The sequence below is a fragment of the Burkholderia sp. KBS0801 genome, assembly GCF_005937855.2.
In the GTDB taxonomy this organism is placed as follows: Bacteria; Pseudomonadota; Gammaproteobacteria; order Burkholderiales; family Burkholderiaceae; genus Burkholderia; species Burkholderia ambifaria.
Map to the genome: position 1 here is coordinate 971699 of NZ_CP042179.1, position 56698 is coordinate 1028396.

The 56698-nt window shown below is 65.7% G+C and carries 53 protein-coding genes and 1 pseudogene (2 of these 54 cut by a window edge); 15 read left to right on the forward strand and 39 right to left on the reverse strand.

Annotated elements, in window-relative coordinates:
* The 3 genes in view from FFI87_RS33935 to FFI87_RS33945 are tightly spaced (at most 22 nt apart) and all read right to left on the reverse strand, a layout consistent with a single transcriptional unit that may run on beyond the window.
* Positions 1-915, reverse strand: the 5' portion of a protein-coding gene (locus FFI87_RS33935) for a PDR/VanB family oxidoreductase (RefSeq protein ID WP_138850696.1). 57 nt of this gene lie to the left of the window's left edge; the window shows 915 of its 972 coding nt (coding positions 1-915); its start codon is at positions 913-915; its stop codon lies off the left edge, out of view.
* A gap of 22 nt (positions 916-937) precedes the next feature.
* Positions 938-2335 (reverse strand): SLC13 family permease, encoded by a 1398-nt coding sequence (locus FFI87_RS33940; protein ID WP_138850697.1) that lies wholly within the window; start codon positions 2333-2335, stop codon positions 938-940.
* A complete protein-coding gene (locus FFI87_RS33945) occupies positions 2332-3558 on the reverse strand; it encodes an aromatic ring-hydroxylating dioxygenase subunit alpha (RefSeq protein ID WP_011660790.1) in 1227 nt (408 codons plus the stop codon). Before FFI87_RS33945 ends, FFI87_RS33940 begins: the two co-directional genes overlap by 4 nt.
* A gap of 273 nt (positions 3559-3831) precedes the next feature.
* On the opposite strand from FFI87_RS33945, the gene FFI87_RS33950 reads away from it, so the two are divergent.
* Positions 3832-4392: a hypothetical protein gene (locus tag FFI87_RS33950; protein WP_006754644.1), complete on the forward strand. Its 561-nt coding sequence runs from the start codon at positions 3832-3834 to the stop codon at positions 4390-4392.
* Between the two features lie 58 nt (positions 4393-4450).
* Here the strand turns inward: FFI87_RS33950 and FFI87_RS33955 are convergent, their stop codons facing one another.
* The 6 genes from FFI87_RS33955 to FFI87_RS33980 all read right to left on the reverse strand — a co-directional run bounded on the left by FFI87_RS33955 (position 4451) and on the right by FFI87_RS33980 (position 10543).
* The gene (locus tag FFI87_RS33955; protein WP_138850698.1) at positions 4451-5767 is read right to left on the reverse strand and encodes a Zn-dependent hydrolase; all 1317 of its coding nucleotides are present in this window, start codon (positions 5765-5767) and stop codon (positions 4451-4453) included.
* A complete protein-coding gene (locus tag FFI87_RS33960) occupies positions 5767-6744 on the reverse strand; it encodes a dihydroorotate dehydrogenase (RefSeq protein ID WP_138850699.1) in 978 nt (325 codons plus the stop codon). Before FFI87_RS33960 ends, FFI87_RS33955 begins: the two co-directional genes overlap by 1 nt.
* Positions 6737-7603 (reverse strand): dihydroorotate dehydrogenase electron transfer subunit, encoded by an 867-nt coding sequence (locus FFI87_RS33965; protein WP_138850700.1) that lies wholly within the window; start codon positions 7601-7603, stop codon positions 6737-6739. Before FFI87_RS33965 ends, FFI87_RS33960 begins: the two co-directional genes overlap by 8 nt.
* Positions 7604-7642: 39 nt before the next feature.
* The gene (locus FFI87_RS33970) at positions 7643-8890 is read right to left on the reverse strand and encodes an MFS transporter (protein WP_138850701.1); all 1248 of its coding nucleotides are present in this window, start codon (positions 8888-8890) and stop codon (positions 7643-7645) included.
* Between the two features lie 151 nt (positions 8891-9041).
* Positions 9042-9365, reverse strand: a complete 324-nt coding sequence (locus FFI87_RS33975; protein ID WP_138850702.1) for a hypothetical protein — start codon at positions 9363-9365, stop codon at positions 9042-9044.
* Between the two features lie 104 nt (positions 9366-9469).
* Complete coding sequence (locus tag FFI87_RS33980) at positions 9470-10543, reverse strand: porin (RefSeq protein WP_012372059.1); 1074 nt, start codon at positions 10541-10543, stop codon at positions 9470-9472.
* Positions 10544-10876: 333 nt separating this feature from the next.
* Between FFI87_RS33980 and FFI87_RS33985 the strand changes: the two genes are divergently transcribed.
* Positions 10877-11791: a helix-turn-helix domain-containing protein gene (locus FFI87_RS33985; RefSeq protein WP_085043334.1), complete on the forward strand. Its 915-nt coding sequence runs from the start codon at positions 10877-10879 to the stop codon at positions 11789-11791.
* Between the two features lie 117 nt (positions 11792-11908).
* Here the strand turns inward: FFI87_RS33985 and FFI87_RS33990 are convergent, their stop codons facing one another.
* The 11 genes from FFI87_RS33990 to FFI87_RS34040 form a co-directional block, all read right to left on the reverse strand.
* Entirely contained in the window at positions 11909-12679 is a 771-nt protein-coding gene (locus tag FFI87_RS33990; RefSeq protein WP_012372061.1) for a thioesterase II family protein, read from the reverse strand.
* Positions 12676-16224 carry an indolepyruvate ferredoxin oxidoreductase family protein gene (locus tag FFI87_RS33995; protein WP_138850703.1) on the reverse strand — a complete coding sequence of 1183 codons (3549 nt, stop codon included), beginning with the start codon at positions 16222-16224 and terminating at the stop codon, positions 12676-12678. Before FFI87_RS33995 ends, FFI87_RS33990 begins: the two co-directional genes overlap by 4 nt.
* Positions 16221-17063: an alpha/beta fold hydrolase gene (locus tag FFI87_RS34000; RefSeq protein WP_012372063.1), complete on the reverse strand. Its 843-nt coding sequence runs from the start codon at positions 17061-17063 to the stop codon at positions 16221-16223. The genes FFI87_RS33995 and FFI87_RS34000 overlap by 4 nt, the downstream gene beginning before the upstream one ends.
* Entirely contained in the window at positions 17038-18588 is a 1551-nt protein-coding gene (locus tag FFI87_RS34005; protein WP_138850704.1) for an MFS transporter, read from the reverse strand. Before FFI87_RS34005 ends, FFI87_RS34000 begins: the two co-directional genes overlap by 26 nt.
* Positions 18589-18621: 33 nt before the next feature.
* Entirely contained in the window at positions 18622-19434 is an 813-nt protein-coding gene (locus tag FFI87_RS34010; RefSeq protein WP_012372065.1) for a hypothetical protein, read from the reverse strand.
* An 84-nt stretch (positions 19435-19518) separates the two neighbouring features.
* A complete protein-coding gene (locus FFI87_RS34015; protein WP_012372066.1) occupies positions 19519-19893 on the reverse strand; it encodes a nuclear transport factor 2 family protein in 375 nt (124 codons plus the stop codon).
* An 84-nt stretch (positions 19894-19977) separates the two neighbouring features.
* Entirely contained in the window at positions 19978-20949 is a 972-nt protein-coding gene (locus tag FFI87_RS34020; RefSeq protein WP_012372067.1) for a 3-oxoacyl-ACP synthase III family protein, read from the reverse strand.
* A 17-nt stretch (positions 20950-20966) separates the two neighbouring features.
* Positions 20967-22025, reverse strand: a complete 1059-nt coding sequence (locus tag FFI87_RS34025) for a 3-oxoacyl-ACP synthase III family protein (protein WP_138850705.1) — start codon at positions 22023-22025, stop codon at positions 20967-20969.
* Positions 22026-22256 carry a hypothetical protein gene (locus FFI87_RS34030; protein ID WP_012372069.1) on the reverse strand — a complete coding sequence of 77 codons (231 nt, stop codon included), beginning with the start codon at positions 22254-22256 and terminating at the stop codon, positions 22026-22028.
* On the reverse strand, positions 22243-22938 hold the full coding sequence (locus FFI87_RS34035; RefSeq protein WP_012372070.1) for an HAD family hydrolase: 696 nt from the start codon (positions 22936-22938) through the stop codon (positions 22243-22245). Before FFI87_RS34035 ends, FFI87_RS34030 begins: the two co-directional genes overlap by 14 nt.
* Positions 22939-22982: 44 nt before the next feature.
* Positions 22983-23684, reverse strand: a complete 702-nt coding sequence (locus tag FFI87_RS34040) for an AfsA-related hotdog domain-containing protein (protein ID WP_012372071.1) — start codon at positions 23682-23684, stop codon at positions 22983-22985.
* 208 nt (positions 23685-23892) lie between these two features.
* Between FFI87_RS34040 and FFI87_RS34045 the strand changes: the two genes are divergently transcribed.
* Positions 23893-25488 (forward strand): FAD-dependent monooxygenase, encoded by a 1596-nt coding sequence (locus tag FFI87_RS34045; protein ID WP_175741737.1) that lies wholly within the window; start codon positions 23893-23895, stop codon positions 25486-25488.
* Positions 25489-25532: 44 nt separating this feature from the next.
* Here FFI87_RS34045 and FFI87_RS34050 read toward each other — a convergent pair whose 3' ends face one another.
* A complete protein-coding gene (locus FFI87_RS34050) occupies positions 25533-26231 on the reverse strand; it encodes an autoinducer binding domain-containing protein (RefSeq protein WP_229203058.1) in 699 nt (232 codons plus the stop codon).
* A gap of 687 nt (positions 26232-26918) precedes the next feature.
* A pseudogene (locus FFI87_RS34055) lies at positions 26919-27152 on the reverse strand (LysR family transcriptional regulator); the annotation flags it as partial.
* A gap of 152 nt (positions 27153-27304) precedes the next feature.
* Here FFI87_RS34055 and FFI87_RS34060 point away from each other — a divergent pair.
* The 4 genes from FFI87_RS34060 (at position 27305) to FFI87_RS34075 (ending at position 29599) form a co-directional block, all read left to right on the forward strand.
* Entirely contained in the window at positions 27305-27964 is a 660-nt protein-coding gene (locus FFI87_RS34060) for a carbonic anhydrase (RefSeq protein ID WP_012372075.1), read from the forward strand.
* 61 nt (positions 27965-28025) lie between these two features.
* The gene (gene cynS, locus FFI87_RS34065; RefSeq protein ID WP_011660834.1) at positions 28026-28496 is read left to right on the forward strand and encodes a cyanase; all 471 of its coding nucleotides are present in this window, start codon (positions 28026-28028) and stop codon (positions 28494-28496) included.
* Positions 28497-28641: 145 nt separating this feature from the next.
* A complete protein-coding gene (locus FFI87_RS34070) occupies positions 28642-29121 on the forward strand; it encodes a DUF1348 family protein (protein WP_138850892.1) in 480 nt (159 codons plus the stop codon).
* 220 nt (positions 29122-29341) lie between these two features.
* Positions 29342-29599, forward strand: a complete 258-nt coding sequence (locus FFI87_RS34075) for a DUF4148 domain-containing protein (RefSeq protein WP_011660836.1) — start codon at positions 29342-29344, stop codon at positions 29597-29599.
* 232 nt (positions 29600-29831) lie between these two features.
* Here FFI87_RS34075 and cynR read toward each other — a convergent pair whose 3' ends face one another.
* From cynR to FFI87_RS34095, 4 genes are all read right to left on the reverse strand, one after another.
* Entirely contained in the window at positions 29832-30719 is an 888-nt protein-coding gene (cynR, locus tag FFI87_RS34080; RefSeq protein WP_138850708.1) for a transcriptional regulator CynR, read from the reverse strand.
* A 427-nt stretch (positions 30720-31146) separates the two neighbouring features.
* Positions 31147-31848 carry a hypothetical protein gene (locus FFI87_RS34085; RefSeq protein ID WP_138850709.1) on the reverse strand — a complete coding sequence of 234 codons (702 nt, stop codon included), beginning with the start codon at positions 31846-31848 and terminating at the stop codon, positions 31147-31149.
* A 441-nt stretch (positions 31849-32289) separates the two neighbouring features.
* A complete protein-coding gene (locus FFI87_RS34090; RefSeq protein ID WP_012372078.1) occupies positions 32290-32769 on the reverse strand; it encodes a DUF1348 family protein in 480 nt (159 codons plus the stop codon).
* 126 nt (positions 32770-32895) lie between these two features.
* Positions 32896-33144 (reverse strand): hypothetical protein, encoded by a 249-nt coding sequence (locus FFI87_RS34095; protein ID WP_011660840.1) that lies wholly within the window; start codon positions 33142-33144, stop codon positions 32896-32898.
* Between the two features lie 164 nt (positions 33145-33308).
* Between FFI87_RS34095 and FFI87_RS34100 the strand changes: the two genes are divergently transcribed.
* The gene (locus tag FFI87_RS34100) at positions 33309-33896 is read left to right on the forward strand and encodes a TetR/AcrR family transcriptional regulator (RefSeq protein ID WP_011660841.1); all 588 of its coding nucleotides are present in this window, start codon (positions 33309-33311) and stop codon (positions 33894-33896) included.
* A gap of 41 nt (positions 33897-33937) precedes the next feature.
* Here the strand turns inward: FFI87_RS34100 and FFI87_RS34105 are convergent, their stop codons facing one another.
* The 5 genes from FFI87_RS34105 to FFI87_RS34125 form a co-directional block, all read right to left on the reverse strand.
* On the reverse strand, positions 33938-34648 hold the full coding sequence (locus tag FFI87_RS34105) for a type VI immunity family protein (protein WP_175805912.1): 711 nt from the start codon (positions 34646-34648) through the stop codon (positions 33938-33940).
* Positions 34649-34684: 36 nt separating this feature from the next.
* Positions 34685-35164, reverse strand: coding sequence for a hypothetical protein (locus FFI87_RS34110; RefSeq protein ID WP_138850710.1), 480 nt, complete (start codon positions 35162-35164; stop codon positions 34685-34687).
* A gap of 611 nt (positions 35165-35775) precedes the next feature.
* Positions 35776-36810, reverse strand: a complete 1035-nt coding sequence (locus tag FFI87_RS34115; protein WP_012372081.1) for an alpha/beta hydrolase — start codon at positions 36808-36810, stop codon at positions 35776-35778.
* A gap of 67 nt (positions 36811-36877) precedes the next feature.
* On the reverse strand, positions 36878-37303 hold the full coding sequence (locus FFI87_RS34120; protein ID WP_011880657.1) for an organic hydroperoxide resistance protein: 426 nt from the start codon (positions 37301-37303) through the stop codon (positions 36878-36880).
* 224 nt (positions 37304-37527) lie between these two features.
* Positions 37528-38094, reverse strand: coding sequence for a TetR/AcrR family transcriptional regulator (locus FFI87_RS34125; RefSeq protein WP_138850711.1), 567 nt, complete (start codon positions 38092-38094; stop codon positions 37528-37530).
* A 286-nt stretch (positions 38095-38380) separates the two neighbouring features.
* Here FFI87_RS34125 and msrB point away from each other — a divergent pair, with 286 nt between their 5' ends.
* The 4 genes from msrB (at position 38381) to FFI87_RS34145 (ending at position 42933) form a co-directional block, all read left to right on the forward strand.
* On the forward strand, positions 38381-38896 hold the full coding sequence (msrB, locus tag FFI87_RS34130; RefSeq protein WP_138850712.1) for a peptide-methionine (R)-S-oxide reductase MsrB: 516 nt from the start codon (positions 38381-38383) through the stop codon (positions 38894-38896).
* A 35-nt stretch (positions 38897-38931) separates the two neighbouring features.
* The gene (locus FFI87_RS34135; RefSeq protein WP_138850713.1) at positions 38932-40800 is read left to right on the forward strand and encodes a cytochrome c biogenesis protein CcdA; all 1869 of its coding nucleotides are present in this window, start codon (positions 38932-38934) and stop codon (positions 40798-40800) included.
* 52 nt (positions 40801-40852) lie between these two features.
* On the forward strand, positions 40853-41593 hold the full coding sequence (gene msrA, locus FFI87_RS34140; RefSeq protein ID WP_138850714.1) for a peptide-methionine (S)-S-oxide reductase MsrA: 741 nt from the start codon (positions 40853-40855) through the stop codon (positions 41591-41593).
* 218 nt (positions 41594-41811) lie between these two features.
* Positions 41812-42933, forward strand: a complete 1122-nt coding sequence (locus FFI87_RS34145; RefSeq protein WP_138850715.1) for an aromatic ring-hydroxylating oxygenase subunit alpha — start codon at positions 41812-41814, stop codon at positions 42931-42933.
* A 61-nt stretch (positions 42934-42994) separates the two neighbouring features.
* Here the strand turns inward: FFI87_RS34145 and hydA are convergent, their stop codons facing one another.
* The 5 genes from hydA to FFI87_RS34170 all read right to left on the reverse strand — a co-directional run bounded on the left by hydA (position 42995) and on the right by FFI87_RS34170 (position 50241).
* The gene (gene hydA / locus FFI87_RS34150) at positions 42995-44452 is read right to left on the reverse strand and encodes a dihydropyrimidinase (RefSeq protein WP_138850716.1); all 1458 of its coding nucleotides are present in this window, start codon (positions 44450-44452) and stop codon (positions 42995-42997) included.
* A gap of 53 nt (positions 44453-44505) precedes the next feature.
* Positions 44506-46014 (reverse strand): NCS1 family nucleobase:cation symporter-1, encoded by a 1509-nt coding sequence (locus FFI87_RS34155; RefSeq protein WP_138850717.1) that lies wholly within the window; start codon positions 46012-46014, stop codon positions 44506-44508.
* A gap of 99 nt (positions 46015-46113) precedes the next feature.
* Positions 46114-47421 (reverse strand): NAD-dependent dihydropyrimidine dehydrogenase subunit PreA, encoded by a 1308-nt coding sequence (preA, locus tag FFI87_RS34160; protein WP_012372089.1) that lies wholly within the window; start codon positions 47419-47421, stop codon positions 46114-46116.
* Positions 47422-47493: 72 nt separating this feature from the next.
* Complete coding sequence (locus FFI87_RS34165; protein ID WP_138850718.1) at positions 47494-48831, reverse strand: NAD(P)-dependent oxidoreductase; 1338 nt, start codon at positions 48829-48831, stop codon at positions 47494-47496.
* Positions 48832-48960: 129 nt separating this feature from the next.
* Positions 48961-50241 carry a Zn-dependent hydrolase gene (locus FFI87_RS34170; RefSeq protein WP_138850719.1) on the reverse strand — a complete coding sequence of 427 codons (1281 nt, stop codon included), beginning with the start codon at positions 50239-50241 and terminating at the stop codon, positions 48961-48963.
* Between the two features lie 364 nt (positions 50242-50605).
* On the opposite strand from FFI87_RS34170, the gene FFI87_RS34180 reads away from it, so the two are divergent.
* Complete coding sequence (locus tag FFI87_RS34180) at positions 50606-51298, forward strand: TetR/AcrR family transcriptional regulator (RefSeq protein WP_138850720.1); 693 nt, start codon at positions 50606-50608, stop codon at positions 51296-51298.
* Between the two features lie 112 nt (positions 51299-51410).
* Here FFI87_RS34180 and FFI87_RS34185 read toward each other — a convergent pair whose 3' ends face one another.
* The 3 genes from FFI87_RS34185 to FFI87_RS34195 are packed head-to-tail and all read right to left on the reverse strand — an operon-like array spanning position 51411 to position 55087.
* Complete coding sequence (locus FFI87_RS34185; RefSeq protein WP_012372093.1) at positions 51411-52601, reverse strand: acetyl-CoA C-acetyltransferase; 1191 nt, start codon at positions 52599-52601, stop codon at positions 51411-51413.
* Between the two features lie 24 nt (positions 52602-52625).
* On the reverse strand, positions 52626-53393 hold the full coding sequence (locus FFI87_RS34190; RefSeq protein WP_138850721.1) for a 3-hydroxyacyl-CoA dehydrogenase: 768 nt from the start codon (positions 53391-53393) through the stop codon (positions 52626-52628).
* A gap of 20 nt (positions 53394-53413) precedes the next feature.
* Positions 53414-55087, reverse strand: a complete 1674-nt coding sequence (locus FFI87_RS34195) for an acyl-CoA synthetase (RefSeq protein ID WP_138850722.1) — start codon at positions 55085-55087, stop codon at positions 53414-53416.
* A 136-nt stretch (positions 55088-55223) separates the two neighbouring features.
* Between FFI87_RS34195 and FFI87_RS34205 the strand changes: the two genes are divergently transcribed.
* Complete coding sequence (locus tag FFI87_RS34205; protein WP_012372096.1) at positions 55224-56228, forward strand: AraC family transcriptional regulator; 1005 nt, start codon at positions 55224-55226, stop codon at positions 56226-56228.
* 183 nt (positions 56229-56411) lie between these two features.
* Positions 56412-56698, forward strand: the 5' portion of a protein-coding gene (locus FFI87_RS34210) for a nuclear transport factor 2 family protein (RefSeq protein WP_138850723.1). It continues 85 nt past the right edge of the window; the window shows 287 of its 372 coding nt (coding positions 1-287); it begins with the start codon at positions 56412-56414; the stop codon falls past the right edge of the window.

The following is a 56698-nucleotide window of genomic DNA, read 5'->3' on the forward strand; positions in this document are numbered from 1 at the left end:
ATCGTTGCGGGCCTTTTCCGCCGCACTCAGGAACGCGTCCCGATGATCGGGCGTGCCCTCGAGCACGGTCGTCCGGCATGCGCCGCACACGCCCGCCTCGCACGACGTGGCGACCGCGATGCCGTGCTCGTACAGCACATCGGTGATCGACTGCCCCGGCGGCACGAGCAGCGCGCGCTGCGAGCGCGCGAGCTCGATCCGGAACGCGTCGGCCTCGCCGTCGGCAGGCTCCGCGGTTGGCGCGGAAAAATACTCGTGATGAAGCCGCGCATCGCCGAGCGCCGGGCGCGCGATCGCGTCGACGGCCGCCATGAACGGCGCCGGTCCGCAGAAATACAGATGCGAGCGCGAATCCATTGCGCCGACGATCGTCGTGATCGCGTCTCGGGTCGCGTCGGGCGTCAGCCCCGTGTGCATCGTCGCGACGTCCGCGAGCCGCGACGCGAGCGTCGCCCCGTACGCGGCCGCGTCGGCCGAACGCACGAAGTAGTGGAACGCGAGCGACCGCCCCGCGCGCACCAGGCTATGCGCCATCGCGAGCAACGGCGTCACGCCGATCCCGGCGGCGAGCAGCACGGCCGGGCTGTCGTCCGGCGCGAGCGGGAAGTAATTCAGCGGCGCGCCGATCCGCAGCACGTCGCCTACCCGGATCGCATCGTGCACGTGCGCGGAGCCGCCGCTCGACGCCGGCTCGCGCTTGATCGCGATCTCGTACACGCCGCGCTCGACCGGATCGTTGCACAGCGAATACTTGCGCGTGAGCCCATCGCGCAGATGCAGGTCGATATGCGCGCCGGCTTCGAACGCCGGCAGGGCGAGACCCGGCGCGTCGCTGACGAGGCGCAGCGAAATCACGTCGCACGCGACGCGCTCGCGCGCAATCACGCGCGCGGCAAGCAGATCGTTTTCGATCATTGGATTCACCGTTCAGGAAAACTCACATCAGCCCGATCAGCCGCCACCACAACGCATTGACCGGGATCACGAACACCACGCCCAGCAGCGCCGTCGCGATGCAGTACCGGAGCACCGCACCCCGGTCCAACTGCGCGAGCGCGTTGCCGAACACGATCGGCGGCGACTGGTACGGCAGGACCGTGGTCGCATAGCCCATCACCTGCGCGAGCAGGCCGGCCTTCAGGTGCAGCCCATGCGCGAGCAGGCGCGACACGATCGGCACGTATAGCGCCGGTTCCGCATTCGACGTGACCGCGAAGCAAACGACGATCGACAGCGCGGTCAGCGCGAAGTACACGAGCATCGGGCTGTCGCGCAGCGCGTCCAGCGCGAGCGTGTCCGGCACGCGCATGTCGAGATGGTTGACGAGCGCGGTCAGCCCGATGATCGCCGCGATGAACCACAGCAGGTCCATCTTCAGCGTCGCGGTGAAGCGCTCGAGCTGCGCGGGCGGCGACGTGCCGAAGTAGACGAGCGCGAAGCCGAGCCCGACCCAGCCGGGCGCGATGCGATGCACGGCGTCGGTGAACCAGAGCGCGAGCGTGATCGCCAGCAGCACGATCGCGTGCCATTCGCGGCGGCCGAGCGCGACGCGCGCCGCCGGTATCTCGACTTCGCCGACCGTATCCGCGAACAGCCACCAGGACGCGAGCACCAGCACCGCGCCGCGCACGATCACGCCGGCCGGAAAGAACAGCAGCAGATACTCGGAGAAGCGCAGATGCATCCCGTGCGACTGCTCGAGAATCCCCGCCATGATCACGTTCGGCAGGTTCGCGGGCAGCACCGCGGCAGCCAGCTCGTACGAGCCGACGATCACGAGCAGCAGGATGCCGCGCCGCCCGTTCGCGTGCGCGCCGAGCTTCACGACGTCGCAGTAGCCGATCGCGATCGGAACCAGGATCGCGATCCGCCCGAACGTCGACGGCATCACGAGCGACAGCAGGAAGCTCAGGATCGCGAATGCGAGCAGCGCCTTCAGATACGAGCCGCCGATCCGGCGCGCGAGCGCGATGCCGATCCGTTCGCTCAGGCCGCTCTCCTTCAGCGCGAAGCCGATCGCCGCGCCGCTGAACACGAGCCAGAACGCGCTCGACCCGAAGCCGGAGAAGATCTCGGCGGTGGGCACCGCCGTGCAGGTCGCCGCGAGGAAGAAAAACAGCAGCGACACCCACAGGCTCGCGACCGCGCCCGTCGCCCACAGCACGATGCAGGTGAACACAATCGCGACGATGCGTGCGTCGCCGGCCGACAGCGTGCCGCGCGCGCCGAGCGCGGCGACGCTCGCGAGCCCCGCCGCGAGCAGCGCGGCCGTGACGCGGCCGCCCGTCAGCATGCCGGCGCCGCGGCCCGGCCCGCCGAGCGCACCGCCGCTCAAGCGCGCATCACCGGCGAGTTCGCCGGGATCTCGTATTCGACGTGCGACTCGTCGAAGATGTCGCCGAATTCGCGCTGCTGGCGGAATGTCGGGTCCGGCGCGCAGCTCATCGGCAGATAGCCGCCCATCCATGCGCGCAGGTCGGTCACGTCCGGCGCGCCGCCGTACACGTTCGCGACCGGCCGCTCGCCGCGCGCGACCGCGTCGATCTGCTCCTGCAGCATCTGGCGGAACATCACGATCCCGCGATCGGACGCGCCGAGGTTCTCGCGCGAACGATCGAAGATCGGGCCCTGCGTCTCGACCGCCATCGCATCCTGGCTCATGAACGTGTCCATCAGGTAGCGGCCCGCCGCGTCGGTGCGCGCCGGCTGCCGGACGATCTTCGGCGCCTCGTCCGCGGGCGGCTGCGCGCCGTCCGCGTTCGGCGTGAACGACACCCAGACGATCCGCGTCGTCGTATCGTCGACCGGCACGCGCCAGTGCATCTCGGTCATGATCCGCAGCATGTTCGGGAACACCATCAGGTTGCCCCAGCCACGGCCCTCGCCTTCGTACTCCCAGCTCTTCACGATGCCCCAGTCGAAGCGCTGGAAGCCGAACCGCTTGAACGGCTTGCCGAACCCGGACGCGTCGCGCATGCCGAGGTGCTCGAAGTATTTCGAGTGCGTATAGAAGGTGTGCGTGACGTCGACAGCGTTTTCCTGCACCTGGAACCAGTTGCACGCGAGATCGTCCTGCACCTCGAAATGGCGGACGCCGTCGTTGCGCACGAGGATGTCCCAGTTCGGAAACGCGGGCTTCTGCTCCGCCGGCCCCATGTATGCGAAGATCAGCCCGCCGCATTCGTGCGTCGCATAGCTGTCGATCAGCTTCTTGCAGACGCGGCTCGCCTTCGCCGATTCGAACGGCCGCTCCACGCATTCGCCGGCCGCGTTGTACTGCCAGCCGTGATACGCGCAGCGGATCGTGGCTTCCTCGACGAAGCCGTACAGCAGCGATGCACCGCGATGCGGGCAACGCTCCTGCACGAGCAGCACGCCGCCGTTGCCGGTGCGCGCGAGCACCAGATCCTCGCCGAGAATCCGCACGCGTTTCGTCTGGCCGGCTTCGGCCAGCTCCGACGAATAACCGACCGGATGCCAGTAGCGACGCAGCAACTCGCCGCACGGCGTGCCGGGCCCCACGCGGGTCAGCAATTCGTTGGTGGCGTGGTCAAGCATGAATACACCTCTCTCTCAGGTTGTAGCGGGCTGTATCGCCCCGGAGACGTCTGCGTACCGGCGAACCCTCGAGTCGCGATACGCCCGTCGAAAATCTATTTTTTTAGACTAAATAAAGTGAAGGGAAAATGCAAGACGGGAAAGTCCACAATTTTCGGCCCGTCATCGCCGTCGCATCGCCATAAATCGGCCGATGTGTATAATTAAAAAGACGACCGGCACGCGCGATCGCTGAGATCGACGCGCCGCGCGTCGGCCAACCAGGAGGACAAGATGGCGATCATTGGCGTGATGGGCTCGGGCAAGAACGAATGGCCGGAGTTGGCGACGCCGCTCGGAACGTGGATCGCCGCGCAAGGATTCGACCTGCTGACCGGCGCCGGCCGCGGCGTGATGCTGTCGATCGCGCGCGCGTACGCGACGACGCCGGGGCGCCGCGGCCGTTCGATCGGCATCGTGCCGAGCGAAGCGCACCCGCTGTTCGGCTTCGTGCCGATCGCCGGCTATCCGAATCCGTTCATCGACCTGCCTATCGTCACGCCACTCCCGCGCAAGGAAGCGGACGCGCCGGACGACGCATTGAGCCGCAACTACGTGAACGTGCTGACGAGCGACGTCGTCGTCGCGCTGCCGGGGAGCAAGGGCACGCTCGACGAGATCCGCCTCGCGACGCGCTTCGCGAAGCCGTTGATCTGCACCGGGCCCGCGAGCGCGTTCGATGGCGTCGCGGCCGGCACGCGCATCGTGTCGGCGCTCGATGACGTCTATGCATTCGTGCTCGCGCACGTGAACCGCGCGGAAGGCGGCGCGGGCGCACACGTTCCGTCGGCGTGAACCCGCACGCCGTCCGGATCCACGGCGCGTCGGCCGCCATCGCTTCCCGTGTCGCCGGTCACAGCCGCGCAATCGTGTCGGCGAGCACGCGCACGCCCAGCATGAAATCATCGATCGACATCGCCTCGTGCGGGTTGTGCGACCCGTGATCGTTGCGCACGAACAGCATCCCGCTCGGCACGCCCGCGTTCGCGAACAGCGCCGCGTCGTGGCCCGCGCCGCTCGGCAGCGTCGCATACGGCACGTCGAGCCGCGTGCACGCGTCGGCAAGCGCGGCGCGCAGGGTGGCATCCATCCGCGCCGGCGCGCTCGCCAACCGCCGGTCGAAATCGAATCGCACGCCACGCTCGCGCGCGATCGAATTGCATTCGGCGATCAGCAGCTCATGGAAGACGTCGAGCGTCTCCGTGCTCTCGCTGCGCGCCTCGAAGCTGAAATGCACCTGGCCGGGAATCCGCGAAATCGAATGCTCGTCCTGGTCGGTCGACACGATGCCGGTCGTCACGACGAGATCGATGTTGCGTTCGAGCAGCCTGCGCCAGTGCTCGTCGAGCCGCGTGATCAGCTCGGCGACCGCGAAGATCGCGTCGTGCCGCAGGTCGCGCGGCACCGCGCCGGAGTGGCCGGCCTCGCCGATGCAGCTGATGGAGTTGTGCCGCACGTTGCCGCGAATGCCGGACACGACCGCGACCGGCAGCCCGCGCGCGACCATCACGGGCCCCTGCTCGATGTGGAGCTCCAGATACGCATGCGCGCGCCGCACGTCGAACAGCGGCTTGCGCGCCCGCACCGCGTCGATGTCGACGCCTGCCGCCGCCATGCAGTCGGCCAGCGGGCGGCCGGTGCTGCGATGCTTCATCGCGAGATCGTCCGGCGTCAGCCGGCCGAACAGCGCGCTCGATCCCATGTAGGCCTTGCCGAACCAGGCGCTCTCTTCGCCGCGCAGCGCGATCACGTTCAACGGGTGCGGCGACGCGGCGCCGCTGCGCCGTTGCGCGACGAGGCACAGCAGCCCCGCGACGATGCCCGCGAGCCCGTCGTAGTTGCCGCCATGCGGCACCGAGTCGAGATGCGAGCCGACCCAGATCGCACGCGCATGCGGGTCCGCGTCGGGCAGGCTGAAGACCAGGTTGGCCGCGCGGTCGGCGCGCACCGCGATGCCCTCGCGTTCGGCGTGCGCCGCCAGCCGCTGCGCGGCCGCCGTTTCGCTGTCGCCGTAGCTCTCGCGCGTGACGCCCACGCCGTCGGCCGACAGCACGCGGATCTCGTCGAACCACTGCTCGGCGAGGGCCGTCAGTTCCGCAAGCGGCAGCGCCGCCGCGTCGTGCACTTCGATGTCCGCCGGCGCGTCCGGCCTGTCGGTATGCGCGTTCATCACGCCCCCGCCGTCGTGCCGAGCGCGCGCGCCGGCGCCGCGCAAAAGCGCTGCCAACGCTCGCTCAGCTCCGCGTCGAGCCTGACCTGCCCGGTCAGCGACGCGATCGCGCCGATGCCCTCGTCCGCGCAAAACTGCTCGAGCCCGTCGATGATCGTGCGCATCACGCCCGGATCGCGGAACGACGCAGTGCCCACCTGCACCGCGCTCGCGCCGGCGAGTAGGAACTCGATGGTGTCGGCGGCGCTCCGGATGCCGCCGCAGCCGATCACCGGAATCGACACGGCGCGGTAGCACTGGTGGACGAGCCGCAGCGCGATCGGCTTGATCGACGGCCCGGACAGGCCGCCCATCACGTTGCCGAGCGACGGCCGGCGCGTGCGCACGTCGATCGACATGCCGAGCACCGTGTTGCCCATCACGATCGCATCGGCGCCCGCGTCCTGCGCCGCTTGCGCGATCTTCGCGATGTTGCCCGCGTTCGGCGTCAGCTTCACCCACAGCGGATGCCCGGTGCGCGTTCGGATCGCGTCGACGACCTGCCGGGTCATGCCCGCGTCCATCCCGAACGCCATGCCGTCCGCCTCGAGATTCGGGCACGAGATGTTCGCCTCGATCGCCGCGACGTCCGGCCGCGACAGCGCCTCGCACGCGCGCGCGAACGCGTCCGCCGTATCGGCGGACACCGACGCGACGACCGGCGTGCCGTGGCCCGTGTACGCGGGCAGCACGTGTTCGAGATAGTCGTCGATGCCGCGGCTCGGAATGCCGATCGAATTCAGCATGCCGTCGCCCGCGTCGGCGACACGCGGCGTCGGGTTGCCCGGGCGGCTGACGGGCGACACGCTCTTGATCACGAGCGCGCCGAGCCCGGTCAGGTCGAGCGCATCGCGATACTCGATCGCGAAACAGCCGGATGCCGGCATCACGGGATTGCGCAGGCGCAGTTCGCCCACGCGTACGCTCAGGTCAGCCAACTTCCACCTCCGCCTCCGTCACCACGTCGCGAATCGCGAACACCGGGCCCTCGCGGCACACGCGCCGGAATGCGCGGGTCGCGCCGTCGTCGAACATCCGCACGCACGACAGGCAGACGCCCATCCCGCATGCCATCCGCTGCTCGAGCGCGACCTCGCCGCGCATCGATGGATGGCCGGCGAGCACGCGCTGCAGCAGCGCGAGCAACCGTTGCGAACCGCACGTGTAGACCGCGTCGGGCCGATCGCGCCCGATCGCGGCGCGCAGCAGCGCGTCCACGTTCGCGACCGCCGACGAGCCGTCGCTGTCGAACACCGCATGCACGTCGGCCGGCGCGCCGCGCAGGAATTCCGCGGTCATCAGGTCGTCCGGCGTGCGCGCCGACATCACGACCGTCAGCGCGATGCCCGCCCGCGCCGCGCGCTGCACGAGCGGCGCCATCGTCGCGAGACCGACGCCGCGCGCGACGAGCAGCAGCCGTCGCGCACCGGCGTCGAGCGTGAACGGGCGGCCGAGCGGCCCGACGATCGACAGCCGCGCGCCGACACCGAGCTGCGCGAGCGCCCGCGTGCCTTCGCCGGTCACGTTGTACAGGAACTCGATTTCGCCGGCGCCGGGGCCGACGCCGTACACGCTCATCGGGCGCGGCAGGAATGGCCGGTGCAGATCGCTGACGGGACAGACGAGCTGATAGAACTGGCCGGCCTGCGTGACGCTCGCGAGCGGCGCGTCGGCGCGCACGCGCAGATAGCGATAGCGCCGGTTCACCGCGCGATGCGCGACCACGTCGCACGCGTGCGTGGCGACCGTGGCCGCCCACGGCTGCGCGCAGGCGCGCGCCCCGTCGATCACGTCCATCGTTCTCTCCTCGTTACGGTTGGGCGGGAGGCGCGCGCGTCAGTCGAGCGCGCGGTCCTTCAGTTCCGGAATCAGCGTGACCGTGACGATCATGTCGAGCACGTACAGCGCGGCCAGCATCGCGATCGCGATCTGAAACGAATAGCGCGCGGCGAGCGCGCCGACGACGAGCGGCCCGAGGCCGCCGATCGCACGACCGACGTTCCACAGCACGTTCTGCGCGGTCGCCCGCACCGCGGTCGGGTACGCTTCGGACATCAGCGTGCCGTAGCCGCCGACCATGCCGTTCACGAACATGCCCATCAGCGCGCCGGCCCACAGCATCGTGGCCGGGTCCGTCAGCCGCGAATACGCGAACACCATCGCCACCGCGCCGAGCTGGTACAGCAGGAACGTCGGCTTGCGGCCGATCCGGTCGGCCAGGTGTCCGAACAGCCAGACGCCGGCCATCATCCCGAGCACGGTCACGGCGGTCCACAATCCGGATTTCGTCAGCGAGAAGCCGAGCTGCTTCGACAGGAACGTCGGCATCCAGATCATGATCCCGTAGTAGCCGAAGTTCTGCACCGCGCACAGCACGACGATGCCGATGCTCGTGCGGGTCGTGCGCGCATCGGCGAACAGCAGCCGGAAACGCGCGCCCGTGCGCGCCGGCTGCGGGCTCCGGACGAACACTTCCGGCTCGTGCAGCTTGTTGCGCAGCACCCAGGCGACGATCGCGGGCAGCACGCCGATCGCGAACATGCCGCGCCAGCCGACGCTCTGCAGCAGCAGCGGCGTCAGCAGCGACGCCGCGAGCACGCCGCTCTGCCAGCCGAGCGCCACGTACGACGACACGCGGGCGCGCTTGGCTGCAGGCCACGCTTCGGCCGCGAGCGCCATGCCGATGCCGAATTCGCCGCCGAGGCCGATGCCGGCGATGGTCCGGTACGCGAGCAGATCCCAGAAGCCCTGTGCGAACGCGCACAGCCCGGTGAACACCGCGAAAAGCAGGATCGTCCAGGTCAGCACGCGCACGCGGCCGTAGCGATCGCTGAGCGCGCCGAAAATCACGCCGCCCGCGACCGCGCCGACCAGCGTCCACGTGACGAGCGCCCCCGCCTGCTGCGCGCCGAGCTGCAGCGACGCCGCAATTGCCGGCAGCATGAAGCCGAGGATCAGCAGGTCGAAGCCGTCCATCGCATAGCCGATGGCCGAGCCGGCCAGCACTTTCCACGCGTAGCGCGACACCCGTTCGGGCGGTGCGTCGGCGGGCGCGGCAGCGGAGGATCGAAGGTTCGCTTCCATGATTGTCCGTATCGTGAGGAGGGAATATCGATGCCGGCGGTCCGCCTCGCGGTCGTTTGTCGTTTTTTTTAGACAGACGGACCACAACCTGATCGTCGGCATCGCACAGCTTAAGGGCGTGGCCCGGGCGGATTCGCGCCGGCGTCGCGCATCAGACGACCAGTTCCTTCGACACCTGCGCGGCGAAGCCGTTGAGCGCCGCGAGCAGCGCGTCGTCCGAGCGCCCGCTCGCATCGCTCAGCCGCCGCGCGTGCTCGCGCAGTTCGGCGAGAAACGACTGCACCGTCTCCGTGCAGACCGCCACGCCCTCCTGCCGTTCGGCGAACGTCGCGGCCGCCTGTGCGAGCAGTACCAGCGCCGCCGATTCCCGCCCGTGCGGCGCCGCCGCGTCCCGGCAGCGCGTCGCGAACCGGTGAATGTCGGAAAAGCCGACGACGTCCTGTGCCAGCCACTGCGTGGCGTCCATAAGGTTCATGCTTTCCTCCTCGTCTAAATATTTAGACTACCCGCATCAAAAACGGAATGCAAGCGTCCCATGTATCGGGGTAAACCGGGAAGCCTCGCATCGCGATGCCTGCGTCAGAAGCGCGTGCGCAGGCCCGCGCCGTACGTGATGCCGGTCGACAGCCCGCCGACGTGATCGACCTTGATCGCCGAATAGAGGTCGGTGCGCTTCGACAGCAGATAGTCGTAGCCGAGCGCGCCGGTGCTGCGATGCGCGCCGTCGGCGAGCGCCCCGCTCGAATGCGTATACGCGTAGCTCGCCAGCAGCGAACCCACGCCGATCGGCACGCTGACGCCGGCCTGCAGCGTATCGCCGTGGAAGTTGCCGCGCTGCGCGCGGTTCGCGACGTTCATGTACTGCGCGAACAGCTTCACGACACGCCAGTCGTACAACGCGCCGACCTGCACCGTGCGCTGGCTCGACAGGCCCGGCGCCGCGGCGAGCGCGCCGTCGAGATCGCCAGGCGTCGCACTGAAATTCACGTACTGGAAGACCACGGCGGCCGCGAACGCGCCGCGCGCGTAGTTCGCGTTGACGCTCCATTTCTTCGCGCCGTTCCGGCCGGCCGTATTGCCGAGTGCATACAGCAGCCCCGCATTGAATCCGCCGAACGTCGGGCTCGTATAGGCGAGCGCGTTGTTCCACGCCGAATCGCCGACCACGCCCTCGGCGCCCACGCCCTTGAACGTGTGGAAGATCATCGGCGAGAACGTGTACGAATTGAACAGCGGGTTGAACTGGATCGTCGCGAGATACAGCGGCGTCGTGATCCGGCCAAGACGAAGCTGGCCGAACCGCGTCTGCAATCCCGCGTACGCATTGCGCGAAAACAGGCTGTCCCCGGCGTAGCGGCCGTACGCGCCGCTTTGCGGTTGAAAGTAGCTTTCGAGCACGAAGAACGCCTTGTTGCCGTTGCCGAGATCCTCGCTGCCGCCGAGCCCCCAGAACGACGTCGTCATCCCGCCGCCCGACTGCACGAGCGCCGTGCGCCCGCCGGGTTGCTTCACCGAACCGACGAAAGCGTCCGCGACGCCGTACAGCGTCACGCTCGACTGCGCGTGCGCGAGCGGCGCGGTGCCAATGGCGCCTGCCGCGCCGGCCATCAGGAATCCTGCCCGAAATCGGGCGCGCGGGATCTGCAACGTCATGCTTTTCTCCTCCCGGCGCAATGGGCCGGCACGTGGGAATGTCTGGAAGGTGCGATGCCTCTATCGCCGACAGCGTCTGCGCGCTCGCCGGGTCGTCCAAATATTTAGACGATGTGCACGCGCACGGACACGGACCAGTCGCAGGCCGTTACCGCGCACAAGGCGAGCGCAAGCCGCGGATGTGCGAGCATCCGTTGTCGGCTACGTTAAAATACCCGATACAAAAAAATAGACAAACATCGATCTTCGCGATGCCCCCGGCAGGATGGCGGCGCGGCGCGGTCGCGCAACGCGGTGTCTGTCGATTTTTCACCCGCCACCCAGAGGTACTTCATGTCCACCGCCGGTTCCCGAAAAACGCGTCTGCGCGGCGCGCGCTTCGACTTCGACAGCATTGGCGAGCGCTTGCGCGCGTACCGGATGGCTGCCGAGTTGCGCAGCGAGGATGTCGCCGAGCGCCTGAACATCTCGCGCGCGGCAGTCTACAAGCTCGAACGTGGCGAGATTGTAAAGATCGATACGCTCGAGCGGCTCGCCGCGCTGTTCGGCGTGTCGCTCGCTAACCTGATGGGCGTCGAGGTCGAGTATCACGATTCGGCGATCAGCTATTTCGAGCGCATGCGGCAGATCGAGAGCCGCTCGCAGCGGATCTTCGCGCATTTCGATCCGTTCTCGTTCCTGCTGACCTCCGACGATTACGAAGGCTGGCTGCGCCAGATGCTCGAGGAAAGCATCCCGCCGTCGCTGACCGATGCCGCGTGGCGGCAGACGCTGTCGAAAGTGATGGCGATCCTCGCGGACCGGAAAGCCGCGTTCCGGCGCGCACCGCTGAACGTGACGAGCCTGATCGGGCTGCGCCAGATCGAGCAGTTCCTGCACCACGGCCTGGTCGGCCGCCTCGGGCTGCCGCCGGGCGTGCAGCTCGAGCGCAAACTCGCCGCGCGGCGGGAAGTGATGCGGATCGTCGGGATGCTCGAGGACGATGCGAAAGGCGTGCGTATCGGCATCGTCAGCGACAACCTGCCGAACGAGACCTTCCAGATCTTCGAGGACGACGACAGCGCGCATATCGCTGTATCGCCGTTCCGGCTCGGCGAGCTGCCGAACATTCGTACCGGCATCGCGACGATCACCACGTCGGCGGATGCCGTCGCGATGTACCGGAAGATGATCGACCGGCTGTGGACCGATTCCACGAAGGGGGCCGACGGGGCCAGGCTGCTCGTCGACCTGCTCGACCGGGCGTAGTGCGGCGGCGTGTCGATCACGCGCGATTCCGGTTGGCCCGCATCGCGCGGGTTCCTATTGTTGAAGCCGTTAGCAGTATCTGTGGCCACTGTTAGTAGAAACTTCGAACGGCAACACCTAGACCGTTGCCGCGACCGTCCTCAGCAATGCATCTGACAGCAGGTCCTGCAGTTGGCTCATGGCTGCATCGTCGAAAAAATGACCTCCCGGCAACGTATGCAAATTGCAGGATGCGGTGGTGTGCGCGGTCCAGCCGTCGAATTCGTCTGCCGTAAGAAGCGGGTCCGATTCGCCCCGAAATCCGATCAAAGGAATGGCCAGCAACTGCTCCAGCAACGGCGAATAGGCCTCCGACATGTACAGATCGGCTCGCAGCATCGGCAGCAGAAACGGCCGCAACCGCGAATCGTCCAGCAGACCGTCGGCTATTCCGCCCAACGCGCGTAGCTGCGCGACGAACGCGTCGTCGTCGAGGTCGTGCAGCGGTGCGCGCCGCAACGGACGATCGGGCGCACGGTGTCCGGACACGGCCAGTACAGCCGGTCCGCGTTTGCGCGCCGCAAACAGCGCGCGCGCGAGTTCGAATGCGAGCAACGCGCCGAGGCTATGTCCGTAGAACGCGAACGGAACGGCGCGGGCGTCGCCGACATGCAACGCATCGAACGCGGCGAGCATCGCGGGCAGCACCGTGTCGATCGTTGCGCGCGTGCGGTGCGCGGTGCCGAATCGATTCGGCAATTGTGCCGCCCATATCTCGACTCCGTCCGCGAGTTTTCCCGCCCACGACGAGAAGCTCGATGCATTGCCCCCCGCATGATGAAAGCAATACAGGCGCACACGCGGCGCATCGACGCGGTGAATCGGCGCAAAAGCGCACGGACCGCTCACGACTGACTCCGCTGCGGGAACGCGACGGCGAGTGGGTCGAAATGCGGGTCGTCCGTCGCCGTCGGTACGCCGTCCCGCGCGACTTCACGGCCGGTCAACCGCGCGAGCAGGCCGTTCCACGTTTGCGATGCCTGCCGCATACGGGCGGCTTTCACGTGGCCATATCCGCGAATCTGCTCGGGTAGTCGCGCGAGCTCGAGCACGGTGTCGTAACGCTCGCTGTCGAGCGTTGCCAGCGCCTGATCGATTCCGGCCATGTACTCGTCGATCAGCCGGCGCTCCGACTTGCGCTCGGCGGTATGGCCGAACGGATCGAGCCATGTGCCGCGCACCGCCCGGCATGCAGCAAGCATACGAAGCACGACGATGAACCATGGCCCGAACGTGCGCTTCGTCGCAATCGCACCGCGGCGCCGGAGCGGCAACATCGGCGGTGCAAAGTGGAAGCGCAGCGTGTACGCGCCTTCGAACGTTTCGTCGAGCGTGCGACCGAACTCGGGGTCGACATACAGGCGCGCCACTTCGTATTCGTCCTTGTACGCCATCAGCCGGAACAGATTCTCCGCGACGGCCCGCGCAATTGCGTCCTTGGCACACGCCGCGCGCTCCGCCGCCCGAACGCGCTCGACGAAATCCCGATAGCGCGCCGCATAACGCGAATGCTGATATGCGGCGAGAAACGCACCGTGCCGGGAGATCGACGCGTCGAGCGATTGCGGACGCGCCCACACGATCGCCTGCTGCCGGGGCTGGCGATCGCCCGTCTCTGCGGCCGCAGCGCGCCTTCCGAGCGCAAATGCCGCTCGATTCTTCTCGACTGCGACACCGTTGAGCTCGATCGCACGTAGCAGCGACGCTTCGGACAACGGTACCCGGCCGCGCTGCCACGCATAGCCGAGCATTACGATATTGGCGAGCATCTCGTCGCCGAAATGCTGCGTCGCAAGCCGGTTCGCGTCTATTACGTCGACCTCGCGCCCCGCCGCGTCGGCCAGTAATTGCTCGACTTCGTCCCGCGGAAATTGCCAGTCGCTCAGTTGTGCGGCGTAGCCGGGCTGCTGCTCGTGACCGTTCAACGTCACGACCGTTCTGTCCCGGCCCACGCGTTCGACGGCGTCCGGCGCTGCCGCTGTCAGCATGTCGCAGCCGAGCAGTAGATCGGCATGCGCGGACGGGATGCGTTGCGCCCACGTATCGCCCGGCGCGTCGAAGATACGGACGTGACACGTCACGGCGCCGTTCTTCTGCGACATGCCGGTCATGTCGAGCACCGACACGCCCTTGCCCTCAAGATGCGCTGCGCGGCCGAGCAGCGCACCGATCGTAATAACGCCGGTGCCGCCGATTCCGCATACCAGTATGTTGAACGGGCGCGCCGACACGGCGGGCAGCGCGGGCGTCGGCAGCGCAGGTTCGATGCTGTCCGGCGCGCTGTCGGGGCGCGCCGTGCGCTTGCGTAGCGCCCCGCCGACGACCGTGACGAAGCTCGGGCAAAAGCCGTCAGTGCACGAGAAATCGTGGTTGCACGACGTCTGGTTGATCGTCCGCTTGCGCCCGAGCGGCGTGTGGACCGGCACGATCGCCGAACAGTTCGACACTTTTCCGCAGTCGCCGCAGTCCTCGCACACGTGCGCATTGACGAACGCACGGCGTCTCGTCGCGGGCAGCGTCCCGCGCACGACGCGCCGGCGCTTCTCCGCCGCGCAGACCTGGTCGTAGATGAGCACCGACACACCGTCGACTTCGCGCAGCGCGCGTTGCACGTCGTCAAACGCATCGCGCGGATGGATCGTCACGTGATCGGCAAGTCCGTCCCTGTTCGCGTAGCGCGCGACGTCGTCCGTCACCACGGCGATCTTCCGCACGCCTTCCGCGGCCAGCTGGCGCGCCATGGCATGCACCGTGATCGTCCCGTCGACGGACTGACCGCCTGTCATCGCGACGGCATCGTTGTACAGGATCTTGTACGTGATGCGGGTGCCGGCCGCGACCGCCGCGCGAATCGCGAGATAGCCGGAATGGAAATAGGTGCCGTCGCCAAGATTCGCGAATACGTGCGGTCGGTTCGAGAACGGCGCCTGACCGATCCACGTGGCGCCTTCGCCGCCCATCTGCGTGAACGTTCGGTTGTGTTCCGGATAAATGGACGTCGCCATCACGTGGCAACCGATGCCGGCAAGCGCGACGCTGCCGGGCGGCACGCGCGTCGACGTGCTGTGCGGGCAGCCCGAACAGTAGTACGCGGACCGCGCCGGTATTGAGCGCGCACGCTGCACGACGTCGAGCGATTGCTCGAACGCTTGAAGCCGCGAGCGGAACGCTTGCGTGCCGAACAGTCGCTCGAGTCGTCCGGCGATCACGCGCGCGATGCGGATCACTGAAAAATCGCCGACGGACGATAGGACCGACTCCGGATCGCAATCGCCGATCGTGCCGTACTCGTTCGTTTTTCCGTGTATCGCCGGCCGCAGCGCTTCGGGCCAGTCGTACAGCATCGTCCGGATCTGCGGCTCGACAATCGGCCGCTTCTCCTCGACGACGACGATTTCGTCCAGCCCCTGCGCGAACTCGTGAACGCCTTCGGGCTCGAGCGGCCACGGCATCGCGACCTTGAACAGCCGAATCGCCGCGTCCGCACCGCCGCTATCGTCGACGCCGAGCAGCTTCAGCGCCTCGCACACGTCGAGATAGCTCTTGCCGGTGGCCACGATGCCGATGCGGGCGCGCGGTGCTGTGCCGACGACTCGATTCAGACGGTTCGCGCGTGCATACGCGAGTACCGCGAAGTACTTGTGCTGATGCGTGAGCCACTCCTGCGCACGCGCCTGTGCCCCGAGCGTGGCCGACGATGTCCGGCAGTTCAACCCGCCCTCCGGCAGCACGTGATCTTCCGGAATACGTATCCGAACCGCGAAAGGATCCGCATCGACGCTCGCCGACGATTCGACCGTATCGGCGAGCGCCTTGAATCCCACCGCGCAGCCCGAATAGCGCGACATCGCAAAGCCGTGCAGCCCGAGCTCGATGTATTCGTCGACGTTGCAAGGATACAGTACAGGAATCATCGCGGCGCTGAACACATGGTCGCTCTGATGCGGAAGGGTCGACGAATAGGCGCCGTGATCGTCGCCCGCGACCAGCAGCACGCCGCCATGCGCGCTCGTGCCCGCATAGTTCATGTGCTTGAGCACGTCGACCGAGCGATCGACGCCCGGCCCCTTTCCGTACCACAACGCGAACACGCCGTCGAACTTCGACTCGCCGATCAGATCGACCTGCTGCGTGCCCCATACGGCCGTCGCGGCCAACTCCTCGTTCACGCCCGGCTGAAACCGGATTTCGTGCGCGGACAGCACGTCGCGCGCGCGGACGAATTCGAGGTCGAGCCCGCCTAGCGGCGACCCGCGATAGCCGGAAACGAAACCCGCAGTCGAAAGGCCGGCGGCCGCGTCGCGCATGCGCTGCATGACGGTCAGCCGCACCAGCGCCTGAACGCCGCTCAGATACACGCGGCCGGCCGTCGCAGTAAATCTGCCGTCGCTCATGACGCCTCCGAGCGCAGCGATTCGGCAAATTCGACGATCGATCGTGCGCACGCGGACGCATCCTCCAGATGCGGAACGTGGCTGACGTTGTCGAGCAACAGCAGGCGCCCATCGAGCTGCGGAACCTGCTGCGCGAGCTTCCGGTAGAACGCGTGCTGAATGAAGGCGTCGTCGCGCCCGCCGATGTACAGAAGCGGAACCGTGCTGCGTGCCAGCAGCGCGATTTCGTCGGGCCAATGCTGGAGCGCCATGAAGCGGACGATCTGCTCACGGAAGTTGCCGTCCGATTCGCGCAGGTCGCGTGCCATCCGCGCGTACGGCTTGCCGGCTCTGGACGGATGAATGAACGCGCGCGTCAGCACATCGATGTCCGCCTCGTCGAATACAGGCTTGAGCGACGTCTTGCTCGGCGCGTCGGGCTTCACGTTCGAGAAGAAATCGTCCTTCCCCGACGAGTGGATGCTCGCCATCAGAATCAGCGCCCGCAATCCGTGCAGCGACGGCAACGCCTGTGCCGCGATATTGGCGCCGAGGCTGTTCGCCGCGATCGAATAGTCGGAAAGCCCGAGACACGCGATGGCCTTGACTAGCAGATCGCGCAGGCCTTCCATGCTGTATGCATATGCATCAGCGGGCATGGACAAGCGGTCCGACCGGCCATGCCCGGGGAAATCCAGCGCAATCAAATGGAACCGGCCGTCCAGCGCGTTCGCCAGATCGTCGAACGATGCAGCCGACGACGCATTGCCATGCAGCAGCAGCAGTGCGGGAAGGTCGCTTCGATCGTTGCTCAGGTAATGCACCTGCCCAAGCTCAAGGCTCAGAAATCTCGATAGCATGCGTCGCTCCGGACATAGGGGTCGATGGTTGTTTCCTCAACAGCATCGCGCAAAGACCGACGCCGATCAGCGTCAGCAGCGCGTTGCCGGTCATCAGCTTGCCGAGCGCCGAGAAGTACGCGGCATGCGCGATCTGCTTGACGACGGCGAACGTCGATGCGTCGTCCGGCAATCCCGACCCGACGATATTGCGGCTGCCGTTCGCGGCCATGAAGAGCGCGTCGCGCGTCTGCGCGGTCAGCGGAATCGACGCATGCGCGATGCGCGCTGCCACCTCCGCGTGACTGACGCGATCCAGCACGAGACCCGCGACGCTCACGCCGAGCATCGAGCCGACCATTACGAGCGTGAAGAAAAGGCCGATCGCCGTACCGGCGTCCTTCGGCGAGACCTGGGTCGTGACCCCGTTGATCGTCGCGGTCGTCAGCATCCCGTTGGACACGCCGAAGCAGAACAGGCCGACGACGAATATCGCACTCGACGTGTCCGGCCCGAGCAGGCAGAACGCCGCGCAACTGACGAACAGCAGCGACATCGACACGAGCGTCGGAATCCGGAAGCCCACGCGGTCGATCACCTTCCCCGCGAGCGGCGCGATGAACGCGACCGCGATCGTCATGCACAGCAGCCACATCCCAGACTTCAGCTTCGAATAGTCGAGAATGTTCTGCATGAACAGCGGCAGCACGAACAGGAAGCTGGCCATCGTGTAATTGAAAATCATCCGGATCAGGATGACCGTCAGATAGCCGCGGTTGGTCAGCAGCGCAACGTTGATCAGCGGCGCCGGCTTGCGCAGGCTGCGACGGATGAATATCGCGGCCGCCGCCAGCCCGGCCGCCGCGATCGCGGCGAGTGTGACGGTCGCGACGGTACTCAGCATGTTCGATACGTAGATCAGGCAGCCGAGTGCAAACAGATAGAACGGTACGCCCGCGACGTCGAGCGCCAGCGGGCGGCGCTCGTCGGCCGCATCGTCCGTGACGAACATCCAGGTGAGCGCGATCGACAGCAAGCCGAGCGGGACGTTCATCAGGAAGATCCAGCGCCAGCCCAGATATTGCAGGATGAAGCCACCGGTCGGCGGCCCGAGCGCCATGCCGACGCCGGTGATCGTCACCGCGACGCCGGTCGCGAAGCCTTTCTGGTCCGCCGGGAAGGCATTCGCGATCAGCACGAGCGCCAGACCGAGCGTCGCGGCGAATCCGGTGCCCTGGATGAAGCGGGCGACGATGATCTCCGTGACCGTGCCCGAAAACGCACCGATGTACAGCGATGCGACCGTGAACAGCAGCGCGCCGAAAATGAACACGCGCTTTCTTCCGACGCTGTCGGCCAGTTTTCCGAACAGGCAGAAGAACGCTGCCGCCGCCGTCAGATAGCTGACGATGATCAGCTGGATCTGCTGCATCGATGCGCCGAACTCGGTCGAGAATTCCGGCAGCGCCAGATTCACGATCGTCATGTCGAGATTGGCGAGGAGCAGGCAAATGCCGATCGAGAATAAAACGATCCATTTCTTCATTGAATTGCCTCGTTATGGCTGCCGGGATCGGGTTCACTGAAACATGTGCCACTTGCCGTCGCGGTGAACCAGAAACGCACCGAGCGTCTTCCGCCGCGCGGTGCATTGTCGAACCGCATGCACGACCCGCGTATTCAGCACGTACAGCTGTCCGGGGCGGCCGTTCACGACCACCGACGGCACCCCGTCGAGCCGGGCGACCGTCCCGGTCTCGTTGAACTCGCGCATCATGTCGTCCAGCGCCGCGATGTCGGCGGGCCGGTCGTCCCACAGCACGAGCTGCGTGCCTTCGGGCGAGTCGCCGGCGTTCAGAAACACCGACACCTGATCGCAATCCATTTGGTAATCCGCGAGCGGCCATAGCGACCGATCGCGTGCGAACTGAATCGCGTCGCAGTGCGGCGGAATGCTGTACGTCCCGTCCTTCGGCGCAAATTCGCGCTTCGACGCCAGCGGCAATTCGCCCCATTCGCCGATCCGGATCGCATCCGCGTCCAGTTCGTTCTTCAGCAGCGTCACGAACCGGGTGCCGCTCAGCTTGCCGTTGTACTTACCACCGTACGACAGGTAATCGATCAGCGCAGCGACCAGGTCGGGGCCCGTCGCCCGCTGAGTCGGTCCGATCGCGATGCCGGTATTGACCGCGCTCGGCAGGTTGCGATGCGGGACCGGTTCGGGAAAGGCCGGATCCGACCACCAGTCGTCCAGCCTGTCCGGCGGCACCACATCGAGGAGCACAGCGACTGCCCGCCGGCTCCCGATCATGTCGACTGCCTCCTTCAGGCCGAGGCGGCCCGTCTCGGCCGCACACCGGAAGCCGAGAATGGTGGCTGCGTATTCAGTCATGACGTGCACCCTCGTTCGTATCGGTCGTATCGCGTGCCGGCGGCCCGACCCGCAACGCCGCCGAGCTGGTCGCCGGCCGGCCCTTTATGCGAGCTGCTGTTCCAGCGTCTTCAGGTCGAAATAGTCCTTGAAGAGCGACAGCTTGCCGTTCGCGTCGAACTCGAGAATCACGAGCATCGGCAGCTTAATCTCCTTTCCGCCCAGCGCGATATGGCTCGTGCGTTCGACGATCGCCGTGTTGTCCTGCGTGATCACGCGGTGACGCTCCCAACGATAGGCGCTCGCCTTGCCGAAAAAGTCCGTTATCTTTTCGACGACGGCATGCTTGCCGACATGGGCGCCGAGCGGCACGTCCTCGAGACGGACGTCGTCGGCAAGCAGCGCCGATACCGAATGGATATCGCGCGCCTCGAATGCGCGAATGACGCGGTCGGCAAGCACTTTCGTATCGTTACTCATAGGTCTTCACCTGTTCGTTTGGTTTTCAAAGTGACAATCGACGCAAGCCGGCGGAAACGGATCCGAACCGCCCGCCGCGCTCCGTCACCAGTCGATCAGACTGGCGCTCCACGACAATCCCGCACCGAATCCTGCGAGCACGACTTTCCGGCCCGGCCCGATCCGCTCTTGCCGCAATGCCTCGTAGAGTGCGATCGGGATGCTCGTCGCACCGGTATTGCCCACGTCCTGCATGCTCACGAAGAACCGCGAGCGCGGGATTTCCATCTTGAGCCTGACGCTCTCCAGCATGTGTGCGTTGGCCTGGTGGAATACGAACAGGTCCACGTCGTCGCGCGCGACGCCCGCCTTGTCCAGAAGACCATCGATCAACGACGGAATCGTGCTCAGCACGAAATTGAACACGCCCGTTCCTTGCATGCTGAAATCCGGCCGGTACGCTTCGCCGCTCGTCAGGCCCGCGAGCGCGCTCCGTTGCGCGGTAATGTGCGCATAGCCGGATCCGTCGGTGCCGAACGAAAACGCCCGTGTGCCGCGATTGCCGGCGCGCCGGATGACGGATGCGCTCGCGGCGTCGCCCATGATCGTCTTCAGGCTGCGGTCGTCGGGATCGACCAGCTTCGTATACGTGTCCGACGTGATCAGCAGCACGCCGCTGGCCCGACCGCTGTCGAGAAGCCCTTCCGCGAGCATCAGGCACGACACGTATCCGGAGCAGCCCTGATTCACGTCGAGCGCGCCGCTCTCGATGGGTAAGCCGAGTGCGTGCTGAACCAAGCACGCGCTGGTCGGGATCAGGAACTTCGGCGTCTGGCTGCACAGAATGACGAAGTCGAGCGTGCCGGGATCGACGTCGTGTTCGTCGATCAGCTTCCTGCCGGCCGCGATCGCGAGTTCGAGACTGAATTCGTCGGGCGCGGACGTGTGCCGGAGCCGGATGCCCGTCTTCTCGGAAATTTTGTCGATCGGCCAGTCCGGATGTCGGGCGGCGAGCGTGTCGTTGTCGAGTTGAGCGGCGGGCAGCACGTAGCTGACCGCGTCGATGATTGCTGCCATGGCACGGCCCCCGGATGTCAGTGATAAGCGAGCGGCAACGTGCGGAAATCCGCACGCGGCAGAAACGCGCCGGCCCACGAGAACCCGACGCCGAATCCGACGAGCCCGAGGCGTTCGGTCGGGTCGCCCACGCGCGACTGCAGCCCTTCCGATACCATCAGCAGCGGAATCGACGGCGGACTCGTGTTGCCGAAACGCTCGATATTGGTCAGCATCCGCTCGGACGCGATGCCGAGCTTGCGCGAAAAATGGTCGAGCATGAAGCGGTTGGCCTGATGAAACAGCCAGTGGTCGATACTGTCGATCGACCAACCCGACACGACGCTCAGCTCGCGCACGAGGTTCGGCACATGGTTCAGCGTGAGGCTGAACACCGCCGAGCCGTCCATGTAGAGGTCTTCGTCCGAGCGCACGACCTGATCGGCCGGATGCGGACGCCGTATCGCCGACTCGCCGCTGCGCGGCATCCGGTAACCGCCCGCCGGAATGATTAGCGACCGGCCGCCAATGCCGTCGGTCCCGGCAAAGAAATAACTGCTGCCGGCATCGTCGTCGTACTCGATCGCCGTTGCCGTTCCCGCGTCGCCGAACAGCACGTTCGCCGGAACGTCGTGCGGCGAGATTAGCTTGCTCGGCGTGTCGCCGACCAGCAACAGCACGCGGCGCACGCCTTCCGGCGCAACCATGCCGAATGCCACCATCAGCCCGTAGATGTAGCCCGAGCAGCCGAGGCTCATGTCGAACGACGCGCACCGTTGCGACAGGCCGAGCCGGTGCTGCAGTACGCAGCTCGTCGCTGGCACGATGTAGTCGGGTGTCTGCGACAAGAAGATCAGCATGTCGATCGATTCGCGCGCCCAGCCGAGGCCGTCCAGCAAATGGTTCGCGGCCGTGAAGCACAGATCGGATGCGCACACGCCGTCGGGCGCCACGTGACGCGCTTCGATACCGCACAGCTTCGCGGTGCGGCCGATCTCCGTCGAATCTCCTGACAGATCGTCGTTGAGGCGAACCTGGGACGGCACGGCCGCCGATACGCCGGCGATGCGGGCATGCTCGAAACGTCGGTAGCCCATTCAGACCTCGACCGCATGAATCAGTCGCTTGAGCTCCCCGAATGTCACCACCGACTGGATCGCCACCGGATCGACGACCCGCTGGTAGTGCGTATCGATCAGCGCGATCGTGCTCAGGAACGCCAGCGAATCCCAGACCGCCTCCTCCGCCATGACGAAGGAATCGGTAATACGCTCGGCAGGCACTTCCAGCAGCGCGGCGAATGCGTCGATGAATTCACGGTCGGCCATGTTGTTTCCCCTGTCTGTGATGAATGATGCGCCAGCCGCGGCTGGCGGCATGCCGGATCAGGGCGGGATGTCCGCCCACCGCTACCGGTCTCGTCGCCAGACTCAGCAGCGGAATATCGGAATCGTGATCGCCGTATGCGTAGCCGACTTCGAGCGACAGTCTGCGGCGGAACAAGTACGCACCGAGCGCGTCGGCCTTGCCCTGCCCGATCGTCGGTGCGCCGAGCAGCTCGCCGGTATAGCGCGCATCGGCGATTTCGGGTTCGGCACAGACGACGTGTTCGATGCCGAGGTCGGCCGCGATCGGTTCGACCGCGTCGCGGAACGATCCCGTTACGACGATCGTGGCTGCGCCGTTGCGCTGATGCAGGACCAGTTCGTCGACGACCGCGTCGTGATACAGCGTCGGCCGCATGGCCTCGAACCACCGCGCCGCGGCCGCGCGCATCGCGGCGACTTCAATGCCGGCGAGCTGCCTATAGAAATGGCGGTTCTGCTCGCGGCGGTCGGGATGGCTGGCGCCGAACGCGGCGACGCGCTCGCGTAGCATCGCAATGCGTCGCTCGGCTTCGGCCGGCGATGCTGTCGACGCACGATGGTAGGCGTCGAGCACGCTGAGCATGCTCTTCGGCCGGATCAGCGTTTCGTCCAGATCGAAAACGGCGCAATAGGCGTAGGTCATGTTGGCGGTACGAACGGATCGTTGTCGCGGCCGGGACGCGCGGCTCAGCGAACGAACGCTTTTAGCGCGTTCATTTCAAGCGACGTCACGAACTTGCGGTCCAGCACCGTGAATGCCAGCGACAGCTGACACGCGATCTTGCCTTGCTGGACGAAGCCGATCTCGAGTGCCATCTTGCCGTCACCGGTCGCGCGCAGATCGCGGCGCGTCACGCGGCAGTCGATGCGCGTCTCGAACGGATAGACGAACGTGGCGAAGCCGACGCGAATCTCCTCGGCCAGATAGATCTTCGCGGCCGTCGAATGAAACTTCTGCGTGACCGCATTGCCCATTTGCCGTGCCGCTTCGATCAGCACCATGAACTGGACGTGCTTGCCTGTCACGTGGTCGCTGAGCTCGGCGCATGCATCGTCGATCATCAGGATGCCGGCGTAGCTGTTGTCGTCCGCCGACGTCTGCGGATCGGAAATCAACGTGTTCTCCGGCTTCGCTTTATGCGTGAGTTCGCCGCTGCAGCGCCGGTATTCGTCGAAGTAGCTCACCAGCCGCACGTGTTCGTTGCCGGCGAGCGCAGCCTGCAGCGTATGGTGCTGGCGTTCCGATACGCCTTGCTGCAGCGATATCCGCGATGCGTCGATCCGGTCCGACCGGCATCGTTCGAGCGCATCGTCGAACGACACGATGGCGTCACCGTCTGCGATCTCTTCAAACCGGTTTCCCACTACGTACAGCGTTCTTTCTGTCATGTTCTTCTCATCGTGCGGCGCTGATCGAGGCCTCATCTTATCGACGGCCGACGTCCGATCAAGTGTAAAAATTCACAGTCGCCGGATGGTGAGAATTGCCCGCAAAGCTGATAGCGTGCAGGTCATTTCCGAACCGCCGCCGGCCCGGATGCCGCTGCCTGACCGTTGCAACGGCATCGCGACAAACCGGCGACCAACGAGACCGACCATGGCGGAACCCTCTATCCTGATCGTCGGCGCCGGCCCCGTGGGCATGACGCTGGCTGCACTGCTCGCGCAATACGGTATCCGGCCGCGCATCGTCGATAAACGAGCGGCGCCTTCGGACGGCTCGAAGGCGCTGGCCGTCAATGCCGCTTCGCTGAAGGTGCTGGACCGGATCGGCATCGCGCAACGCATCGTCGAGCACGGCGAGCGGATCCACGACATCCACGTATATCTGGACGGCACGCCGATCGTCCACATCGATTGCGCACGCGCGCGCGGCACGCCGTATCCGTTCTCGATCGCGTTGCCGCAGCCGGAAACCGAGCGGATTCTTTCAGCGCATCTGCTCGGGCACGGCATCGCGGTCGAGCGGCCGGTATCGCTGAACGCCGTCCACGACGGCGGCGACCGCGTCGACGTCACGCTCGAAAACGGCCGCGGCAGCGTCGAGCACGCCCGTTTCGATTACGTCGTCGGTTGCGACGGCAGTCGCAGCACGGTCCGGACGTCGCTCGGCATCGACTTTCTCGGACGCGACTACCGGTCGTTCATGTTGCTGATCGATGCGCATATCGACTGGCCGTTCAAGCGCGCCGGGCACGCCGATTATTTTGTGCGCGACAGCGGCTTCATCATCGTCATTCCTCTGCCCGACGGGCTTTACCGGATCGTCATGAGCGAGAACGGCGGCGATTTGCGCGACATGAAGCGGCCGCGGACGATCGACGACTACCAGCGCATCGTCGACCGATACGCGACACACCCGCTTCGACTGCGGGACGTTGTGTGGGAATCGCAGGCGCCGCTGTACAACCGTCTTGCGAGCCGATTCGGCAACGGGCGCGTACTGCTGGCGGGCGACGCAGCGCACCTGTTTAGCCCGATCGGCGGTCTCGGCATGAATACCGGCATCCAGGATGCGGCGAATCTCGCGTGGCGGCTCGCCGGCGTCGCGAAAGGCGGTTACGCGACGACGGTTCTCGATGCGTACCGCACCGAGCGCCGGCAAATGGCTGAGCGTCTCGTCGCCAGCACCGACGAAACGACATCGCTCATCACCCGTGACGGGTCGAATCTGGCGGAGCGGGCGCGGCGCTGGATGCCGACAATGGAGAACCGCCCGTCGCTGCGCAGCGCATGGCCGCTGGCATTCACCGGTCTCGGGCAGCGCTACGACTCCGACGCGGATGCCGGTCACCCGCTCGTCGGCGTGCACGTGCCGTTCGCTACGGCTCACGACGGGCACGGCGCGCCGATCGATACCTATCGATTGTCGCGCGGCTGGCGTCCGCTCATCGTCGCGTTTGCGCGTACGTTCGGTGACGGCGTCGAGCGGTTGCGCGCCGCCGCGCGGGAAGCCGGGCTCGACGTTTTCGCCGTGGTGGCGCAGCCCGGCTCGCCGGCGGACGCCGCTCATACGATCGTCGACGCGGCGCACGCGTATCGCGATGCGTTCGGCGCGCGCGACGGCGACGTGTTCGTACTGCGTCCGGACGGCTATATCGCGGACGTGGCGTGCATCGACATGCCGGACGACTGCTTGGCTCGCGCATTGCGCGTGTTCGCGCCGGCCGACGCCGACGAGCCGGTGGCTTAGCGATGGAGGCCAGCGTGTGCAGCCACCCGCGATTCGAGCCGCGACTAGCAGCGGACTGGAATCAGTCCGAGCATCGCAGCCTTGACCGTCGCGTGCGTCTTGTTGGCCGCGTCGAGCTTGTCGATCGCGTTCTGGATGTGGAAGCCGACGTTACGCTCGGACAATTGAAGAATCACGGCGACTTCGGCCGCCGTCTTGCCCTCGGCGGTCCAGTGCAGCACCTGCTTTTCGCGCAGCGACAGCCGCATGGCGCCGCTCGGCATCACGTCGGACACGATCAGATTGCTCATCGTCGCGTGAACGAACTGGCAAAACCAGATCATCTCGGGTTCGGTGCGCCGCAGCTCGTCCGGCGCAATCGGCGGTCCGCCGCGCACGAGACTGACGGTGCCCATCGCGCCGCGGTGATCGCGCGTGGTCTGCGACCAGCCGTAGCACAGGCCGAAAGCCGCGGCGTCGCGCCAGAATGCGTCGTAGCCGGGAAGCGGCCCCGGCCAGGGCATCGGTCTCGTACACGCCTGTCCGTAATGAAGAACCGGATCGGCGTGCTGATAATCCCGCTGCGTGTAATGCGTGCGCCAGGCCTCCGGATAATTGCTCCATCCCATGATGGCCGGCCTCGTAATCGGAATCGTGATCCTCAGCACATATGCGTAATATTCAAAACCCAGTGCGCGGACTGCCGGAGCAAGATTATCGAATGCCTCGGAAGCGGTTTTCACCTGCTCCAGGCTTGCCAGCAACGACTCTCGCCATTGATTCATATACGGCCCCTTGGATCTCTCTATTATTTGAGATTCTGTCTCAATAAGGACGATAGTCGGGAGAAGTCACACGGTTGCTCAGCACTCTCTACATCGCTAATGAGTAGAATTGCTCGGCATGTGTGAGCCCTCTGACGATCAGCTTTCAATCGCCCCTTGCGGATCACGTGCATCAGTTCGATTCCGCCCAGTAGTAACGCAGAATAAAATAAAATTGTCACCGAGCGCGCGCGGCGTCGCGCATCCCGAAGCCCAGCCTCAACTCCCTCGCGACGTTGTTGGGCTGCTAGCAGCCGCAACCCTTGTGCGAGATCCGGGTTTACACCGACGATCATGCTGTAGCGATAAGGTTCCATCTCGCTGGCCCGTTCATCCCGGCGTCAGGATTGGCACTCGACCACGAATGGCGGTTCTTCGGCGGCGCGAACGACTCTGAACGACCCTGAGCGGCCCTTCGCATCGTTCGCGCCAATGACTCTTGTTCGCCATGAACCGGTCCTCCGATGTTGAGCCGCCGCAGTCTCCGTTGATTTTGGGGCAGCGCCTTCCAGCATCGCGGGCACCCATTGCTCGGCCGGACAGTGGCTCGCGGTATCGGCAGGAAAAATCATCGATTCGTCATCGCCAGTCTGCCGAGCCTTCAGTTCGCCAACGCGTGTATTGCCCGCCCGCATCCAGATCCCGTAGCACGGATTTCGCATAGCGCATCCACGCCGCGCCGGCATCCATGAATTGCACGTTCCGCCCCGAACGGTCTAGCCGCTGAGTGCGCAGCGTGTCTTCCAGTTGACGTATCCGCTGCGACAGCGTGGGCTGCGAAACGTGCAGTGCCTCGGCGGCGTACGTGAAATTGCGGTGTTCCGGAACGGCCAGGACGTAACGGACATCACACAACAGCACGGCGAATTTCCTCGTGTCCGACAACAATTGGTCTTGCCTATGGTTAGCATCACAAACCCGTCTTGGACACTATGACGCAACAGGTCCATTCTCTGTTCAACGCATCGCACTGACCGACGCGGCGACGAACGCCAGACTGAATGGAGCTGACCATGCAAGAGATCATCGACGGTTTTCTGAAATTTCAACGGGACATCATGCCCGCTCGCAGGGAGTTGTTCCGCAAGCTGGCCACCAGCCAGACGCCGCGCACTCTGTTCATTTCCTGTTCCGATAGCCGCATGGTTCCCGAACTGGTCACTCAGCGCGAACCGGGCGATCTGTTCGTAATCCGCAACGCCGGCAACATCGTGCCTTCGTTCGGTCCCGAGCCGGGCGGTGTGTCGGCGACCGTCGAATATGCAGTCGCCGCGCTCGGCGTGACGGATGTGGTGATCTGCGGCCACTCGGACTGCGGCGCGATGACGGCCGTCGCAACGTGCAAGTGCCTCGACCATATGCCCGCCGTCGCGAACTGGCTGCGCTACGCCGACTCGGCGAAGCTCGTCAACGAGGCGCGTGAACATGCAGGCGAGCGCGAGCGCGTCGACTCGATGGTGCGCGAGAACGTCATCGCACAGCTCGACAACCTCAAGACCCATCCCTCCGTTGCACTGGGACTCGCGCAAGGCCGCCTCAATTTGCACGGATGGGTCTACGACATCGAATCCGGCTCGATCGACGCGCTCGACGCCGCGACTCGCCAGTTCGTGCCACTCGCCGCGCATCCCGATGTCACCGCGACGCCCGCCGAGTGCGTGGCTGCGCTCTGATTCCCGGCTCGTCACACCGACTGCCGATCTCACTAGGTTGATTTACTCAAGGAGCAACATCATGACCCAATCGCAAGTCACACCGAACGCGCGCGAAGCTCTGACGGAAACGATCGTCGACGCGAAGGTGCGCAAGAACCTCACGTTCGAAGCCATCAACGAAGGCACGGGCCTGAGCCTCGCATACACGACAGCCGCGCTGCTCGGTCAGCATGCGCTGCCGGAGAAGGCGGCGAAGCTTGTCGCCGAACGCCTCGGGCTCGACGACGACGCCGTGCGCCTGCTGCAAACCATTCCGGTGCGCGGCAGCATTCCGGGTGGCGTGCCGACCGATCCGACCGTCTACCGCTTCTACGAAATGGTGCAGGTGTACGGTTCGACGTTGAAGGCGCTGGTTCATGAGAAATTCGGCGACGGCATCATCAGCGCGATCAACTTCAAACTCGATATCCAGAAGGTTCCGGACCCGGAAGGCGGCGAGCGTGCCGTCATCACGCTCAACGGCAAGTATCTGCCGACCAAGCCGTTCTGAACCAATGATGCAAAGACGAAAATTCTTACTGAGCACCGGTGCCGCGCTTGCTTCGGGCGGCCTTGCACTCTCGGGTTGCACGATGACGGGGCCGCGCTCCACGTCGAGCACCAACAACGCGCTGTACTCCACAAGGAGATCCGAAATGACTTCACCCGCAGCAATTCGCCCGCCGCTTCCCCCGTTCACGCTGGAGACGGCCATCGAGAAAGTCCGTCTCGCGGAAGATGGCTGGAATTCGCGGGACGCCGCCAAGGTCGCGCTCGCCTATTCGCTCGACACGAAATGGCGCAATCGCGCAGAGTTCGCGAACAATCGAGTGGAAGCGCAGGCGTTCCTCGAGCGCAAGTGGAAGAAGGAGCACGAGTATCGTCTGATCAAGGAACTGTGGGCGTTCGGCGGCAATCGCATTGCCGTACGCTACGCCTACGAATGGCACGACGACTCGGGCAACTGGTTCCGCTCCTACGGCAACGAGAACTGGGAGTTCGGCGAGGATGGCCTTATGCAGCGCCGCTATGCGTGCATCAACGACATGCCGATCAAGGAATCCGAGCGCAAGTATCACTGGCCCCTGGGCCGTCGGCCGGACGATCATCCGGGGCTGAGCGAGTTGGGGCTTTGAAGCCCGGATCGCTACAGCCGCGGTGAGCGATCAGCGCCCAACGATCTGGTTGCGAAGAACGACGGATTGTTGGGCGTGTATTGAAGTTCACTGGTACTGCTAGTTTTGTCGGGCGGTGCGCGAATCTCGTCCGGTGATTCGGCTAGCAGAAACTATGAACCGCAACATCATTACAGTTAGTACTACCTAGTTTATATCGAAACAAGGAAAGGGAAACATCATGAACAAGAGCATCCGTCACATTTCTTACGTCCTGTCGGCACTCACGCTGGCTGCTTCCACCACGACCGCGTTTGCTGCCTCTTCCGCAGAAGCGGCTGCACCGGGTTACCACTCCGCTGCACCGTTGATCCAGCGGAACGCGGCGCCGGAAGCCCAGCGCGCACTGACCCGCCGCGACGTGATCAACGAGCTGATCCAGGCCGAGCAGGACGGTACGCTGCAACGCCTGAACGATACGGTTTTCCACGGCTCGTGATGCCAGACCAAACGGCTGCGACGAAGCGAGTCGTACGCCGCCTCACAAAGGGCGAGTCGCCTCGATGTGTTTATGTCCGGCGGATCGTCAGTTGCAGCATCCAATGGTCAGCAAAAGCGGGCTTCCTGTCGATGATCTCGGCAAAACGCGCTGTTGCGGGCCAATCCCCTCGCGCGGCATCAGCTTCAAAGCAAGTTACTCAACTACGCAACGACGGCGATGTCGGTGGTGGTCACGTCGGCTTTCCAAACTGCTCAGTCAGCAGTTGTAAGAACGCCCTGCTTGCCGCAGTGCGATACGCACCCTTGCGCTCTAAGACGGCAGCCGTACGCGTTGGCAGAGGGGGATCGATCGGCACGGGATGTAGGCCCTCTTGCACGCGTGCGATGTGATCAGGGAGAACCGTCGCCAGCTGCCCGCGACGCACGATCTCGACGATTGCACCGACCGTATCCACTTCGATTGCGACAAGCGGTCGAATAGCGTGACGCGCAAAATGCTCATCGATGAACCGGCGCGTCGCGAATGTGTCGTTCAGCAAGACCAGCGGCTCCTTGCCAAAGTCAGGCCCCGCGAGTGCCTTGCGGCGTGCGGCACGCGGGTGGTTGCGGCCTACCACCAGGCTCAGCGTTTCCGCGAAGAGGGGTTGGCTTTCGATGTCGACTGAAAAGGCCGGATGGAATGCGACACCGATATCAAGCCTGTCGTCTGCAAGCTGCGCCTCCATCTGATCCTGTGTGAGTTCGCGGATATCGATCCTGATGCCAGGATGCAGCTGGTGGAAGCCATCGACGACCGGCCCGACCAAGGAAGCCGTAAAGGTCGGCGTTACTGCGAAACGCAGGCTGCCCCGACTCAATTCCGCCACGTCGTGTATCGCCCTCACCCCTGCGTCAAGGTCCTGTAGCGCGAGCTTGGCATAACGCACCCACGCTTCGCCCGCGTCGGTCAGGTGCACAGTTCTGCCGGAACGGTCGAACAGCAGTGTTCCCAGGGTGTCCTCGAGCTGCCGGATCTGCTGCGACAAGGTGGGCTGCGATACATGAAGCGCCTCGGCAGCGCGCGTGAAGTTCTTCTGTTCTGCTACTGCAAGGAAGTAACGGATATGACGTAGCAGCACGGGAATTCCCTCACCTATTGGCTATCCCTATCGAATCTATCGCAAACCAGTCTTGGACGCTATTGAAATTGCATCCATCCTTCATCCATCGAATCAAGGCACGCATCCAAGCCGATCATGAGGGAGGTCGTCGATGGGTTGCGGATACGCTGAACCGGGCCGTTCCGTTAGTACGCTCGCGCTGAGGGAAATTATTTTGGTTCGTAGACTTTCCTAATGATCTTCGTTCGAGCGACCATCGTGTCGGCCTTTTCTGCTTGCCATCGACCTCCCGCTCTGTGTCGTGCGGTCGCGCGCACCTTCGACCGTTCGTTTGCTCGGCGGCGAAACGCCGGGCGATGTGTTGCCCGAGTCTTACAACAGTGTTGGTCAAAACCACAGTCGTATGCCTGCCCGTTATCGTAGGTGGGTGACCGAGTCCGGCGTTTCAGGAGGCTGCTCCACTTGGACCGAAGACCCGAAAGTTGGAGATGGCATCAATGGAGAACGGACCAGCTTTCAGCTGATTCCACTTCTTGCGGGTTTGCACCCACTGCGCGTGCTTAAATTGTGCGGCGTTTGCTGCATCGTGAAGCGCCGGATATCCAAAGTCGTCGGCATACTCGCGAAGGGCTGCCTGTCGCTCACGCCAATTGCCGGTACCTTGGTTAGCAAACGCGATATGTTCGAGGCACATGTGAAGGACCGTTGCCGCACAGCGTTCGCTCGATGAACGGTCTCTATATGACACAACACGATCAGCAAAGAGAACTGCTGCGTTGTTCTTTTCGATCGCTTCTGCGACGTCAATGTTGAAACCTGGAATGAAATGCGCACTCAAGGCGATGACTTCTTGCTGTTCCGTCGGCAGTGAGGAGTACCAGCCAAGGAAGTGGTCGAGCGGTGATTCAATATTTTCGTTTGACATAATTGAGTCGATCGGCACCAACTCTACCGACTCGGAAGTGGAGCGCGCCGCGCAAGCAAGGCGCGACCCGTATTGCACGAGTTTGGGCGCACCAACCATAATGTCGCTGTGCGGTGTTATTTCGTTATCCTGCTGTTTTGAGATGTCTGCAAAAGCTACGCGCGACATTGAGCGGCTGTTGTGGAGACGTGCGAAAAGCCCCGTTGGCCCTTTTTGGTCCACCCTTGGATTCGAGTGAGAGAGCGAGTGGGGTCTATGGGCGTGCATTCACCCGTATCCCGCATCCGGTGCCTTGCCACTCGCACGGCCTGCACCACGAGCCATCCCGCTGCCGAAGCCTAGTGTTTGCGGAAACTCCTTCCCACCAAGGTTCTCCGTTCCGAATGCAAACAGGATGCCATTCAGTCCGTATGTTATCCACCCGAGGAGACGCAGTGGATTCCAGAAGCAAGGGCTGCAAGGCTTACTGCCCACATGGAGTGGGCAGTAATCGCTAGAGGGCAGACTAGCTGAGAAGGACAGCGAGACACCCTGGGGTTCCCAAGCTGGGTGGGGATGCTCCGTCATACCAAACTTCGGGAGGCCGTCGTCGCAGAGACTGCCTCACCGTTGCCTTCGTTTCCCCGCGTACTTCCAATCGAAGCGATACGATCAGCCCAGCTATTAGAGGCCGAGCTCCGACAAGCCGGGATGATCATCCGGCCGACGGCCCAGGGGCCAGTGATACTTGCGCTCGGATTCCTTGATCGGCATGTCGTTGATGCACGCATAGCGGCGCTGCATGAGGCCATCCTCGCCGAACTCCCAGTTCTCGTTGCCGTAGGAGCGGAACCAGTTGCCCGAGTCGTCGTGCCATTCGTAGGCGTAGCGTACGGCAATGCGATTGCCGCCGAACGCCCACAGTTCCTTGATCAGACGATACTCGTGCTCCTTCTTCCACTTGCGCTCGAGGAACGCCTGCGCTTCCGCTCGATTGTTCGCGAACTCTGCGCGATTGCGCCATTTCGTGTCGAGCGAATAGGCGAGCGCGACCTTGGCGGCGTCGCGCGAATTCCAGCCATCTTCCGCGAGACGGACTTTCTCGATAGCGGATTCGCGTGTGAAAGGAGGAAGCGGCGGACGGAGTTCAGTGTTGGTCGACATGGTGTTACCTCAGTGGCTGGTGGATGAAGACCCGATACCGGGCCGAAGGGTGGATAAGAGCAGTGCTGCGTGTTCTCGATCGCTTAGTCTGGCGATTAGCCCTTGTGCAGGGCGGACTTCGCTCGCTTACACCGCGAAGGTGATGTAACCGCCCGAGTGCGTCATGATGTGCGCCCAACGCACGGCCGCGTACAGCCCCTCGGCGCATGCAAAGTCGCTGCCGTCAATCGCGACGACCCACTGGTCTTCTTTGAGGCGAAGCGCGAGTCGTTGGTTGTCGACCAGGTCGCTGTACCAGCGCCATGTGGCCGGATTCGACTTATCGGCCTGCAGAGCCTGATGAAGGGCAGTGACTTCGCAATCTGAGGGGCACATGACAGTCTCCTTGACGTACCGACCTTGAATGATTGAGACAGGTCTGTCTCAATATTGGTGTAGACAGGTCTGTCTGTCAAGAAATTTCTGTGCCTCTCGGCGCCTGTGCAGAGACAGGTCTGTCTGCCATAATGGAGGCATGATTTGGCAAAAAAGGGGCCGAAATGTCACAACCCTCCGCACGCGACCGGATATTGGAAACCGCGGCGCGCCTGTTCTATCAGGACGGGTTCCGTGCCACGGGCATCGACAAGATCATCGCCGAGTCAGGCGTCGCAAAAATGTCGCTTTACCGGCACTTCGCCTCCAAGAGCGAACTTATTGCAGCGTTCCTGGACCGTCGTCATGAGTTCTGGATGCGCTGGTTTGTCGACGAGGTGGAGGCTCGTTTTGCTCAGCGTGCCGAGTTGTCCGTCGTCGCGGAAGCCCTAGGTGAATGGTTCGCGCAGGAAGACTTCCGTGGTTGCGCCTTTATCAATGTGGTCGCCGAAGCTGGATCGACGGGAGACCCAGGGCACCTTCAGCAGGCCGTATCCCATAAGCACGCGCTTGAGCAGTACATTTCTGAACTCGCTGGCCGCCTCGGGCTCCAGTCGCCTGCTACCGTCGCCGCAGATGCGATGATCTGCGTGGAAGGCATGATTGTGCGCTATCAGGTGACACATGATTCGACAGTGGTGGATTCGGGCAAGCGTGTACTGGCGAGAATCGAAGAAGGCGCGTCAACAAGGCGAAGGTCTAAAGCTGCCTGACGGGGCCATTTCTGCGTGGACATCAATACCCGTGTCGAGTTTCATGGACGCATAGGCCTCTCATCCAAGTAACAGCTCTTCCAGTTGTACAGAGGCACCCCGTCGTCGTCCAGCGTTCGCGCCACCCGCCTGTGCACTTGCTTCCCGTGTGCACAATTCGGACGCCAATGAAGCAGGTCGGCCGACCCTCTCCATCGGCGTTCAATCGCTCGCACACGAAGGAAACCTTCGTACAGAGCAAGGCCGTCTGCGGTCGTAACGAGAGCCATCGGGACGTTGAATTTCAGCATCGACAATCCGGACTCCTGCCCTTTTGGCGCAGTCCAACCTTGAGGCGAGACGTAGTCCTCGGGATTCGCCATGCTCGTGAGGACTTGCACGTTGTATTCGGCAGCAGTGTCCTGATCGGTGGCGCTCGATCGAATCACGCTAACGGACAGATACGACGGTGTGTCCTGAATCGCCCGACGGATTTTTTCGACTCCCGCGGCATTTCGCTTCGAAAACTTGCCGGTGTCCGTGTCTTTCCCACCACGCAAGTGCGAACCAAAAAGCGCATCGAAACGGTCGAAGCAGTCGAGAATCGCTTGCCGGCCATCGGGGCGCGAGCCGCCATCAAAAAAAACGGTGCCAATTACGCCCGGCAGCAAACCCATCCGCTCGCCGTCGAGGTGTAGGTGCAGATGTTCGTGATAACGCGAAAGCGCTTGTGCGGGTGTGAGAATCGGTTTCGCGCTCTGATCCGTCATCATTGCTTGTCCTGAGTGAGGTGGTTCATATGACACCGGTTAGCCCGCCGCCAGAGCGGGGGCAATCGCCACCGACGCCGCTGCTTCTGCCGCGGTGATTCCGAGTAGCGCAGCAAGTGCCGCCACCGCCTCAGCCCCGGCAGCAATAATGGCCACGAGCGCCGCCAAAATCGCCAGCAAAGCGTCGGCGATCACGATTGCGATCGCGACGGCTGCGACCACGATCACGATGACGGCCAGCGCCTTCACAATCGTCATGCCGACCTGCCCCCAATCGATAGCCTTGAGGGTTTCCCATGTCAGGTCCGCTTCTCGCTTGAGTGCTTCCCAACCCGCCTTCAGTTGTGCGGCCGTATACGCGGCGATTCTGCGGCCCTGTTCGTCAAACCACTCCCATGTTTCTGTTGCCTTGTTGAGAACCCAACGGCCTGCAGTGAACAGCCACGGCGCATGTTCATGCAGGAACCGGCTCGTTTCTTCGGAAACGTAGGCATATCCACGCTTCGTCGCGTCCCACAACGCCGCCGCGCCTTCTCCGACCGCTTCGCCGGCTTCTTCCCCATGACGTTCGACCCAGTTCCACCAGTCCTCGTACCAGACGGATGAGGGATAGGCTCAACTGTCCGGATAGGCACGCGCTCACGCTTCTTCTGCTGCTCCGTCTCTCGCATCGGTACATCTTTGAGCACGCGTTGCCGAACCTTTTCGAGCTCTCCATTGCAATCGCTGACGTCGATGACGGACATGCGCTCTTTGAATTCGCCGGCGATCAGTTGATAGTCAGCCTCCTGACCCGGGCCCCAATCGTCACCAGGAAACTTGATCTCCACAAGGCGCAACAGATTATCAACGTGAGGGCCGCCTTCGCGGTCGATGACACCACGGCCGGGCCACCGATCCATCGGACGCTCTACCACAACGACGTCGGGTCGACGCAGAGCGCCAGGCCTCCGGCCGGGCGGGAACGGGTTTGTACTGTGACGCCTGCCGTCGGGATCGGACCGCTGCGATCCGGCCGCCGGTGTCGCATTTCGACGCACCTGTCGCCCCGCTCCCCATGCGGAAGCGGCGGACCCAAGCCCGCCGCTGCGCCGTTCGCATTCGAACCCGTTCGAATGCCGCCCGCAGCCCTACTTCAGCCGCGTCGCGATTTCGTTGGCCATCGCCTTCATCGCCGCCTTGGTCGGCGCATCCTCGGCCAGTGCGTTCAGCAAACCGAAATCGTGAATCGTGCCGTCATATCGCGTGGTCGTCGCATCGACGCCGGCTGCGTCGAGCTTGCGGCCGTACGCTTCGCCTTCGTCGCGCAGCACGTCGAACTGCGCGACCTGGATCAGCGCGGGCGGCAATCCCTTCAACTGCGTGGTGCTCGCACGCAGCGGCGATGCGTAGATCTCGTTGCGTTGCGCTTCGTTCTTCGTATAGGCGTCCCAGAACCACTTCATCATCGGCCGGGTCAGGAAGTGCCCCTGCTGATACGCGTTGTACGAACCGGTATTGAAGTCGTGGTCCGTCACGGGCCACAACAGGCCCTGGAAGCGGATCGCCGGGCCGCCCTTGTCCTTCGCCATCAGCGCCACGACAGCCGCCATGTTCCCGCCGACGCTATTGCCGACCACCGCGAGGCGGCTGCCGTCGACACCGATTTCCGCGCCGTGCGCGGCGACCCACTTCGTCGCCGCATACGCCTGGTTGATCGCGACCGGGTAATGCGCTTCCGGCGACGGCGTGTAGTTCACGAACACCGCGACGGCGCCCGATTGCACCACCAGATCACGCACCAGGCGCTCATGCGTCGGGAAGTCGCCGAGAATCCAGCCGCCCCCGTGGAAAAACATGAACACCGGCGGCGTGCCCGCCGCGCCCTGCGGGCGCACGATCGTGATCGGCACCGACAGGCCGTCCTGCTCGATCGTTCGGTTCGATACGTCGATGCCGGACAGGTCGACCTTCGCGCCGCGCTGGGCATCGACCAGCACCTGACGCGCCTTCGCGGGACTCAGCGTTTCGAGGCCCGGCCCCTTCTGGCCGTTCAGCACGGCGAGGAACCCGCTGGTCGCCGTATCGGGGCGGACGCCGTCGGTGCCGGCGGCAAAGGCGACGGGGGCGGTGAACACCGCGGCCGCAACGGCAGCGGCGATCAGCAGCGGCTTGACGATCTTCATGATGAGACTCCTTGGTTCAACCGGTGAATGCAATGAATGGCGATGGATTCGTTCGCAGTACGTGCGATCAGACGAGCGTCAGCGTGACGTCGATGTTGCCGCGCGTCGCGTTCGAGTACGGGCAGACGATGTGCGCGCGATCGATCAGCGTTTGCGCGGTTTCACGGTCGAGGCCCGGCAGCGAGATCTTCAGTTCGACTTCGATGCCGAAGCCGTTCGGGATCGCGCCGATGCCGACGCTGCCTTCGATCGCGGCATCCGCGGGGATCGCGATCTTGTCGCGGGCCGCGACGAACTTCATCGCACCGATGAAGCACGCGCTGTAGCCGGCCGCGAAAAGTTGTTCGGGGTTCGCGCCGGCGCCGCCCGCGCCGCCGAGTTCGCGCGGCGTGGTCAACTTCAGGTCGAGACCGCTTTCGGGCACCGTGGCACGGCCGTCACGGCCGCCGGTGGCTTTTGCATGAGCGCGGTACAGAACTTTTTCGATCGACATGACAGACTCCTTTTCAATAATGAGTGAGTGAAACAGCCTTCCAACCCCGGATCGCGCGCGACGGCTTGGCGGCCGGCATCGCGCTTGTTTATCTATCAATAGATAGACAGATATCCCCAAAAAATGCGGATGATTGAATTCATCCGCCCGCTCATCTATCTACCACAAGATAGATAGCAAGCCCCGCAAAAGGCGGCGAACCGGCTGACTACCCGCCCCGTCCGTCAGGACCGGGCTTTCCAGACGGCCTCGACATCCTCGAGACGCGCCCGCGTATGAAACAGCCGGCTGGCCAGCACGCTCCCCTGAAACGCCGCGTACAACGTGCGCGCCGCCGTTTCCGGCTTGCCGCTGAACTGCAGCGTGCGTTCCTTCGCGCCCTGCGCCAGCAACTCGGCGAGCCACTTCTCGTTGGCCTTGAAGAAGGCCTGAACCGCCTGCCGCACGCTCTCCGGCAACGATTCGATGTCCGCCGCGAGCATGCCGCACAGACAGATCTGGTTGCCATCGCCGAGCGTTCTGCCGAATAGCTTCGTGTAGAGGCTGAGCTTGACGTCGGCCGGCAACGCCGAATCGATCGCGCGCATCGCCGCAAGCACTTCGTCGCTGTACGCCGCCACCGCTTCCAGCACGAGATCGTCTTTCGACGGGAAGTAGTAGTGGATGCTCGACGTCTTCACGCCTACCAGATCGGACAGGTCTCGATAGCTGAAGCCGTTGTAGCCGCGCAGCATCATCAGCGTGATCGCGTGGTCGAGAATCTGTTCGCGGACGGTCGATTTCGTTTCCATGGATCGCACTTTATCTACTCGTAGATAGATAGTCAATATCTTTTTTATGGGGCGACGAAAGCCAGCCTTCGCGCGCGAGCAATCGCGGCGCGAACCGGTGCTCGGTAAACATCGGCGGCTCGCCTGCTCGAAGGCCCATGCCAGTCGGCGCTTCGACGGATTCCACCGCCCCCCTCGCCAAACACCCCAACCATCACAAATCCTTTAACTTTCCGTGAGGACTTAGACACCGGCCGCTGCCTACTCTGTGCGCATGTTTTCAGGACCCTGCTTCAAGGAGCCCGTCATGCCCACCCGCAGACATCTGCTGTTCGCCGGCGCCGCCGGCCTCGCCACGCTCGCGGCGCTGTCGTCGGCTGGCCGCCGTGCGCTCGTCGGCCGCGCGTTCGCCGCGCCGCCCGCCGCCCCGTTCGAGATCACCCGCAGCGACGCCGAATGGCGCCGCCGCCTCACGCCCGCCCAATACACGGTGCTGCGCAATGCCGGCACCGAGCCGCCGTACAGCAGCCCGCTGAACGCCGAGCACCGCCGCGGCACGTTCGCGTGCGCCGGCTGCGACCTCGCGCTGTTCTCGTCCGACACCAAATTCGACAGCCACACCGGCTGGCCGAGCTTCTGGAAGCCGCTCGACCACGCGGTCGCGACCGAGAGGGACCCGTCGTACGGGATGGCGCGCACCGAAGTGCACTGTCGCCGCTGCGGCGGCCACCTCGGCCACGTGTTCGACGACGGCCCGCCGCCCACCGGCCTGCGCTACTGCATGAACGGGCTGGCGCTCGCCTTCCACCCGGCCGCCGCCTGACGGGCCGCCGCTTCTGAACGACCGGAGACTGCCCCATGCTGCTCATCGTCCTTGCCTATCTCGGCGGCGTCCTCACGATCCTGAGCCCGTGCATCCTGCCCGTGCTGCCGTTCGTGTTCGCGCGCGCCGACCAGCCGTTCGTCCGTACCGGCCTGCCGCTGCTGATCGGCATGGCGCTCACGTTCGCCGTCGTCGCGACGCTCGCCGCCGTCGGCGGCGGCTGGGTCGCGCAGGCCAACCAGGCCGGCCGCTGGCTCGCCATCGTGCTGCTCGCGGTGTTCGGCCTGACGCTGCTGCTGCCCCGTTTCGCCGAACACCTGACGCGCCCGCTCGTCGCGGCCGGCAACCGGCTCACCGGCTTCGCGCAGCGCGACGGCCGCCCGGCAGGCCCCCTGTCGTCGCTGCTGCTCGGCGTCGCGACCGGCCTGCTGTGGGCGCCGTGCGCGGGCCCGATCCTCGGGCTCGTGCTGACCGGCGCCGCGCTGCGCGGTGCGAGCGTCGGCACGACGGTGCTGCTGGTCGCGTATGCGGCCGGTGCGGCGACGTCGCTCGGCGTCGCACTCGTGATCGGCGGCAAGGTGTTCGCCGCGATGAAGCGCTCGCTCGGCGCCGGCGAATGGATCCGGCGCGGGATCGGCGTGGCGCTGTTGGCTGGCGTCGGCGCGATCGCGCTCGGCCTCGATACGGGTGCGCTCGCGCAGTTGTCGACGGTCACGACGGGCAGCCTCGAGACGAAGCTCGTCGACCGGCTCGGCGGGCGCTCGAACGGTGCGCCGGCCGCCCCGTCCTCGACGAGCAACACCGGCAACGCCGGTAGTGGCACGGCGAGCGGCGCGATGATGGCCGCGGCGACCGATGGCGCACCGGCGGCCGGCAGCGCGATGATGCGCACGGCCGGCACGACGCCCGCGATGCAAGCGGCCGCGCTGCCCGTCGAAGGCACGCTGCCGTCGCTCGACGGCGCCGTGCAGTGGCTGAATTCGCCGCCGCTGACCGCGGCCGGCCTGCGCGGCAAGGTCGTGCTCGTCGATTTCTGGACCTATTCGTGCATCAACTGTCTGCGCACGCTGCCGTACACGACCGCGTGGGCGCACAAGTACGCGCCGTACGGGCTCGTCGTGATCGGTGTGCACGCACCGGAGTTCGCGTTCGAGCGCGACATCGGCAACGTGAAGAAGGCCGTCCATGACCTCGGCATCGACTACCCGATCGCGATCGACAACGGCTATGCGATCTGGCGCGCGTTCGGCAACGAATACTGGCCCGCGCACTACTTCGTCGACGCGCAGGGGCGCATCCGCCATCACCACTTCGGCGAAGGCGAATACGCGCAGTCGGAACGCGCGATCCAGTCGCTGCTCGCCGAAGCCGGCCACCCGGAAGCGCTGAACGTGCCGCTCGGGCTTACCGGCGCGCCCGCGAAAGGCGCGCTCGCGGCAGCCGACAGCGCGGACGTCCGCTCGCCCGAAACCTATGTCGGCTATGCGCGCGCGGAGGACTTCACGTCGCCGGGCGGCGTCGTGCGCGACGCGTCACACCGCTACGACGCACCCGCTCACCCCGACCTGAACAACTGGGGCCTCGCCGGCACGTGGCAGGTCGGCGCCGAGCGCGCGACGCTCGCCGCGCCGGCCGGCCGGATCGTCTACCGCTTCCATGCGCGCGACCTTCACCTCGTGCTCGGCCCGGGGGCGACCGGCAAGCCGGTGCGCTTTCGCGTGACGCTCGACGGCGCGGCGCCCGGCTCGGCCCACGGCGCCGACGTCGACGCGCAGGGCTACGGCACTGTCACGGGCCAACGTCTGTATCAATTGGTGCGGCAGCCGGGCGCGATCGCCGACCGTACGTTCTCGATCGAGTTTCTCGATCCGGGCGTCGACGCGTATGCGTTCACGTTTGGTTGAGTGCCGCGGCCCGGACACCTTATTTCATCCCTCGTTTTCGAAGGAGCAATTCATGATCCCGACCTCCACTCGCAGTTCCGCACCGAAGCGGGCGGCCACGCTGCGCCGCATCGGCGCGATCGCCCTCGCGGCGGCCGCCGTGTTCGGCTACCAGCGTGTCGTCAGTTCCGCGGAACCGATGCGTACGGTTCCCGCGCCGACGCTCGACGAAACCCCGGGCACCTCCCACGAGGAAACCGCCGTGATCGCCGGCGGCTGCTTCTGGGGCGTGCAGGGCGTGTTCGAGCACGTGAAGGGCGTGAAGCAGGTCACGGCCGGCTATGCGGGCGGCGCATCCGAAACCGCGCATTACGCGCTGGTCGGCAGCGGGCTGACCGGCCATGCGGAATCGGTGCGCATCGTCTTCGACCCGACGCAGGTCACGTACGGCCGGCTGCTGCAGGTGTTCTTCTCGGTCGCGCACGATCCGACCGAACTGAACCGTCAGGGCCCCGACGAAGGCTCGCAATACCGGTCCGCGATCTTCCCGACCACCGCGCAGCAGCGGGCCGTCGCGACCGCGTACATCGCGCAGCTCGGCACCGCGCACACGTTCGCGTCGCCCGTCGTCACGCGCGTCGAGCCGTACAAGGGCTTCTATCCGGCCGAGGCGTATCACCAGAACTACCTCGAGCTGCATCCCGACGCGCCGTACATCGCATTCAACGACATGCCCAAGGTTGCCGGGCTGAAGCAGCGCTTCCCCGCGCTGTATCGTCCCGACGCGGTACTGTGGCGCGACGCCCATCTGTGACAGGCAACCGGCGGCGCGGCGGCCGGCCAGCGGCATGACGCGGCCGGCCCGCGCCGCCGGCCGCGTTTGAGCTGCATCAACGAAACGCATGCCGCGCCGACGGGGCAAACCCCGATCAGGTCAGCTTGACGGGCCAACTTCGCGTAGACTTCTCCAGATCAGTCCCCGCCGCATCACGCGGCGCCCGGAACTCACCAGCTTGCCAGGAGGCGTCACGCATGCGCGCAGTGCCTTTGTCTGACAGCAGCACCCTTGAACAACCGTCCACCGGCGCAGTCGTGCGCGACCTGCGCCGCGTGCCCATCCATCCCGACCACTGGTATCCGCTCGCGTGGTCGCGCGAGCTCAAGCGCGGCAAGACGCTCGGCGTGCGCTTCGCCGGCGATCCGATCGTGCTCGTGCGCACCGAATCCGGCGCCGTGTATGCGCTCGAAGATCGTTGCGCGCACCGCCAGGTGCCGCTGCATGCGGGCGTCGTGTCCGGTGAAACGCTGCGCTGCTGCTACCACGGCTGGACCTACGCGTGCGACAGCGGCCGCTGCGTCGACGTGCCTTACCTCGGCCGCGACCGTTTGCCCAACGGCGTGCGCGCGTATCCGTGCCGCGAGGCGCACGGGCTGATCTTCGTGTTCCCCGGCGACGCGACGCTCGCCGACGAACGCCCGTTCCCCGCGCTCGAATCGGCGGACGACCGTGCATATAAAACGCGCCGCTTCGGCCGCGAGGTCAAGTGCCACTACTCGTTCATGCACGAGAACCTGATGGACATGAACCATCAGTTCCTGCATCGCAAGCAGATGGGACAGATGCGCGCGCGCAGCGTCGGCCGCCGGCGCGGCGACGACTGGGTGGAGGTCGACTACACGTTCGCGCGGATGGAAGGCAAGCAGCCGGTCGGCGAGGCGCTCGTGTTCGGCGCCAGCAAGAAGCCGGCCGACCAGTCCGACAAGAGCGTGATGACGGTGCGCACCCTCTACCCGTACCAGACGCTGCAGATCCGCTCGAGCGAGGGCACGCTCGTGATGGACCTGTGGATCGTCTACGTGCCGCTCGACGCGGAGCAGCGCACCAACCGCACGTTCGGCGTGCTGTCGATCCACAAGCCGGGCATTCCGTTCGCGCTCGATCTCGCGTGGCCGCTGCTCGTGTGGTTCACCGAGCGGATCTTCCGCGAGGATCGCTGGATCGTCGAGCGCGAGCAGGAAGCGCACGACCGGCAGGGCGCCGACTGGAACCACGAGGTGTTCCCGGTCATCAACGAACTGCGCGACCTGCTGCGCCAGTGCGGCGCGCGCACCGTGATCCCGATCCGCGAAGCGAACACGGGCGACGCGCGCTGACCGTCGCGGCGAGCGCGCGCGCCTTCGTCCGGTTCGCGCGCTTCCCCCGCTTCGCCCTCGCTCAGCCCGTGCGCTCGACCGGATGCGGCTCGCGCAGGCGGTTCGCGATGCGGGCGGCCTCGTAGTAGCCGGCGGCCGGCGGCCGCTCCAGGTAGCGGCCCGCGCCGCGCACCGCACGCAGCTCGCCGTCGGCCCATGCGAGCGCGCCGCGCGTGAGCGTGTGCGTCGCGACGCCCTGCACGGTCATTCCTTCGAACACGTTGAAGTCGACCTGCTGGTGATGGATCTTCACCGAGATCGTCTTCGTCGCGGCCGGATCCCACACGACGAGGTCGGCATCGGCGCCGACCTGCACGGCCCCCTTGCGCGGATACAGGTTGAAGATCTGCGCGGCGTTCGTCGACGTGATCCGCACAAACTCGTTCTGCGTGATGCGGCCATGATTCACGCCGTGATGCCACAGCACCGACATGCGGTCCTCGACGCCGCCGCAGCCGTTCGGAATCTTCGTGAAGTCCTCGCGGCCCATCGCCTTCTGCGACGCGCAGAACACGCAGTGGTCGGTCGCCGTCGTATGCAGCTGGCCGGCCTGCAGCCCGCGCCACAGCGCCTCGCGATGCTCGGCCGAGCGAAACGGCGGGCTCATCACGTGCGCGGCCGCACGCGTCCAGTCCGGGTCGCGATAAACGGCCTCGTCGATCACCAGGTGACCCGGCAGCACTTCGCCGAACACGCGCAGCCCTTCGCTGCGCGCGCGCGTGATCGCATCGACCGCGTCCTTCGACGACACGTGCACGATATACACGGGCACGCCAAGCACCTGCGCGATGCGGATCGCGCGGTTCGCGGCCTCGCCCTCGACCTCCGGCGGACGCGACAGCGGATGCGCCTCCGGCCCGGTCATTCCACGCGCGAGCAGCGCCTGCTGCAGCCGGAACACGAGTTCGCCGTTCTCCGCGTGCACGGTCGGCAGCGCGCCGAGTTCGAGCGAACGCGAGAAGCTGTTCACGAGCACCTCGTCGTCGGCCATGATCGCGTTCTTGTACGCCATGAAGTGCTTGAAGCTCGACACGCCGTGCTCGCGCACGAGCGTGCCCATGTCGCGGTGCACCGATTCGTCCCACCACGTGACGGCCACGTGAAAACCGTAGTCGGCCGCCGCCTTCTCGGCCCAGCCGCGCCATTCGCGGAATGCGTCCATCAGCGGCTGCTTCGGGCTCGGGATCACGAAGTCGATGATGCTCGTCGTGCCGCCCGACAGCCCGGCGGCCGTCCCCGAATAGAAATCGTCGCTCGCCGTCGTGCCCATGAACGGCAGTTCCATGTGCGTATGCGGATCGATGCCGCCCGGCATCACGTACTGGTCGTGTGCGTCGACCACCGTCGCGCCGGCCGGCGCGTCGATCGTCTCGGCGATCTGCAGGATCGTGCCGCCGTCCTGCGGGTCGGCACACAGTACGTCCGCGCGATAGGTGCGGTCCGCATCGACCACGGTGCCGCCGCGAATCAGGATTGCCATGTCGTTGCCTCCTCGTTGATTGTCGGGTGCCGCATGCATTCACGCATCACGCATCACGCGCTCGCGATCTGCGCGCGCTGTGCTGCGCGCCACTTCATCCAGGTGCCGTACACGCCGGACGCCAGCACGAGGCCGACGAACCACGCGTACGTGTAAAGCGTGTTGAAGAAGGCCGGCACGTTGGGGAACGACGCCGGGAATGCGGTGTGCAGGAAGCCGGGCAGGTTCGGCAGCACGCCGATCGCGAGCGCGGCCAGCGCGGCCGGGTTCCAGCCGCGCGCATAGCTGAAGTCGCCGCGCTCGTCGAACAGCGCGTGCGTATCGAGCCGCGTGCCGCGAATCAGGAAGTAGTCGACCATCAGGATGCCCGCGACCGGGCCCAGCAGCGCCGAATAGCCGACGAGCCAGGTGAAGATGTAGCCGTCCGTCGTCGCGAGGATCTTCCACGGCATCATCACGATCGCGATCGTCGCGGTGATCATCCCCCCGGTGCGATACGAGATCGCCTTCGGCCACAGGCTAGAGAAATCGTAAGCGGGGCCGACGAGGTTCGCCGCGAGGTTGCAGCACATCGTGTCGAGCGTGAGGATCACGAGCGCGATGCCGACGCCGACACCGGTCATCCGGCTCGTCAGGTCGATCGGATCCCAGATCGCGTTGCCGTAGATCACGACGGTCGCCGACGTCACGACGACCGACACCACCGACAGCAGCGCCATCGGCAGCGGCAGCCCGATCGACTGACCGATCATCTGGTCGCGCTGCGAATGCGCGAAGCGCGTGAAGTCGGGAATGTTCAGCGCGAGCGTCGCCCAGAAGCCGACCATCGCGGTCAGGCCCGGCCAGAACGTCGCCCAGAAGAGTCCGGCCTTCTTGCCGCCCGCGACGAATTGCGACGGCGCCGACAGCATCGAGCCGACGCCGCCCGCCTGCGACGTCGCCCACCATACGAGCGCGACGCACATTACGACCTTGATCGGCGCCGACCAGCTCTCGAGCCAGCGGATCGAATCGGTGCCGTGCAGGATGAAGTAAAGCTGCAGCGCCCAGAACACCAGGAAGCACGCGAGCTGCCCGAACGAGATGCCGATCACCGGCAGCGCCGCGCCGTGCAGCGCGTTGCCGGTCAGGATGTTCAGCAGCGTGTAGATTGCGCTGCCGCCAAGCCAGGTCTGGATGCCGTACCAGCCGCACGCGACGATCGCGCGCAGCAATGCCGGCAACTTCGCGCCCTGCGTGCCGAACGACGCGCGCACGAGCACCGCGTACGGAATTCCGTGCTTCGCGCCCGCATGGCCGACCAGCAGCATCGGCACGAGCACGATCAGGTTGCCGAGCAACACGGTCAGCACCGCCTGCCACGGCGACATGCCTTCCTGGATCAGCCCGGCCGCGAGCATGTACGACGCGATGTTCATCACCATCCCGACCCACAGCGCCGCGAAGTGGTACCACCGCCATGTGCGCTGCGCCGCCGTCGTCGGCGCGAGGTCGTCGTTGTACAGGCTGCCGGCCGGCGCCGCGGCGCTGTCGGCATCGGCGGGAATCGCTGCTGGTTTCATCGAAAGCGCTCCACGTAAACGTCGGCGCCGGCATCGCGCGATGCCGGCGAAACAGGACACAAGCGGCGGCGCGGCCCCTCCCGCGCCGCCGGCCGCCGGTCAGGCCGCCTTCGCGTGCTTCGCGGGTTCCACCGGGCCCGCACCCGCGTCGGCACGCGCCGGATTGTTCGGATGCGTGGTCCAGTTCGCATAGTCGCCGGCGTCGACCCGCTCCATCGTGATGCATTGCTCGACTGGACACACATGCATGCAAAGATTGCACCCGACGCACTCCGCGTCCACCACTTCGAAATGCCGCACGCCGTCCTTCTGGGCGGTGATCGCCTGGTGCGACGTGTCCTCGCACGCGATATGGCACAACCCGCACTGGATGCAGCGGTCCTGGTCGATGCGCGCCTTGATGTCGTATTTCAGGTTCAGGTATTTCCAGTCGGTGACGTTCGGCACCGCGCGGCCGCGGATGTCGTCGAGCGTCGCGTAGCCCTTCTCGTCCATCCAGTTCGACAGCCCGTCGGCGAGATCCGTCACGATCCGGAAGCCGTAGTGCATCGCGGCGGTGCATACCTGCACGCTGCCGGCGCCGAGCACCATGAACTCGGCCGCGTCGCGCCACGACGAAATCCCGCCGATGCCGGAAATCGGCAGGTTCGGCGTTTCCGGGTCGCGCGCGATCTCCGCGACCATGTTCAGCGCGATCGGCTTGACCGCGGGGCCGCAATAGCCGCCGTGCGTGCCCTTGCCGTCGACGGTCGGCATCGGCGCCATCTGGTCGAGGTCCACCGCGACGATCGAGTTGATCGTGTTGATCAGCGACACGCCGTCCGCGCCGCCCTTGTAGGCGGCGCGCGAGCCCATCCGGATGTCGCTGATGTTCGGCGTGAGCTTCACGAGGCACGGCAGCTTCGTGCCTTCCTTGACCCAGCGCGTGACCATCTCGACGTATTCCGGCACCTGCCCGACGGCCGCGCCCATCCCGCGCTCGCTCATCCCGTGCGGGCAGCCGAAGTTCAGCTCGACCGCGTCGGCGCCCGTGTCCTCGACGAGCGGCAGGATCCATTTCCAGTCGCGCTCGTTGCACGGCACCATCAGCGACACGATCAGCGCGCGGTCGGGCCAGTCGCGCTTCACCTGCGCGATCTCTCTCAGGTTCACGTCGAGCGGACGGTCGGTGATCAGCTCGATGTTGTTCAGCCCGGCGATCCGCTGGCCGTTCCACTGCACCGCGCCGTAGCGCGAGCTGACGTTGACGACGTGCGGATCGAGCCCGAGCGTCTTCCAGACGACGCCGCCCCAGCCCGCCTCGAACGCGCGATTGACGTTGTAGGCCTTGTCGGTCGGCGGCGCGGACGCGAGCCAGAAGGGATTCGGCGAAGTGATGCCTGCGATGGTGCAGCGAAGGTCGGCCATGTTCGGCTCCGTGAAAATGGGGCGTTTATCGTGATCCGCGCGGCATGCGCGATGCCGTTGCGTGGGCCGCGCTCACGCGGCCTTGGCGTCGCGCTGCGCGAGCGCCGCGTCGATCGAAGCCGAGGCGCGCTTGCCGTCCTGCACGGCCTGCACCGTGAGGTCGATACCGCCCGTCGCCGCGCAATCGCCGCCGGCCCACACGTCGGGCAACGCGGTGCGTCCGTCCGCATCGACCGCGATGCGTGTACCGTCCGCCGTCAGCAATGCGGCCGCGATGCTGTCCGGCACCAGCGTCTGGCCGATTGCCTTCAGCACCATGTCCGCGTCGACGGTGAAGCGTTCGCCCGACGCGACCTCGAATTCGACGCCCGTCACGTGCCCGTCCGCGCCCGCGATGCGCACCGGCTTCGCGTGCGTGACGAGCGTGACGCCGCTCTTTTGCGCGAACTCGCGTTCGGCCCACGTCGCGCTCATCGCGTCCACGCCGCGCCGGTACACCATCGTCACGCGTTCGGCGCCGAGCTTGCGGCTCTGCACGGACGCATCGATCGCCGTGTTGCCGCCGCCGATCACGACCACGCGCCGCCCGACCGGCACGTTCTCCAGCCCGTCGGCCTGTCGCACCTGCTCGATGAAGTCGACCGCGTTCATCACGCCGGTCAACTGCTCGCCGTCGATCGCGAGCGTGCGCACGCCGCCCAGGCCCATCGCGAGAAACACCGCATCATGCTGCTCGCGCAATGCGTCGAGCGTCACGTCGCGGCCGAGCGCGACGCCCGTCTCCAGCGCGATACCGCCGACCGACAGCAGCCACTCGACTTCGCGCTGCGCGAAATCGTCGACGGTCTTATACGCGGCGATGCCATATTCGTTCAAGCCGCCCGCCTTCGGCCGCGCGTCGAACAGCGTGACGCGATGGCCGGCCAGCGCGAGCCGGTGCGCGCAGGCGAGCCCGGCCGGCCCCGCGCCGACCACCGCGACATGCCGCCCCGTATCGGGCGCACGCGTGAAGCGCACCGCACCGGTCGCCATCGCCCAGTCGGTCGCGTGCCGCTGCAGCGCGCCGATCGCGACCGGCTGCGCGTCCTGGTGATTGCGCACGCACGCGCCTTCGCACAGGATCTCGGTCGGACACACGCGTGCACACATTCCGCCGAGTGGATTGGCAGACAGGATGTCGGTCGCCGCGCCCTTCAGGTTGCCGTTGCCGATCTTGCGGATGAAGCTTGGGATATCGATCTGCGTCGGACAAGCCTGCACGCACGGCGCGTCGTAGCAGTAGTGGCAGCGGCTGGCGGCGGCCGCGGCGGCAGTCGGATCGAGCAGCGGCGCGATATCGGCGAATTCGCACGAGAGTTGCGTGGACGTCAGGCGATGCGCGGCGATATCGCCGGTTGGCTTGGTGGTCATACGCGTTCCTTCGACTGGGTGGAGACGAAGCCGTCCCCGCCGGCTGCGAACGCACAGTCGGGTCGGCTATATTTTGGAGTGCTACGGTCAGGCGATGGGCAGCCTGCCGGCCGCGCTAGATTCGATCCGTCATGAAGCCGGCTCGCATGCACGCGAGAGCATCGCGTGCAGCAGCACGTTCGCGCCTGCCTCGATCCACGCAGGCGTCGCGTCCTCGATCTCGTTGTGGCTGATGCCGTCGACGCAGGGCACGAACACCATCGACGTCGGCGCGACCTGGGCCAGATAGCACGCGTCGTGTCCCGCACCCGACACGATGTCGCGATGCGAGTAGCCGAAGCGGTCGGCCGCGTCGCGCACGGCCGCCACGCAGGCCGGATCGAACGCGACGGGCTTGTAGTAGAAAATCTGCTCGAGCGCGGTCTCGAGCCCGATCTCGCCCGCGATGCGCGCGACGCCGTCGCGCAGCGCAGCGTCCATCTTCGCGAGCACGGCATCGTCCGGATGACGGAAATCGACGGTGAAGAACACGCGGCCCGGAATCACGTTGCGCGAGTTCGGATGAACCTGCATCATCCCGACCGTCGCGCAACCGAACGGCGCGTGATCGAGGCCGATCCGGTTCACGAGATCGACGACGCGCGACGCGCCGAGCAGCGCGTCGCGGCGGCGCGGCATCGGCGTGGGCCCCGCATGCGCTTCCTGGCCGGTGAACGTGATCTCATACCAGCGCTGCCCCTGCGCGTCGGTCACCACGCCGATCGTCTTGCACTCCGCTTCGAGAATCGGCCCCTGTTCGATATGCAGCTCGAACGCCGCATGCAGCTTGCGGCCGCCGCACGGCACGTCGCCGGCATAGCCGATGCGCGCCAGTTCCTCGCCGATCGTCTTGCCGTCGACGTCCTTGCGCGACAGCCCGTATTCGAGCGAAAACACGCCCGCGAAAACGCCCGACGCGACCATCGCCGGTGCGAAGCGCGAGCCTTCCTCGTTGGTCCAGATCACGACCTCGATCGGATGCTCGGTCTCGATGCCGTGATCGTTCAGACTCCGAATCACCTCGAGGCCGCCGAGCACGCCGTAGATGCCGTCGAAGCGGCCGCCCGTCGGCTGCGAATCCGCGTGCGAGCCGGTGACGACCGGCGCCGCGTCGGCCACGCGCCCCGCGCGACGCATGAATACGTTGCCCATCGTATCGACCGTCACCGTGCAGCCCGCCGCCTTCGCCCAGCCGACGATCAGGTCGCGGCCGGCCTTGTCGAGATCGGTCAGCGCGAGGCGGCAGACGCCGCCCTTCGGCGTCGCGCCGATCTTCGCCACCTCCATCAGGCTGTCCCACAACCGTCTGCCGTCGACCTTGATCGACGTGTCGAATGCTGCCCGCTTCACTGTTTCCGATACCGTGTCCATTCGTATCGCTCCTGTGGGGTCGGTCATGTCGTGATCCGGTCGATGCCGGTGCACGCATTGCTGCTGTCGGGGCAAACCCCCGCACCTGCGAGGTGCAGGTGCGCATCGTTCGTGCGATTCGTCCGATCGATCGGCGGGGCGCTGGCACTGCGTTTCGCTGCTCGTCGAATCCTGTCCGATTGGACAGGTTTTAGACCATCAAAATGTCGAGCGCAACGTCTTTCTTGCGTGACCTGTTCGAGCGAGAACCGTGCCATCGCATCGCAGCATCGCGCCCGCACGAATGCATCGCGCAGGTGCGTTCGATGCGGACCTGCGACTAGAATGAAGCCCAACGCGGCACCCATGCCGCGCGAGGGCAACGATGAGACATGACGAAGCGGCCACCGCAGCCAGCGGCCACGACGAAACGGGCACGCCTTTGCGGCGACGCAAGGCGCACATCCGCGAGTCCAACGAAGCGCATCTGCTGGCCTGCGCGGAAGCCGTGTTCGCGGAGCGCGGGCTCGACGGCGCGAGCACCGCGATGATCGCCGAGCGTGCCGGCCTGCCGAAGGCGAACCTGCATTACTACTTCCCGACGAAGCTTGCGTTGTACCGCCGTGTGCTCGATGACCTGTTCGAAGACTGGCACCGCGCGGCCGGCTCGTTCGAGGCCGGCGACGATCCGGTCGTGGCGATCGGCAGCTACGTGCGGGCGAAGATGGATCTGTCGCGACGGCGCCCGCTCGGCTCGAAAGTGTGGGCCAACGAGATCATTCACGGCGCCGAGCACATGCAGGACATTCTGTCGGAACGTGTGAAGCCGTGGTTCGACACACGCGTGAACGTGATCGAAGGCTGGATCGCGCGCGGCCTGCTTGCACCGATCGATGCGCACGCATTGATGTATCTGATCTGGGCGACCACGCAGCACTATGCGGATTTCGATGCGCAGATCCGCGCACTGAGCGGCAAGCGTGCATTCACGCAGAAGGCCTTCGCCGAGAAGACCGAGCACGTCGTGCAGCTCGTGATCCGCGCATGCGGTGCGGTGTCGCCGGGCGCGAGCGCGTAGCGCGATCGCGTTCCCGGGAAAACAAAACGGGCGACGGGCACGATGCCCGCCGCCCGCGTCGCGAGAGACGGCGTACGTGCCGTCCCGCGCGTGACGCGTGAACGTGTTCGCGTTACGCGACGCGCTCGATTGCGATCGCCGTCGCCTCGCCGCCGCCGATGCACAGCGATGCGATGCCGCGCTTCAGGCCATACGATTCGAGCGCGGCCAGCAGCGTCACCATCACGCGTGCACCCGATGCGCCGATCGGATGGCCGAGCGCACACGCGCCGCCGTGCACGTTGACCTTGTCGTGCGACAGGTCGAGATCGCGCATCGCGGCCATCACGACCACCGCGAAGGCTTCGTTGATCTCGAACAGGTCGACGTCGCGCAGGTTCCAGCCGGTTTTTTCGGTCAGCTTGCGAATTGCACCGATCGGTGCCGTCGCGAACAGGCCCGGCTTGTTCGCGTAGGTCGAATGCCCGACGATCACGGCCTTCGGCGTGAGGCCGAGCCGCTCCGCTTCCGAGCGACGCATCATCACGAGCGCGGCCGCGCCGTCGGAAATCGACGACGAATTGGCCGCCGTCACCGTGCCGCCTTCGCGGAACGCCGGCTTGAGCGTCGGAATCTTGTCGAGCTTCGCCTTGCCCGGTTGCTCGTCGATCGAGACCACCGCTTCGATCTTGCCGGCCTTCACGGTCACCGGCGCGACCTCCGACGTGAAGCGCCCTTCCGCGATCGCACGTTGCGCGCGCGTCAGCGACGCGATCGCGAACGCATCCTGCTCCTCGCGCGTGAACTGGTAGGCCTGCGCGCAATCCTCCGCGAACGTGCCCATCAGCCGGCCCTTGTCGTACGCGTCCTCGAGCCCGTCGAGGAACATGTGGTCGAGTACCTGGCCGTGACCCATGCGCATTCCCGCGCGCGCCTTCGGCAGCAGGTACGGCGCATTGGTCATGCTCTCCATCCCGCCCGCGACCGCCACGTCCGCCGACCCGGCCAGCAGCAGGTCGTGCGCGAACATCGCGGCCTTCATCCCGGAGCCGCACATCTTGTTGACCGTGGTCGCGCCTGCGGCCAGCGGCAATCCGGCCTTCAGCGCGGCCTGCCGCGCCGGCGCCTGACCCTGGCCGGCCGGCAGCACGCAGCCGAACACGATTTCATCGATGCGCTCGGCCGGCACGCGCGCGCGCTCGAGCGCCGCGCGAATCGCCGCCGCGCCGAGCTCGCTCGCGCTGGCCCCGGCGAGGTCGCCCTGAAAACCACCCATCGGCGTGCGTGCAGCACCGACGATTACGATCGGATCCTGTGTCGTCATGATCGAGTTTCTCCAGTTCCAGTTTCAGCGCGGCGCCATGCGCAACGCGCCATCGAGACGGATGACTTCGCCGTTCAGCATCGTGTTCTCGGCGATGTGGCGCACCAGCGCCGCGAATTCGTCGGGGCGGCCGAGCCGCGGCGGGAAAGGCACGCTCTTGCCGAGCGCGTCCTGCACGTCCTGCGGCATGCCGGCCATCATCGGCGTCGCGAAGATGCCCGGCGCGATCGTCACCACGCGAATGCCGAACCGCGCGAGTTCGCGCGCGATCGGCAGCGTCATGCCCACCACGCCGCTCTTCGATGCCGCATACGCGGCTTGCCCGATCTGTCCGTCGAACGCCGCGACAGACGCGGTGTTGACGATCACGCCGCGCTCGCCTTGCGCGTCGGCGTCCTGCTTCGACATTACTTCGGCCGCCAGGCGGATCATGTTGAACGTGCCGACCAAGTTGATCGACACCGCGCGCGCGAAGCGCTCGAGCGAATGCGGACCTTCGCGGCCGACGACTTTCTCGCCCGGCGCGACGCCCGCGCAGTTCACGAGCGCATCGATGCGGCCGAACGCGTCGCGCGCGGCGGCGACGGCAGCTTGCCCGTCGGCTTCGCTCGTCACGTCGGTCTTCACGAAGCATGCAGCCGCACCGAGTTCGTGCGCGAGGCTCGTGCCGGCATCCTCATTGACGTCCAGCAAAACCGCCTTGCCGCCTTCGGCCACCACCATGCGCGCCACTGCGGCGCCGAGGCCCGAACCGGCGCCCGTAATCAGAAAAACGCGATCCTCGATATTCATTCGCACTCCGTATTCAGTCTTCAGGATTGAGCGGTCTTCTCGGCTTCCATCTTGCGCAAAACGAAGCGCTGGATCTTGCCGCTCGGGGTTTTCGGCAGCGCGTCGACGAAGTCGATCGCGCGCGGATACGCGTGCGCCGACAGCCGCCGCTTCACGTGCTGGCTCAGTTCGTCGGCCAGCGCCGGCGTGCCTTCAAAACCTTTCGACAGCACGACGAACGCCTTGACGATCTCCGTGCGCTCCGGATCCGGCACGCCGATCACCGCGGCCTCGCTGACGGCCGGATGCTCGATCAGCGCGCTTTCCACGTCGAACGGGCCGATCCGGTAACCGGACGACGTGATCACGTCGTCCGCGCGGCCGATGAAGCTCACGGTGCCGTCCGGCTCGAGTTCGACGTTGTCGCCGGTCCGGTAGTAGCCGCTCGCGATCGCCGGCGTATCCTGCTGCCAGTAGCCGGTGAACCACAGCAGCGGCGAGCGTGCGATGTCGATCGCGAGGTTACCGGGCTCGCCCGGGCCGAGCTCGCGACCGGCTTCGTCGAGTACCGCGACGCGATAGCCGGGCATCGCGAGACCGGCCGAACCGACATGGACGACGTGCGTGAGCCCGTGATGGTTGTTTACGACCATCCCGAGTTCGGTCTGGCCGTAGTGATCGTGGATCGGCGCGCCGAGCGCCGCGTGGAACCAGCGCACGACTTCCGGATTCAGCGGTTCGCCCGCGCTGCTGACGACCCGCAGTTGCCCTTTCAGCCGTGCCGCCACTTCGGTGCCGGCCGCCATCAGCATCCGGTACGCGGTCGGCGAACCGGCGAGGCTCGTGATGCCGAGCCGTTCGATCACGTCGCAGGTGCTGTCGACGGTGAAGCTGCCTTCGTACAGCGTCGTCGCATGGCCGAGCAGCAGCGGGCCCGTGATCGCGTAGTAGAGACCGTATGCCCAACCCGGATCGGCGATGTTCCAGAAGCGGTCGCTGGGGCGCAGGTCCACCGCGTCGCGCATGTATGCGCCGAACGCAAGCAGTGCGCGCAGCGGCACCGGCACGCCCTTCGGCAAACCCGTCGTGCCCGACGTCGACATCATCATGAACAGGTCGGTCCCCTTGCGCAGCACCGGTTCGAACGTGCCTGACTGCGCATCGAGTGCCGTACGGAAATCGATATCGCGGGCCGGCAGCGTGTCGCCCGGCTCGCACACCGTCGCCACCGGCGGGCAATCCACGATCTCGTCGAGCTTCGCGCGATTCGCGATGTTGGTGACGATCAGCCGCGCATCGCTCATGCGCAGCCGGTGCTCGATCGCCTTCGGTCCGAACGCGGTGAAAAGCGGCTGGTAGACGGCGCCCGCGCGCCACGTGCCGAGGATCGTCGCGACGAGTTCGGGCGTGCGCGGCAACAGGCCGGCCACCACGTCACCCGGCTTCACGCCCTGCTCGACCAGCAGGTTCGCGACGCGCGCCGACAGCGCCTGCATCTGCGCGAACGTGAAACTGCGATGCCTGCCGCCAGCGTCGATCCAGTCGAGTGCGATCGCGTTCGGGTCCGCCGCCGCATGCCGGTCGCAGCATTCGACGCAGGCGTTCAGGCCCTGCTCCAGGTCGCCGTGCAGATATGCGGCGGCGGTCTCGATACGGAAGCCGGCGACGGCGTCGGCGTAGGCCGGCACCTCCCGGGCAGTTGCTCCATCACGCATGCGTGTCTCCTGTTCGTTATGACCGCCGGCGAACCGAGGGTATATCGATGATGGTAGACAGCAGTCACATTGCAATCAATGACAAACAGAATCTAGAATCGTGATCGGTTTTGCCATGTCTGGAGGGCATGAAAACATGGGGCCGCAGATGATCTCGCCCGATTTCGTCGAGGATGCGCTCGAGAGCCTGCGCCGGCAACGGATTCCGGCCGGGCCGGTGCTGCACGCGGCCGGCCTGCCGGCCGCCGTGCGCGGGCCCGTCACGCCGCAGCAGTATGGCCGGCTGTGGCTGGCGATCGCCAGCGCGATCGACGACGAATTTTTCGGGCTCGCGGCCCGACCGATGCGGCGTGGCAGCTTCATGCTGCTGTGCCATGCCGTGCTGGACGCGGGCACGCTCGAGAAGGCGCTGCGGCGTGCGCTGCAATTCCTGCGCGTGGTGCTGGACGAGCCGCACGGCGAGCTCGTGGTCGCCGACGGACAGGCCCAGATCGTGCTCAAGCAGGCGGGCGCGCCCTATTCCGCGTTCGCTTACCGGACGTTCTGGCTGATCCTGCTCGGCGTCGCCTGCTGGCTGATTGGCCGGCGCATTCCGCTGCAGCGCATCGATTTCGCGTGCCCGAGCCCCGACCACCGCACCGATTACCACCAGTTCTTCGGGGTACCGGTCCATTTCGACCGGCCCGACAGCCGGCTCGCCTTCAACGCCGCGTATCTCGCGCTCCCGACGATCCGCTCCGCACAGGCACTGAAGACCTTCCTGCGCGGCGCGCCCGGCAATCTGCTGGTGCGCTACCGGCACGACACCGGCTGGGTGGCAAAAACGCGCGCGCACCTGAAGGCACTGCCGGCCGCAGAGTGGCCGGACTTCGACACGCTGGCCGTGCGCCTCGGCACGACGCCCGCGACGCTGCGGCGACGCCTGCGCAGCGAGGGTCAGAGCTTCGCGTCGATCAAGGACGAGCTGCGCGGCGCACTGGCCCAGTCGCTGCTGCGCGCACACCGGCTCAGCGTCGCGGAAATCGCGGCCGAACTGGGCTTCACCGAACCCAGCGCGTTTCATCGCGCGTTCCGGAAATGGACAGGGACGAGTCCGGGCGCGTTTCGACGCGACGTCAATACGGGGCAACCGGAGCATTGATACGCTGCCGGCCCGACCTCGCGTCGATCGGCGTCTGCTGGCTGATGATGGTGCGGCGTCAGATGCTGTCGAAAGCGGAGTAGTCTTTGTCGAGTGGCTGTAATGCCGGAATGCGAAGGCCACCGCGGCCGCCCGGCGAGCATGCGTGAAATCCTGACCCTTCGAACTGATGCGAGGCCCGATATGGATGCAGTTCGTGCAGTCATCGAACCGTATGAAGCCGCACTTCGAGCGGCGATGCTCGCCAACGACGTCGACGCACTCGACACGTTGCTCGATGACGACCTGATCTTCACCGTCCCGACCGGGGAAGTCATTGCGAAGCACGACGATCTGTCCGCGCATCGTGCGAAGCTGTTGCGCCTCGACGCCCTCGATATCCAGGAGATGGGGACGAAGATGATCGGCGAGATGATTGTCACCACGGCGAAGGCGATGCTTGCCGGTCGTTTCGACGGCGCCGCATTCAA

What these genes read in the sequence shown, in the direction of transcription:
- hydA (WP_138850716.1), bottom strand. Translation starts at nt 44,452, where the DNA reads ATGGCAATCCTGATTCGCGGCGGCACCGTGGTCGATGCGGACCGCACC.
- FFI87_RS33980 (WP_012372059.1), bottom strand. Translation starts at nt 10,543, where the DNA reads ATGACGTTGCAGATCCCGCGCGCCCGATTTCGGGCAGGATTCCTGATG.
- FFI87_RS34180 (WP_138850720.1), top strand. Translation starts at nt 50,606, where the DNA reads ATGAGACATGACGAAGCGGCCACCGCAGCCAGCGGCCACGACGAAACG.
- FFI87_RS34205 (WP_012372096.1), top strand. Translation starts at nt 55,224, where the DNA reads ATGGGGCCGCAGATGATCTCGCCCGATTTCGTCGAGGATGCGCTCGAG.
- FFI87_RS34120 (WP_011880657.1), bottom strand. Translation starts at nt 37,303, where the DNA reads ATGTCGATCGAAAAAGTTCTGTACCGCGCTCATGCAAAAGCCACCGGC.
- FFI87_RS34015 (WP_012372066.1), bottom strand. Translation starts at nt 19,893, where the DNA reads ATGAGTAACGATACGAAAGTGCTTGCCGACCGCGTCATTCGCGCATTC.
- FFI87_RS34040 (WP_012372071.1), bottom strand. Translation starts at nt 23,684, where the DNA reads ATGACAGAAAGAACGCTGTACGTAGTGGGAAACCGGTTTGAAGAGATC.
- FFI87_RS33975 (WP_138850702.1), bottom strand. Translation starts at nt 9,365, where the DNA reads ATGAACCTTATGGACGCCACGCAGTGGCTGGCACAGGACGTCGTCGGC.
- msrB (WP_138850712.1), top strand. Translation starts at nt 38,381, where the DNA reads ATGCCCACCCGCAGACATCTGCTGTTCGCCGGCGCCGCCGGCCTCGCC.
- FFI87_RS34020 (WP_012372067.1), bottom strand. Translation starts at nt 20,949, where the DNA reads ATGGCAGCAATCATCGACGCGGTCAGCTACGTGCTGCCCGCCGCTCAA.
- FFI87_RS33995 (WP_138850703.1), bottom strand. Translation starts at nt 16,224, where the DNA reads ATGAGCGACGGCAGATTTACTGCGACGGCCGGCCGCGTGTATCTGAGC.
- FFI87_RS34090 (WP_012372078.1), bottom strand. Translation starts at nt 32,769, where the DNA reads ATGTCGACCAACACTGAACTCCGTCCGCCGCTTCCTCCTTTCACACGC.
- FFI87_RS34095 (WP_011660840.1), bottom strand. Translation starts at nt 33,144, where the DNA reads ATGTGCCCCTCAGATTGCGAAGTCACTGCCCTTCATCAGGCTCTGCAG.
- FFI87_RS34165 (WP_138850718.1), bottom strand. Translation starts at nt 48,831, where the DNA reads ATGACCACCAAGCCAACCGGCGATATCGCCGCGCATCGCCTGACGTCC.
- preA (WP_012372089.1), bottom strand. Translation starts at nt 47,421, where the DNA reads ATGGCCGACCTTCGCTGCACCATCGCAGGCATCACTTCGCCGAATCCC.
- FFI87_RS34155 (WP_138850717.1), bottom strand. Translation starts at nt 46,014, where the DNA reads ATGAAACCAGCAGCGATTCCCGCCGATGCCGACAGCGCCGCGGCGCCG.
- FFI87_RS33970 (WP_138850701.1), bottom strand. Translation starts at nt 8,890, where the DNA reads ATGGAAGCGAACCTTCGATCCTCCGCTGCCGCGCCCGCCGACGCACCG.
- FFI87_RS33985 (WP_085043334.1), top strand. Translation starts at nt 10,877, where the DNA reads ATGTCCACCGCCGGTTCCCGAAAAACGCGTCTGCGCGGCGCGCGCTTC.
- FFI87_RS34170 (WP_138850719.1), bottom strand. Translation starts at nt 50,241, where the DNA reads ATGGACACGGTATCGGAAACAGTGAAGCGGGCAGCATTCGACACGTCG.
- FFI87_RS34060 (WP_012372075.1), top strand. Translation starts at nt 27,305, where the DNA reads ATGCAAGAGATCATCGACGGTTTTCTGAAATTTCAACGGGACATCATG.
- FFI87_RS33945 (WP_011660790.1), bottom strand. Translation starts at nt 3,558, where the DNA reads ATGCTTGACCACGCCACCAACGAATTGCTGACCCGCGTGGGGCCCGGC.
- FFI87_RS33950 (WP_006754644.1), top strand. Translation starts at nt 3,832, where the DNA reads ATGGCGATCATTGGCGTGATGGGCTCGGGCAAGAACGAATGGCCGGAG.
- FFI87_RS34195 (WP_138850722.1), bottom strand. Translation starts at nt 55,087, where the DNA reads ATGCGTGATGGAGCAACTGCCCGGGAGGTGCCGGCCTACGCCGACGCC.
- FFI87_RS34190 (WP_138850721.1), bottom strand. Translation starts at nt 53,393, where the DNA reads ATGAATATCGAGGATCGCGTTTTTCTGATTACGGGCGCCGGTTCGGGC.
- FFI87_RS33955 (WP_138850698.1), bottom strand. Translation starts at nt 5,767, where the DNA reads ATGAACGCGCATACCGACAGGCCGGACGCGCCGGCGGACATCGAAGTG.
- FFI87_RS34135 (WP_138850713.1), top strand. Translation starts at nt 38,932, where the DNA reads ATGCTGCTCATCGTCCTTGCCTATCTCGGCGGCGTCCTCACGATCCTG.
- msrA (WP_138850714.1), top strand. Translation starts at nt 40,853, where the DNA reads ATGATCCCGACCTCCACTCGCAGTTCCGCACCGAAGCGGGCGGCCACG.
- FFI87_RS34115 (WP_012372081.1), bottom strand. Translation starts at nt 36,810, where the DNA reads ATGAAGATCGTCAAGCCGCTGCTGATCGCCGCTGCCGTTGCGGCCGCG.
- FFI87_RS34185 (WP_012372093.1), bottom strand. Translation starts at nt 52,601, where the DNA reads ATGACGACACAGGATCCGATCGTAATCGTCGGTGCTGCACGCACGCCG.
- FFI87_RS34030 (WP_012372069.1), bottom strand. Translation starts at nt 22,256, where the DNA reads ATGGCCGACCGTGAATTCATCGACGCATTCGCCGCGCTGCTGGAAGTG.
- cynS (WP_011660834.1), top strand. Translation starts at nt 28,026, where the DNA reads ATGACCCAATCGCAAGTCACACCGAACGCGCGCGAAGCTCTGACGGAA.
- FFI87_RS34125 (WP_138850711.1), bottom strand. Translation starts at nt 38,094, where the DNA reads ATGGAAACGAAATCGACCGTCCGCGAACAGATTCTCGACCACGCGATC.
- FFI87_RS34075 (WP_011660836.1), top strand. Translation starts at nt 29,342, where the DNA reads ATGAACAAGAGCATCCGTCACATTTCTTACGTCCTGTCGGCACTCACG.
- FFI87_RS34010 (WP_012372065.1), bottom strand. Translation starts at nt 19,434, where the DNA reads ATGACTGAATACGCAGCCACCATTCTCGGCTTCCGGTGTGCGGCCGAG.
- FFI87_RS34145 (WP_138850715.1), top strand. Translation starts at nt 41,812, where the DNA reads ATGCGCGCAGTGCCTTTGTCTGACAGCAGCACCCTTGAACAACCGTCC.
- FFI87_RS34005 (WP_138850704.1), bottom strand. Translation starts at nt 18,588, where the DNA reads ATGAAGAAATGGATCGTTTTATTCTCGATCGGCATTTGCCTGCTCCTC.
- FFI87_RS34105 (WP_175805912.1), bottom strand. Translation starts at nt 34,648, where the DNA reads ATGATGACGGATCAGAGCGCGAAACCGATTCTCACACCCGCACAAGCG.
- FFI87_RS34070 (WP_138850892.1), top strand. Translation starts at nt 28,642, where the DNA reads ATGACTTCACCCGCAGCAATTCGCCCGCCGCTTCCCCCGTTCACGCTG.
- FFI87_RS34035 (WP_012372070.1), bottom strand. Translation starts at nt 22,938, where the DNA reads ATGACCTACGCCTATTGCGCCGTTTTCGATCTGGACGAAACGCTGATC.
- FFI87_RS33965 (WP_138850700.1), bottom strand. Translation starts at nt 7,603, where the DNA reads ATGGACGTGATCGACGGGGCGCGCGCCTGCGCGCAGCCGTGGGCGGCC.
- FFI87_RS34025 (WP_138850705.1), bottom strand. Translation starts at nt 22,025, where the DNA reads ATGGGCTACCGACGTTTCGAGCATGCCCGCATCGCCGGCGTATCGGCG.
- FFI87_RS34000 (WP_012372063.1), bottom strand. Translation starts at nt 17,063, where the DNA reads ATGCTATCGAGATTTCTGAGCCTTGAGCTTGGGCAGGTGCATTACCTG.
- FFI87_RS34045 (WP_175741737.1), top strand. Translation starts at nt 23,893, where the DNA reads ATGGCGGAACCCTCTATCCTGATCGTCGGCGCCGGCCCCGTGGGCATG.
- FFI87_RS34100 (WP_011660841.1), top strand. Translation starts at nt 33,309, where the DNA reads ATGTCACAACCCTCCGCACGCGACCGGATATTGGAAACCGCGGCGCGC.